Genomic DNA, 57,671 nt, shown 5'->3' with positions numbered 1-57,671 from the left:
GGCTGATGCCGTCGTGCTCATAGAAATGGCGGTCTTCGGTCGCCAGCAGCGTATCTACCAACAAATCCGGGAAGCCGCTGCGCGGAACGAACAGACGCTGCTCACCGTTAGGGGAAGACAGCATGGTGATCAAACGCGGATCGAGACGGAAGAAACCGAACTGGCGGTTGTTATCCATATTCTCAATAGTATCCAGATGATCGCCATCAAAGGTCAGACGCGCACGCACCTGCCCTTCTTTACTGTCCGGGAAATCAAACGGACGGCGGATCATCTCAATGCTCTTCGCCTGCACGGTAAATTCGCCCGGGCGCGTCATTTTCGTCACCTGACGGTACTGTGTCGCCTCCAGCAGTTTCACCATCTCGTTCTTGCCGATGGGCATTTCTGGCTCAAGGTTAACCATCCGGCCATAAACAGCCGCAGGCAGTTGCCAGACTTTGCCATCAATGCGGCTACGGATTTTTTGGTCCAGGTACACGCCATATATCGCGATCAGCACCAAAAAGACGATCGACAGTTTTACCAGCAGCCAGAACCAGCCACGCTTACCACGAGGCTTACGCCCTTTGCCCTTACCCTTACGCGGCATCGGTTCTTCATCCTCATAGTCATCATCATAATCGTCGTCATACTCGTCATCTCTGAGTTGACGACGGCTCACCTTTTGTTTCACCGGACGTGACGGTTTCCCTTTACGTCCAATTGGCTCGCGGTCATTCCCCGCCATGCTTTTTCTCCGCAACATTCAGGCGCAAAGGCCCGATTCTCTGTTCTTCCGTCAGGCGACAGAAGAAGAAATCTCTCAATTTATGAATACTTTTTGGTGCGCCGCGTTGGCGCGGTATTCGCCGGATCGTCCGGCCAGACGTGTTTGGGATAACGCCCTTTCATCTCTTTTTGTACCTCACGGTACGATCCTTTCCAGAATGCGCTCAGATCGCTGGTGACCTGTAGCGGTCGCTGGGCCGGAGAAAGCAGCTCCAGCACCAACGGCACACGCCCCCCGGCGATGGTTGGCGTATTCGCTTCGCCAAACATTTCCTGCATCCTGACCGCCAACACCGGGGGATTATCCTCGTGATAGCGGATGGCTATCCGGCTTCCCGTCGGCACAGTGTAATGCGCAGGCAGTTCACTATCCAGACGTTGCAGCATTGACCAGTCCAGCAAACCGCGCAATGCCTGAGCCACATTTAATGCTTTGAGCGCGCGTAAAGAGTGCACACCGCTCATATGCGGCAATAGCCAGCTCTCCAGCGCCGCCAGAAGAGAATCCTCATCTACCGCAGGCCAGTCGTACTCCGGCAACCAGTTTGCCGCGCAATGCAGGCGCAGCCGAAACTGTTCAGCCTCCGGCGTCCAGTTGAGCACACTTAGCCCTTTATCGCGAATACCATTCAGCATCGCCTGATGCAACTCGTCTTCCGAAGGTTTAGCCAACGGCTGCACTTTTAGCGTCAACTGGCCTATTCGCGTGAGGCGCAGTGCTTTTAACGTTCCCTGGGCTTCATCCCATTCGATGGTGTCGGACTGTTGCAGCAGTTCAGGACACGTCTGCATCAACGCTTCAATATCCAGCGGCAACGCTAACAAAATACGCGCATCCGGTGACGCGCTTCCTTGCAATAACAACGGCGCAATCAACCACTCATGGCGCCCCAGGGCGTCATCGGAATCCAGCATCGCCCCCATCCCGTTGGCCAGTTGATAACGTCCATCCAACCCGCGACGGCGCGCGATCCTGTCGGCAAACGCCTGCGCCAGTAAAAGTGCTAACCGTTCGCTATCGGGCTGGCCTCCCCGCACATTCAGGCGCTTCAATAGCTGCTGGCTACGCAGTTGCCAGGCGGGCTGATTTCGTGAAAATGCGACGGCTAAATCGGTACTGCCACCGCGCGGCGGCTCTTCCAGAATCGCGGCCAGTTTCGCCGCCGTTGCCGCTTCGTTATCATTGTTGGTGCTAACCAGCATAGCCGCTAAACGGGGATCATTACCCAATACCGCCATTTTCTGCCCCGTGGCACTTAGCCTGTTGCCCTCCAACGCGCCCAGCATCTGTAACAGCCGTTTTGCCGCCTGCAGGTTGATAGCGGGCGGCGTATCCAGCCAGTTCAACTGTGCAGGATCGGTGCATCCCCATTGCAACAGTTCCATTAGCAGACCGGACAGATCGCTCTGTAATATCTCAGGCTCTCCCTGCGCCGCCGCTCTTTCCGCCTGCTCTTTGGCAAGCAGATGCAGACAGATACCGGGCTCCAGACGACCTGCACGCCCGGCTCGCTGGGTCATCGATGCCTGGCTGATGCGCTGGGTAATCAACCGCGTTAAACCGGTGCGCGCGTCATAGCGCGCCACGCGTTCCTGGGCGCAGTCCACCACCAGCCGGATGCCTTCAATCGTTAAGCTGGTTTCGGCAATATTGGTTGCCAGCACCACTTTGCGCTTACCTTGCGGCGCGGGCAAAATCGCCAGGCGCTGCTCGGCAAGCGTCAATGCGCCGTACAGCGGACACAACAGAATATCGCTACCCACGCGGCCTGCCAGCTGTTCCTGCACGCGCTGAATTTCCCCTACACCGGGTAAAAACAGCAGCAACGAGCCACTCTCGTTACGTAGCAACTCCGCGGTGGCAATAGCAACCGCCTCATCAAAACGTAAATGCGTCGCCAGCGGCTGGTAGCGCCGTTCAACAGGAAACGCACGTCCTTCGGAAACAAGGGTAGGCGCGTCAGGCAACAGCTGCTGCAAACGCCCGTTGTCCAGTGTGGCTGACATAATCAGCAGTTTTAAATCGTCCCGCAAGCCTTGCTGTACGTCCAACAGCAGCGCCAGTGCCAGATCCGCCTGCAGGCTGCGCTCGTGAAATTCATCAAGGATCACCAGACCAACGCCCTGCAATTCTGGATCACGTTGGATCATGCGTGTGAGCACACCTTCCGTGACCACTTCAAGCCGGGTTTGCGGCCCCACGCAGCTTTGCGCACGCATGCGATAGCCCACGGTTTCGCCGGGCTTTTCGTTCAGCGACTCCGCCAGTCGTTGTGCCACATTGCGAGCCGCCAGGCGACGCGGCTCCAGCAGGATAATGCGCCCCGATATCCCCTGATGCGCCAGAAGCTGTAGCGGCAGCCAGGTCGATTTCCCGGCACCGGTCGGCGCGGTCAGCAGGACCTGCGGTGAAGCATCAAGGGCAGTAAGCAGTTCAGGCACTATGGCGGCAACGGGCAACGACGTCACAAATGACTCCAGAGGGTTAACATTCTTCGCGCTGCATTGTAGCATCGCGTTAATTCATAACCGAGTATCCATCATGTCTGAGCCAAAACGGCTGTTCTTTGCCATTGAATTGCCTGCTGAGGTTCGGGAGCAGCTCATCCACTGGCGAGCCGCACAATTTCCACCGGAAGCGGGCCGCCCGGTCGCCGCAGACAATCTGCACCTGACGCTGGCTTTTTTAGGGGATGTGAGTGTCGAGAAACAGCAGGCGCTATCACAACTGGCTGGACGCATTCGCCAGCCGGCGTTCACGCTCAGGCTGGACGATGCAGGGCAATGGCTGCGTTCGCGGGTTGTGTGGCTGGGAATGCGTCAGCCGCCACGCGGGTTATTGCAACTGGCCAATATGCTGCGAGCACAGGCCGCACGCAGCGGATGCTACCAGAGCCCACAGCCCTTTCACCCGCATATCATGCTCTTGCGCGATGCCAGTCATGCAGTCGCCATCCCGCCCCCCGGTTTTTGCTGGTCATTTCCGGTTACGGAGTTTGCGCTTTATGCCTCGTCATTTGAGCGAGGACGCACTCGCTATTCAACCTTGCAACGCTGGGTGCTGAGCAAATAATCAAGGGTATTATTCATGCAATTTTCTCCCCCTTTACAACGCGCTACGCTAATTCAGCGCTATAAACGTTTTTTAGCGGATGTGATCACACCGGATGGCACAACCTTGACGCTACACTGCCCAAATACCGGAGCAATGACCGGATGCGCAACCCCGGGTGATACCGTCTGGTATTCAACATCAGAAAATATTAAGCGGAAATATCCACATACCTGGGAATTAACGCAAACCGCATCTGATGCATTTATTTGTGTTAACACGCTATGGGCCAATCGCTTAACGAAAGAGGCTATTCAGAATGAACTCATTGCGGAGCTTTCTGGCTACAGCGTGTTGAAAAGTGAAGTAAAATACGGCGCAGAAGGCAGCCGTATTGATTTTTTGTTACAGGCAGATTCCCGGACTGACTGCTATATTGAAGTAAAATCAGTCACGTTGGCGGAAAAAGAGTATGGTTATTTTCCCGATGCCATAACTGAACGAGGTCAGAAACATCTTCGGGAATTGATGAGCGTAGCGGCTGAAGGTAAACGTGCCGTCATATTTTTCGCGGTACTACATTCAGCCATTACACGGTTTTCACCCGCGCGCCATATCGATGCAAAATATGCGCAGTTATTAGTCGAAGCACAGCTAAAGGGGGTCGAAATTCTGGTTTATAAAGCGGAACTTTCTGCCCATGGTATGACTCTTAAAGAGCCGTTGCCCATTGCCTTGTAATGGTGTAAACAACGGGTTAATTAATATTCTGGCCGCGTGCGCAAATACGCTTTTCCTCACAGGGTTGTCAAGTGTTACGTATAGATAATTGCTATCCGGAAAAGCATCTGCTATTTATAGCGACCTGATTTTTCCCCCGAACATGGGGATCGATAGTGCGTGTTAAGGAGAAGCAACATGCAAGAAGGGCAAAACCGTAAAACATCGTCCCTGAGTATTCTCGCCATCGCTGGGGTGGAGCCGTACCAGGAGAAACCGGGCGAAGAGTATATGAACGAAGCCCAGCTGTCGCACTTCAGGCGTATTCTTGAAGCATGGCGTAATCAACTCAGGGATGAAGTCGATCGCACTGTGACTCATATGCAGGACGAAGCGGCTAACTTCCCTGATCCGGTTGACCGTGCCGCACAGGAAGAAGAATTCAGCCTTGAGCTGCGTAACCGTGACCGTGAGCGCAAACTGATCAAAAAGATCGAGAAGACACTGAAGAAAGTAGAAGACGAAGATTTCGGCTACTGCGAATCATGCGGCGTAGAAATTGGTATTCGTCGTCTGGAAGCCCGTCCAACAGCCGATCTGTGCATCGACTGCAAAACGCTGGCAGAAATTCGCGAAAAACAGATGGCGGGTTAATCCCGTAGACTGTTGCATGCCGGGTAGCATCACGCTAATCCGACAGTACCTGGGCGGGAGTTTCTCCCGCCTTATTCTTTTATATTATCCATCGACATGACAGACAAACCCTACATTGGCCGTTTTGCCCCTTCACCTTCCGGTGAACTGCATTTTGGTTCCCTGGTAGCCGCCCTCGGCAGTTATCTGCAGGCCCGTGCACAGCGCGGAATCTGGCGGGTACGCATTGAAGATATCGATCCCCCTCGTGAAGTTCCCGGTGCTGCAGAGACGATTCTGCGTCAGCTGGAACATTATGGACTGCACTGGGATGGCGAAATCATGTGGCAGTCGCAACGCCATGACGCCTACCGTGAGGCACTGGCCTGGTTACAACAACAAGATTTAAGTTACTACTGTACCTGCACACGCGCCCGTATTCAGAGTATTGGCGGGATTTACGACGGTCATTGCCGTGCGTTACGCCACGGGCCGGAAAATGCAGCGGTACGCATCAAGCAACAGCATCCCGTTTTACACTTTAACGACCTGCTGCGCGGCAATATTCACACCGACCCAGAGCTTGCACGGGAAGACTTTATTATCCACCGACGCGACGGACTGTTTGCTTATAACCTTGCAGTAGTGGTTGATGACCACTTCCAGGGAGTAACAGAGATTGTACGCGGCGCGGATCTCATCGAACCGACTGTACGCCAAATTTCGTTGTATCAACAGTTCGGTTGGCAAGTACCGGACTATATTCATCTGCCGTTGGCGCTCAACGAGCAAGGCGCTAAACTTTCTAAGCAGAATCATGCGCCTGCCCTGCCGCAAGGCGATCCACGCCCGGTTCTCATCAACGCGTTGCGCTTCCTCGGTCAGAACACTGTAATACCGTGGCAAGCGCTGAGTGTGGAAGAATTACTGCAAACTGCGGTGCAAAATTGGACGCTTACGACTGTGCCGGGTTCAGTGAATGTAAATCCGGCATTCTCAAATGACTCATGCTGAGCTATGATTAGCCGCGATTTTTACACAGCAACACTTGTTCTGACTGAAGTTTGACACTACCGAGGTGCACTATTTTTACCCGAGTCGCTAATTTTTGCCGCAAGGTGCTAAGCCGTGAGGAGCGCGAGGCCGAGCTTGCCGTCGCCCGTCCGCATATGACGGTAATCCCGCGTGAGCAGCACTCTATCTCCCGCAAAGATATCAGTGAAAATGCCCTGAAGGTAATGTACAGGCTCAATAAGGCCGGATACGAGGCATGGCTGGTAGGCGGTGGCGTACGCGATCTTTTGCTGGGCAAAAAGCCGAAAGATTTTGATGTCACCACCAATGCAACACCAGATCAGGTGCGAAAACTGTTTCGTAACTGTCGCCTGGTTGGGCGTCGATTCCGTCTGGCCCATGTCATGTTTGGCCCGGAAATTATCGAAGTTGCGACCTTTCGTGGACACCATGAAGGCAGTGAGTCCGATCGCACAACGTCACAGCGCGGGCAAAACGGTATGCTGCTGCGTGACAACATCTTCGGCTCCATCGAAGAAGATGCCCAGCGCCGCGACTTCACGATTAACAGCCTGTATTACAGCGTGGCCGATTTCACCGTGCGTGATTACGTCGGAGGCATGCAGGATCTCGAAGATGGCGTCATCCGCCTGATTGGTAATCCGGAAACGCGCTACCGCGAAGATCCTGTACGTATGCTGCGTGCCGTGCGCTTTGCCGCCAAACTCGACATGCGTATCAGCCCGGAAACCGCAGAGCCGATCCCACGTCTGGCAACGCTGCTTAACGATATTCCCCCCGCACGCCTGTTTGAAGAAGCGCTCAAACTGTTACAGGCGGGCTACGGGTATGAAACCTATAAAAAACTGCGTGAGTACAGCCTGTTCCAGCCGCTGTTCCCAACCATCACCCGCTATTTCACCGAAGACGGTGACAGCGCGATGGAACGCATCATTGCCCAGGTACTAAAGAATACCGACACCCGTATCCACAATGATATGCGCGTGAATCCGGCATTCTTGTTTGCCGCGATGTTCTGGTACCCGTTACTGGAAGCTGCGCAGAAAATCGCACAGGAAAGCGGTCTGGCCTATTACGACGCTTTCGCACTGGCGATGAACGATGTACTGGACGAAGCCTGCCGCTCGCTGGCTATTCCTAAGCGTCTGACGTCGCTCACCCGTGATATCTGGCAGCTTCAGTTACGCATGTCCCGTCGTCAGGGCAAACGCGCCTGGAAGCTGATGGAGCATCCAAAATTCCGCGCTGCCTACGACTTGTTGGCCCTGCGTGCCGAAGTGGAAAATAACGCCGAACTGCAGCGTCTGGCGCAGTGGTGGGGCGAATTCCAGGTTTCCGCGCCGCCGGAACAAAAAGGCATGTTGAACGAACTCGACGAAGAACCAGAACGCCGCCGCCATCGTCGTCCGCGCAAACGTGCGCCACGTCGCGAAGGTTCCGCGTGACCCTCGCTTATATTGCGCTCGGCAGCAATTTAGCCTCACCTCTGGAGCAGGTTAATGCTGCCGTGCAAGCGATCGGCGACATTCCCGACAGCCGCATCGTCGCCGTTTCCTCGTTTTACCGTACGCCGCCGTTAGGCCCACAGGATCAGCCAGACTACCTGAACGCGGCCGTGGCGCTGGAAACGACTCTCGCGCCCGAAGAACTGCTTAATCACACCCAACGCATTGAGCTACAGCAGGGTCGCGTACGTAAAGCTGAACGCTGGGGCCCGCGTACGCTGGACCTCGACATCATGCTGTTTGGCGATAAAGTGATTAACACCGAACGTCTGACCGTGCCGCACTACGACATGAAGAGCCGCGGCTTCATGCTGTGGCCGCTGTATGAAATTGCGCCTGAACTGAGCTTCCCGGACGGAACCAGCCTACATCAACACCTCGCCCAACTCGGTGCAGCAAAACCTGCACACTGGTAAAGTAATCCTTTCCCTTTAGCGTTTACTGCTTTCGCGCCAAACGATTGCTTAAATCAATTGCCCCCCTGAATGTGACTGCTAGAATGCCGTTAAATATGACTTTCACCATCAGGAAATGTTATGAAACCGACAACAATCTCATTGCTGCAAAAATACAAGCAAGAGAAGAAACGCTTCGCGACGATTACGGCTTACGACTACAGCTTCGCGAAACTCTTTGCCGACGAAGGTATCAATGTGATGCTGGTTGGCGACTCGCTGGGCATGACCGTTCAGGGCCATGATTCTACCCTCCCCGTCACCGTTGAAGATATCGCCTACCACACCCGCGCCGTGCGTCGCGGGGCACCCAACTGCCTGCTGCTTTCCGATCTCCCGTTTATGGCCTACGCTACGCCAGAACAAACCTTTGCAAATGCCGCGGTGGTTATGCGTGCGGGCGCCAACATGGTCAAGGTAGAAGGCGGTGCGTGGCTGGTCGATACGGTGAAAATGCTCACCGAACGCGCGGTCCCGGTGTGCGGTCATCTGGGGCTGACCCCGCAGTCCGTCAACATTTATGGTGGCTATAAGGTGCAAGGCCGTGGTGATGCCGGGCAAACGCTGCTCGACGACGCGCTGGCGCTGGAAGCGGCTGGCGCTCAGTTGCTGGTGCTGGAATGCGTACCGGTTGAGCTGGCGAAGCGCGTCACCGATGCGTTGTCGATTCCGGTTATCGGTATTGGCGCAGGTAACGTCACTGATGGACAAATCCTCGTCATGCACGATGCCTTTGGCATTACCGGCGGCCATATCCCTAAATTTGCCAAAAATTTCCTCGCTGAAGCGGGCGACATGCGCGCCGCAGTACGGCAGTATATTGCTGAGGTTGAATCCGGCGTCTATCCGGGTGAAGAACACAGTTTCCATTAAGGAGTCCAAGTGTTAATTATTGAAACTCTGCCGCTGCTGCGCCAGCACATTCGTCGTCTGCGTCAGGAAGGCAAACACGTCGCGCTGGTTCCGACAATGGGCAACCTGCACGACGGCCATATGAAGCTGGTTGATGAAGCAAAGGCTCAGGCTGATGTGGTGATCGTCAGTATTTTTGTCAACCCAATGCAGTTTGACCGTGTGGAAGACCTGGCGCGCTATCCACGCACGCTGCAGGAAGATTGCGAAAAGCTGAACAAACGCAAAGTCGATATCGTCTTTGCGCCATCAGAGAAAGAAATCTATCCGCAGGGCACGGAAGGTCATACCTATGTTGATGTTCCGGGACTGTCTACCATGCTTGAAGGCGCCAGCCGTCCGGGTCACTTCCGTGGTGTTTCCACTATCGTCAGCAAGCTGTTTAATTTGATCCAGCCAGATATCGCCTGCTTTGGCGAGAAGGATTTCCAGCAACTGGCGCTGATCCGCAAAATGGTGGCGGATATGGGTTATGACATTGAGATCGTCGGCGTACCGATTATTCGCGCCAAAGACGGCTTAGCCCTAAGCTCGCGTAACGGCTATCTCACGGCAGAGCAGCGTAAAGTCGCCCCTGGCTTGTACAAAGTGATGAGCCGCATTGGCGAAAAATTACAGGCTGGGGAACGCGATCTGGAAGAGATTATCGCCATTGCTGAACACGAGCTGAATGAAAAAGGCTTCCGCGCCGACGACATTCAGATCCGCGACGCCGACACGCTGCTTGAACTGACTGAAAGCAGTAAACGCGCAGTGATTCTGGTTGCCGCCTGGCTGGGTCAGGCTCGTCTGATCGATAATCAAAGCGTTACATTAGCCCAGTAGACAGGGGTCAAAAATCAGGCAATACTGCCTGAAAATTCTCAAAGCAGGTCAGTAGCACCTGCTTAGCCAAGGTAAACGACAGGGTATAGAAGTTATGATTCGCACCATGCTGCAAGGCAAGCTCCACCGTGTAAAAGTCACGCAGGCGGACCTGCACTATGAAGGCTCCTGCGCCATCGACCAGGATTTCCTTGATGCCTCCGGTATTCTGGAAAATGAAGCTATTGATATCTGGAACGTGACGAATGGGAAACGTTTCTCAACCTATGCAATTGCGGCTGAACGCGGCTCCAGAATCATCTCGGTGAACGGTGCGGCAGCGCATTGTGCAGAGGTTGGCGACATTGTGATTATCGCCAGCTTCGTCACCATGTCTGATGAAGAAGCCCGTACATGGCGCCCGAAAGTGGCTTACTTTGAAGGCGACAACGAAATGAAGCGTACTGCGAAAGCTATTCCGGTACAGGTTGCCTGATAGCCTTACCCCTGCGGCTGGTTGCTTATCAGCCGCGACATCGTCTCCAGCGAATCCGTTCTTAAAATATAAAGCCTTTTCAATAAGAACGGATTATCTCCCGGCTTAACCTTCCCTCTCACCGTGGTGACCGCCATGTGGAATCCCGCGTCGCCTGCTGCTTTTACCGCCGTGGCGTTATAACCGCCAAACGGGTACGAAAGATACAGGACGTGAGGGTTAAACTGGGACAGTGCCCGGCGCGAACGGGCGAAATCGAACAAAATATTGTGATAGCTGCGACTCAGCAGGATCGGCCGGCGATTCGCATCAACCCGATGTAAAAAATGGGTGTGCGACTGGAAGTCGAACACGTCCCGGATCTCATTCAGTTCAGAGATGCTCATAAACTGCAGCGATTTCGGATCCCACTTCTGCGGGTGCCGCTTGATGCGTGAGGAGATGATAAACGCTGTTGCCTTCATGCCGTGCTGCTTCAGAATCGGATAAGCATAACGACTCACCGACTTGAGACCATCATCAAAAGTCAGCACCACCGCCCGTGCAGGCAGGTTCATTTTATTCTGCACGTAGCCTTCCAGTTGATACATCGTCAACGTGGTGTAACCACGATCCTGGAGCCAGGCCATCTGGTTACTGAACGCACGCACAGAAGTCGTCGTGGAGGTGTGGCGAAAACGGGTATTCTCTTCATCACGCAGAATATGATGGTAGGTCAACACGGGAATACCGTGGTCTTCCTGCGCATCCAGCGCACTGATATAGGCCAGCCTGCCACCAATGCGGATCTGAAACCAGGTCTGATTAAGTCGGTCTTTGAGCTTACTAATGATGGGATAGCGCAGGTTGTCCGCCAGTACGCCAAACGGGGCGCTACCGACATCCGGAGCATTATAAACGGGCGTGTCTTTCCAGGTTACCAGGCTTTGATTGCTGAGCGGCTTGTTGAGGTCGCCTAAACCATCGTCAACCTTCTGCCGGCCCTGAACAGGCTCCAGGTGTCCCTTATCGATAAACCCGATACCAAAGCCAAAGGGGAATTCGTAATAATCTGCCGCAATGGGCTCAACGGCGAGGATTTGCCCGGCGCGAATATTCCCGACCGTCACCATTTTATTACCGATCTGCGCCCACACGGCAGCCGCTTCGGTCGTTTGCATATAACGAGCAGGCAACGCCGCAGCAACGCTGCCAGAGAACAGGAGCAATAAAACAAGCAGAAGGCGCATAACCATATGAGATAACCGAGGCGAGAAACCCCGGCTATTGTAGCAAAAGCGCCATCAATACCAATGATTAATACTCATACAAATCATGCTTCAACACGAAGGGGGGATTTTTTTGTTGCTGATGCCAGAGACTGGAGACTTCAGGGCCTCCAAGTGCGACGATGCAATCCCGAAACGCAGAACTGCTCAGCGATTCCCGCGACGAAATCATTCGCTCAAGTAATGAATAGCTGATACCAGAAATGACTTCACACTGGGGATGTTTATGGCTCATTAACGAAGCCACGCGGTAAGGCGCAGCCCCGGCCATATCGGTCAGGAATATCACGCCCTCGCCTGAGTCTGTGGCATGCAGGGCATGGCACATCATACGGCTTAGCATGTTCGAGCTGAGACCTCGCCAAAAACTCACCGCCTGACACTGGACCAAAGGGCCGTGCTTTTTTTCCAGACGCTGCAGCATATCCTGTGCCTTATCGTCATGACAGGTAATTACCCAACCTAGCATCGCCTACCTCCTTAGCAGGCAAGTAGTTTATCAGGGTGATAAATATGTAAGGGTGATAAACATCAAAAGTTTCCTCTCCCGTTCAGGGAGAGGAAAAGAGGTTAGCTGCGCAGTCCGCGCCCGCGCTGAATCAGATACCAGCACAGTAAATAAAACGCGGCGATAAACACCACCAGCACACCGAAGGTCGTCACCAGCGGCACATCGTGAATGCCGAGGAAACCGTAGCGGAACCCGCTAATCATGTAGACAATCGGGTTCAGGTGCGACAGTCCCTGCCAGAACGGCGGTAACAGCGTTAACGAGTAGAAAACGCCCCCCAGATAGGTCAGCGGCGTCAACACGAAGGTCGGGATCAGACTGATATCGTCAAAGGTTTTGGCGAAAACCGCGTTCAGCAAGCCCGCCAGCGAAAACAGCACCGCCGTCAGCACCAGCGTCAGCGCCACGAAGACCCAGGAGTGCACCTGGAACGGCACGAAGAACAGTGAGATAGCCGTGACCAGAATGCCCACACACAGACCGCGAGCCACGCCACCGCCGACAAAACCGGCGATGATTACGTGCGTCGGTACCGGTGCAACCAACAGTTCTTCAATGTTGCGCTGAAACTTGGCGCTAAAGAACGACGACGCCACATTAGCGTACGAGTTGGTAATCACCGCCATCATGATAAGCCCCGGCACGATGAACTGCATGTAGCTAAAACCGTGCATTTCACCGATCCGTGAGCCAATCAAATTACCAAAGATAATAAAATAGAGCGTCATGGTGATAACGGGCGGCACCAGGGTTTGCACCCAGATACGCATAAAGCGGTGGATCTCTTTCGCCCAGATGCTTTTCAGCGCCACCCAGTAAAGCTGCATCATGCGCGATCTCCTTGTTTTTCATGAACCAGAGAAACAAACAGCTCTTCCAGCCGGTTCGCCTTGTTCCGCATACTCAATACCTGAATACCCTGAGCGCTCAGCTGCGAGAACACGCTGTTCACCCCCTGTTCGCGCAGAACTTCAACTTCCAGCGTGGAGGTATCAACCAGGCGGTATTGATAGCCTTCCAGCTTAGGTAGCGGACTTTTCGCCGCCAGATCGAGAATAAACGTCTCAGATTTGAGCTTAGAGAGCAGATTTTTCATCGAGGTGTTTTCCACCAGCTCGCCGTGCTGAATAATGCCGATATTGCGACACAGCATTTCCGCTTCTTCAAGGTAGTGGGTGGTTAGAATAATCGTCGTACCTTTATCGTTTAAATCCTTTAAAAAGCCCCACATTGAGCGGCGTAATTCAATATCAACACCGGCAGTTGGTTCATCAAGGATGAGTAATTTTGGCTCGTGCATCAGCGCACGGGCAATCATCAGGCGGCGCTTCATCCCGCCGGAAAGCATGCGCGCACGCTCGTTACGTTTTTCCCACAGGTCGAGTTGTTTTAGATAAATTTCACTGCGTTTAACCGCCTCTTTATACTCTACGCCGTAGTAACCGGCCTGGTTGACCACGATCTGCTGCACGGTTTCAAACGGGTTAAAGTTGAACTCCTGCGGCACCAGCCCAAGCTGACGCTTGGCGTTAACCGTGTCTTTATCGAGATCGTAGCCGAACACGCTCACCCGCCCGGAGGTTTTATTCACCAGCGAGCTGATAATACCGATGGTGGTGGACTTCCCCGCGCCATTGGGACCTAGCAGCGCATAGAAATCACCCGCTTCGACTTGCAAATCTATGCCACGCAACGCCTGAACGCCACCGGGATAGGTTTTTTTAAGTTGTTGAAGTTCCAGAGCAATGGTCATGGTTTTTTACTTACCTTACGTTCTGACATTTTATATATAGTTTAAATAATGCCGGAGTTACCCTATATTAGCCCATCGAATTTATCTGGCTTCGGGTTGTACAACTCCATGAAAGACATAGATACACTCATCAGCAACAATGCACTATGGTCAAAGATGCTGATAGAAGAGGATCCCGGATTTTTTGAAACGCTGACGCATGCGCAGAATCCGCGTTTTCTATGGATTGGATGTTCCGATAGCCGCGTTCCCGCTGAACGTTTAACCGGTCTTGAACCGGGTGAACTGTTTGTTCACCGTAATGTTGCTAATCTGGTCATTCACACCGACCTGAACTGTCTCTCAGTGGTTCAGTATGCGGTGGATGTGCTGGAAGTGGAACACATTATTATTTGTGGCCACTATGGTTGCGGCGGCGTCCAGGCGGCTATTGAAAATAAAGAACAGGGGCTGATTGATAACTGGTTGCTGCATATCCGCGATATCTGGTTTAAACACAGCTCACTGCTGGGCGAAATGCCGCAGGAACGTCGCATGGACACCCTGTGCGAACTGAATGTTATGGAGCAGGTCTATAACCTGGGCCACTCAACCATTATGCGTTCAGCCTGGAAACGCGGTCAGAAAGTGACAATTCACGGCTGGGCTTACGGTATTCATGATGGTCTGCTGCGCGATCTGGACGTCACGGCTACCAGCCGCGAAACACTGGAGCAACGCTACCGACAGGGGTTGTCGAACCTCAGCCAGAAGCACAGCAACCATAAGTAAGGTGATATTGCCGGGTGGCGGTTACGCCTTACCCGGCCTACAAATCAGCGCCGTAGGCCTGATAAGCGAAGCGCCATCAGGCGCTCCAGCCCATTACTCGTCCAATAGCACCACTTTGCCAACATACGGCAGATGGCGATAACGTTGTGCATAGTCAATGCCGTAGCCAACAACGAACTCATCTGGAATGGAAAAACCGATAAACTCGACCGGTACGTTCACTTCACGGCGAGAAGGTTTATCCAGCAACGTACAAATCGCCAGAGATTTAGGTTCACGCAGGCTCAGGATTTCACGCACTTTTGACAGCGTGTTGCCGGAGTCGATGATGTCCTCAACAATCAGCACGTCTTTGCCACGAATGTCTTCATCCAGGTCTTTGAGGATTTTAACATCACGCGTGGTGGACATTCCGCTGCCGTAGCTGGAGGCGGTCATGAAATCGACTTCGTGGGAGACATGCACTTCACGGCACAGGTCAGCCATAAACATAAATGAACCGCGTAACAGGCCTACCAGCACCATATCACTGCCGCTGTCCTTGTAACGCTCGTTAATCTGACGTCCCAGTTCGGCAATACGCGCTTTGATCTCCGCTTCCGGGATCATGACTTCTACAGTATGTTTCATAAAAGAAATAACTCACTGATTTTTATCAGTTAACACATCATGCAAATCGAAAGAAAGCACTTACCTTGATACACCGCCAAAGAGACGGTGGCTCGCACTAACCACAAAACTTGCGACAGCATACAAACAATTCAGTAGGTGAAGTATACCAGCAAAGAGACCGCATTCCTCTGATAGTTACTCAGAGAGCCTGCGCACGCATTTTAACGCGCTCTGAATACACGAAAGCCGGGCAACGAACCCGGCTTTTAGCGTGAGCAAAATCGGACTTTTTCAGGTCAGAACGTTTCCCAATGTTGATCCTGGGTAGTAGAGACAACGCGATCCTGGCGCGGAGCGTCCTGCAGTGGTTTTCGAGCCCCACTCACCGCCTTCTCGCGGGTAATACGAAATACCGCAACGGCCTGCCGCAACTGCTCGGCCTGTTGCTCCAGAGAGGCCGCCGCCGCCGCAGACTCCTCCACCAGCGCGGCGTTTTGCTGGGTCACGCTGTCCATCTGCGAAACCGCGAGGCTAACCTGTTCAATCCCCCGACTCTGCTCTTCAGAAGCAGACGCAATTTCGCCCATGATATCGGTCACACGGGTCACCGCCGCGACAATTTCTGCCATGGTTTTACCGGCATCCGAAACCTGCTGCGATCCCATGCCTACACAGTGGGTTGAATTATCAATCAGCGCTTTGATCTCTTTTGCTGCCTGGGCACTACGGCTTGCCAGAGTCCGGACTTCACCTGCCACAACCGCAAAACCGCGCCCCTGCTCTCCGGCTCTGGCCGCTTCTACCGCGGCGTTCAGCGCCAGAATGTTGGTCTGGAAGGCAATACTGTCGATAACGTTCGTGATCTGCGCGATTTGCTGCGAGCTGTCCGCTATTTCACTCATCGTATGCACAACGGTATCAACAACACGGCCACCGCGAGCAGCTGTATCAGAGGCGTTTTTCGCCAATTGGGTTGCCTGTTTCGCATTGTCCGTATTCTGCTTCACTGTCGCGGTCAACTGCTCCATGCTGGCGGCCGTTTCCTCAAGCGAGGCCGCCTGCTGCTCGGTGCGCGAAGAAAGGTCGTTGTTGCCCGAGGATATTTCAGCGGCCCCGGTATGAATTGACTCCGAGCTATTGCGTACGGCAGTGACTGTCGAAATCAGCGACTGTTGCATCTCTTCCAACCCCATCGCCAGTCGGCCCATTTCGTTGCGACCTTCAACATTGAGCTTATGGGTTAAGTCTCCACCGGTAATGACGCGAATATGCTCCATAATCTGCGCCAGCGGTTTAAGCAGGATGTGTTGCAACCCGCTCCAGATCATGCCCAGAACGATCAGCACAACCAGAACGATGCCTCCCAGTGTCCACTGCATACGGGAAAAACTGAGCTGATTCTCCGCAGCAGCATGCTGCAGCAGCGCATTATTCTCGTTTCGCCAGTGCTCATAGCTCGTTTCCATCTCATCCTGCGCTTTCTGGGCATCAAGATCGCCATAAGCCTGATAGTTATTCGCTCGCAGATACTCAATCGATAATTTCATCACTTCGTGCATCTGGCGATACTGCTTTTCCATTTCACTGGCGATCTGCGGATCTTGCCCTGTCACCTGCGGTAATCCCTGATACTGGGCGAAATAGCCTTCGGCCTTCTTCATTGAATCACTGGCGGTATTGAGCAGCGTGTTGATCGCGGCCAACGAGGCGGGATCGCGCTGATTTTTTAAAAAGCGGATGGCGACGCGCGTCACCGTAACACGGGTTTTAATCAACGTATTGACGCTGTCACTCAGATTTTCTTGCTGAGCGTTGAGGGTGCCTGAGTTCTGGAAATTATGCCTGTCATTGTTTACCGCAGAGTAAAACAGGCTTCCCGTAACGGCCTGCAGTAAACAGAAAATGGCGAGAACCAGCAGAATACCGGTAATAACACGAATATTTTTAATCACGTTTTTTCATCCATTGAACTCACATTGGGTATGTGATGATTATCGGCCCCAAAGGCGATTACTTTATGTTCAATGGCAGAATATGCAGGGGATGTGCCTTACCCAGCCGACAAGAAATATCCTGCAGGCCGGGCAAGCGCAGAGACGTCGTTGTTTAAACCGTAAAACCGAGCATCATGCCGGTATCTTCGTGCTCCAGCAGATGGCAGTGCGCCATATAGGCATGTTCTTTCGGCGCATCGTGGTCAAACTTCACCAGTACCTCGCTGACGCCGCCCTCTACCCGCACAGTGTCTTTCCATCCCGTACGGTGCGCAGCAGGCGCTTTGCCATTTTCAGACAAAATGCGGAACTGCGTGCCGTGAATGTGGAACGGGTGCAGCATCATGTCGCCCTGACCGGAAATGACCCAGCGTTCATGCTGGCCTTTCGTCGCGGCAAACATCGGTTTATTCATATCAAACGCCAGCCCGTTAATCCGGTTGGCATTATGGAAATCGAATGTGCCATCCTGCTTCATGTTGCCCATGCCGCCATGCTGCATATTCCCCATCTCACCGTGGTTCATATTGCCATGATCCATGTTTCCGTGGCCCATATTGTCGTTATTCATATGGCCCATCATCTTCCCATGATCCATCCCTGCCATGGCCTGCCCGCCGTATTTCTTCATCAGCATTTGCATGCCCATCATGTCGAGCATCGGATCCATAGACAGCTGCAGTTTGCGTACCGTCACCCCATCAAGCGACGGCAGCGCCGGCATAGCTGTCAGCGTATCCAGCAGCGTGCCGGAGGCGGTAATCAGCAGCGGCTGAACGCGCATCACCGGATGTGGCTTATCAAATGGCGCGATCGCCATCCCCATCTGACTGACAGGCAATGTGACCAGATCGAAAGCTTTTCCGTCGCTCACATCCACCAATACTTCAAAACGCTCACCCATCAGCATCGGTAGTTCGGTCACTTTTACCGGCTCAGCTAACAATCCACCATCACTGGCAATCACGTACAGGGGACGGTTATCGCTGGCCGCGATATTCAGTGAGCGTGCGTTACAGCCATTCAGCAGACGCAAGCGCAACCAGCCGCGAGGCGCGGCATGTTGTGGGTAAATCGTCCCATTGGTTAGCAGCGTATCGCCAAACCAACCGACGGCGGCGGTCATCATATCCAACTGATAATTAATTTGTCCGTCAGCGGAAAACTGTTTGTCCTGAATAATCACCGGCACATCGTCGATACCCCACTGCTTCGGTAGCAATAGTTTGCGGATCTCGTCATCTTCAATCAGTACCAACCCAGCCAGGCCCATCGCAACCTGACGTCCGGTTTTCCCGTGTTGATGCGGATGGAACCAACAGGTTGCAGCCCGTTGCGCGGGGGTAAAGGTCACTGAACGCTTCCCGCCCGCCGGAATAACACCTTGCGGCCCGCCATCGACTTCTCCAGGAATTTCCAGCCCATGCCAGTGCAACGTCGTCTCTTCGGCCAGCTGATTATGGATATCCACGCTCACCGCCTGACCTGTATTCAGTTTTACTGCGGGTCCGAGCAGGTTACCGTTATATCCCCAGGTGGTGGCGGTTTTCCCCGCAAACGTCGACTGCCCGGCTTTCACAATCAGCTGTATGCGATTAGAAGCATCCGCAGTTAACAGGTCTGGAATGGGTAACGCAGGACGGTCAGCCGCAAAAGCGGTGCGGCTCCACAAAGGTAAAGCTGACGCGACGCCCAGCGCCACGGAATACTTTAAAAAGTCACGACGTTGCATATTCATTTCCTTATATTCAGCAGCTTAAGCAGGCTATCTTTTAAGCATAAGCCCTCCCCCTACGGGAAGGTCAAGTGAACGGCTGATAATAAAGGTCGTCGCTTCGCTCGCAGTATGCTAACGTTTAATTTCCGTGATGCAGTGGTAGAAGCAATGAAGACGTTTTTCAGAACAGTTTTGTTCGGCAGCCTGATGGCCGTATGCGCAAACAGCTATGCGCTGAGTGAGTCCGAAGCCGAAGATATGGCCGATTTAACGGCAGTTTTTGTTTTTCTGAAAAATGACTGTGGATACCAGAATTTGCCCAACGGGCAGATACGTCGCGCACTGGTCTTTTTTGCTCAACAGAACCAGTGGGACCTCAGTAACTACGACACCTTCAATATGAAAGCACTCGGTGAAGACAGCTATCGCGATCTCAGCGGTATCGGCATCCCTACGGCAAAGAAATGCAAAGCGCTGGCGCGCGACTCCTTAAGCCTGTTGGCTTACGTTAAATAAGGCACCGTGCCCGATGGCGCTACGTTTATCGGGCCTACGAACCGGGAATGACATCGTTGCGCCAGTCCGGGTAAACGCAGCGCCCCCCGGCAGAGCCGAGTGCGAATTAACGCTGTTGCACAAATTCACGATACGCGGCAACCACCTGCAAGAAATCTTCAACGCCGCACAGAGATAAACTCTCTTCGTCGTAGTAATTCATTCCTTCTTCCATTTCATCGCCCGTGAACTCCAGTTGATTGGCGCGAACCATAACCTCTTCGCCATCCAGCCAGAGCGTGTATTCATGCCCTGCTCGCTGCCAGGAACGTTCACTGCCTTTTACCGCACGCGCCGCCTGTTCCACTTCATCGAGCAAGGCCAGGTTATCTTTCACTTCTTCATTAAACCAGTGCCCCACCACTTCGTGGCCCATGGACATACGCACCTTTACCACTCCGGTAATATCGCGCAGAAATTCGTAATCCATAATGTGTTCCTCTGCTCCCGGCAGTGCGCCAATACCGCACTGCACCTTGCTGTAATTATCGCAGCAGCGCGGCAGAAAAAAAGCGTAGCGGGTATAAGGAATAGAAATAAAAATGCCCGAAGAAGCTGACCTCTCCGGGCATTGATGCGTTTTTGCGCAAAATGCGCTAGCGAATTATACCGCCGTCTGGAAAATCACACCTTCCGCTTTCTCGGTGTACTGAGACAGCTGGTCGAAGTTCAGATAACGGTAGGTGTCGACAGCCGTTTTATCTACCTGTGCCACATAGGTCTGATACTCTTCCGGCGTTGGCAGTTTGCCAATCAGTGCCGCGACCGCTGCCAGCTCCGCAGAAGCCAGGTAGACGTTCGCCCCAGTCCCTAAACGGTTCGGGAAGTTACGAGTAGAAGTCGACACCACGGTTGAGTTGTCCGCCACGCGCGCCTGGTTACCCATGCACAATGAACAGCCTGGGATCTCAATACGCGCCCCGCTCTTACCAAAGACGCTGTAATAGCCTTCCTCGGTGAGCTGTGCCGCATCCATACGCGTTGGTGGAGCCACCCACAGACGGGTCGGTAACTGGCCCTTATGCGCATCCAGCAGCTTACCCGCTGCACGGAAGTGACCGATGTTGGTCATGCAGGAACCGATGAACACTTCGTCGATCTTCTCGCCCTGCACGTCAGACAGCAGACGCGCGTCATCCGGATCGTTCGGCGCGCACAGGATCGGCTCTTTGATATCCGCCAGATCGATGTCGATCACTGCCGCGTATTCTGCATCAGCGTCAGCTTCCAGCAACTGCGGATCCGCTAGCCATTTTTCCATGCCCTGCACACGACGTTCCAGCGTACGGCGATCGCCGTAACCTTCGGCGATCATCCATTTCAGCAGAACGATGTTAGAGCTGAGGTATTCAACGATCGGCTCTTTGTTCAGCTTGATGGTACAACCCGCAGCGGAACGCTCAGCGGATGCATCGGTCAGTTCAAATGCTTGCTCAACTTTCAGATCCGGCAGACCTTCAATTTCCAGAATGCGGCCAGAGAAGATGTTTTTCTTGCCTTTCTTCTCAACGGTCAGCAGACCTTGTTTGATCGCATACAGCGGAATGGCGTGAACCAGGTCACGCAGGGTGATACCCGGCTGCATTTTGCCTTTGAAACGCACCAGAACAGATTCCGGCATATCCAGCGGCATCACGCCGGTCGCAGCCGCAAACGCCACCAGACCAGAACCCGCCGGGAAAGAGATACCGATCGGGAAACGGGTATGAGAGTCACCACCGGTACCTACGGTATCCGGCAGCAGCATACGGTTCAGCCAGGAGTGGATTACGCCATCGCCCGGACGCAGCGACACGCCGCCACGGTTCATGATGAAGTCAGGCAGAGTATGGTGGGTGGTCACGTCAACAGGTTTCGGATACGCAGCGGTATGACAGAACGACTGCATCACCAGGTCAGAAGAGAAGCCCAGGCACGCCAGGTCTTTCAGTTCATCGCGGGTCATTGGGCCAGTGGTATCCTGAGAGCCGACGGAAGTCATCTTCGGTTCGCAGTAGGCCCCCGGACGGACGCCGGTTACGCCACATGCGCGGCCAACCATTTTCTGTGCCAGAGAGAAGCCGCGGCTGCTTTCCGCTACATCTTTCGCCTGACGGAATACATCGCTGTGCGGCAGCCCCAGCGCTTCACGCGCTTTGGTGGTCAGGCCACGACCGATAATCAGCGGAATACGGCCACCGGCACGTACTTCGTCAACCAGCACATCGGTTTTCAGTTCGAAGGTAGCCAGCAGTTCGTTGGTTTCGTGGTTACGCACTTCGCCCTTGAACGGGTAAACGTCAATCACGTCGCCCATGTTCAGGTTGCTTACGTCCACTTCAATTGGCAGCGCGCCCGCATCTTCCATAGTGTTGAAGAAAATAGGTGCAATTTTGCCGCCGAGGCACAGACCGCCGCCGCGCTTGTTCGGTACATGAGGAATATCATCACCCATAAACCACAGCACGGAGTTGGTCGCAGATTTACGCGAAGAACCAGTACCGACAACGTCACCCACATAGGCCAGCGGGTAACCTTTTTTCTGCAGTTCTTCGATCTGTTTGATTGGGCCTACCACGCCCGGCTGATCCGGTTCGATACCTTCGCGGGCGTTTTTCAGCATCGCCAGCGCGTGCAGCGGGATATCCGGGCGGGACCATGCGTCCGGTGCCGGAGAGAGGTCATCGGTGTTGGTTTCACCGGTCACTTTAAAGACGGTAACGGTGATTTTTTCAGCCAGAGCCGGACGGTTGAGGAACCATTCGGCATCAGCCCAGGACTGCATGACCTGCTTCGCATATTCGTTGCCCGCTTTGGCTTTTTCTTCCACATCGTAGAAGTTATCGAACATCAGCAGCGTTGAAGAGAGCGCTTTGGCAGCAATCGGCGCCAGTTTGGCATCATCCAGCGCGTCGATCAGCGGATGAATGTTGTAACCGCCCTGCATGGTGCCCAGCAGTTCGATGGCTTTTTCTGGCGTGATCAGCGGAGAGGTAGTGTCACCTTTAGCGACAGCGGCGAGAAAACCGGCTTTAACGTAAGCGGCTTCATCTACACCAGGGGGAACGCGGTTAATCAACAGGTCTAACAGGAATTCTTCTTCGCCCACAGGCGGGGTCTTCAGCAGCTCGACAAGTGCAGCCATTTGGGTTGCGTCTAAGGGTTTCGGCACAATCCCCTGGGCAGCACGCTCAGCTACGTGCTTACGGTATTCTTCTAGCACGACGATATCTCCTCGCTCTCATTGTCATAATGCGGCGCTTTTGTATATGGGCGATTCTCTTCACGCTCCTGTGAGACAGCAGTTAGTAGGGTAAATGCCCGGTACCGCAAAAGGCACAATAACAGGATTTTCGTTGGGTGTTAATCTGTTTACAAAAAAGCAACATAAAAAATTGGCTGAATCGTTAAGGATGGTCTAACGCTCTTCGTCATGGCAGAAGGGGAATGATAATTTCGCCCGCAATGTTTAGTCACATTATTTAGTTCCCTGGTAATAAACTTGCGTTAACGATCCCAAGATTCGTCAAAAATTAAACTATTGTCTCTTTATACTCACGGAACACTGCACCCACTGGCGGCAGGCATAATGACTATGACGATTCTTAATGAGTCGGGAGAGATAAAATGACGTTGCCCTTTAAGCCCCATATCATTGCTCTGGCGTGCAGTGCAGGGTTATTTGTCGGTGCGGGCGTACTGTATGTAAACAGCCGCACACCAGAAGCCCCCTCTCAGCCTGCCCCGGCAGCAGCGCCTCAACCGCCCGTTGCGGCGGCTCCCGCAGTAGCCCCGGTGGCGCCAACAACGTATACCACAGCTCAACTCGATCAGTGGGTTGCCCCTGTTGCGCTCTACCCTGACCCGTTGCTGTCTCAGGTGCTGATGGCCTCAACATATCCATCGAACGTGGTGCAGGCGGTTCAGTGGTCTCGTGATAATCCGACACTGCAAGGTGACGCCGCCATTCAGGCAGTGTCCGGCCAGTCATGGGACCCCAGCGTGAAGTCGCTGGTGGCATTTCCGCAATTGATGGCCTTGATGGGCGAAAACCCTGACTGGGTACAAAACCTAGGGAATGCGTTTCTGGCACAACCACAGGACGTGATGGATGCCGTACAGCGCCTGCGTTTGCTGGCTCAGCAAACAGGCTCGCTAAAATCCACTCCGCAGCAAACGGTCACGAACACCCAGAAAACAACCGTGATTCAGACGCCGTCATCATCAACGACGAAAGTGACCAGCAGCGCGCCCACCTCGACGGTTATCAAAATTGAGCCGACCGATCCACAGGTGGTATATGTGCCGAACTACAATCCAACCGTTGTTTACGGCAGTTGGCCTAATACCGCCTACCCCCCTGTCTATCTGCCGCCCCCTCCGGGCGAGCAGTTTGCCGATAGCTTCGTCAAAGGTTTCGGCTATAGCCTGGGCGTTGCGACGACGTATGCACTGTTCAGTAACATCGACTGGGATGACGACGACCATCACCATGATGATGACTATCATGACCATGACGGCCCTCACGGCGGTAATGGCTACCAGCACAACGGAGATAACATCAATATTGATGTTAACAATTTCAACCATATATCCGGACAAAACCTTAAAGGGCAAAACATTGCCTGGCAGCATAACCCTGCGTACCGTAACGGCGTGCCTTACCAGAACGACGCGGTCGCACAACGTTTTCATCAGACCAACGTTAGCGGGGGATTAAGCGCCACTCAACATACACCGACCACCACTGCCACACGAGACAGCCAGCGTCAGGCCGCAATGACGCAGTTCCAACAGCGTAGCCAGACCTCCCCGGCAAACTTGTCGGGTCAGACATCGCGGGATGCTCAACGCAAAGCAGCCTCTTCACAGCTAAATCAAATTGCCCAGCGCAATAACTATCGTGGCTATGACGAAACACAAAACAACAGCCGTCGTGAAGCAGCACAGAAGACGCTGAATAAATCCACTACGCAACAGCAGCACCGCTCTGAACTGAAGTCAAAAGCTCAGCAGAATCCGGTTTCACAGCAGCAAAGGGAAACCGCTCGCCAACGCGTTGAATCATCCAACTCGCAACAACGTCTGGCCTCCCGTCAGAATACGCATTCAAACGTCTTCAGCGGGAATGACAGTCGCTCACCGTCGTGGCAGTCCCAGCAACTGCGTGGGCAGGAAAGCCGTCGCGCGGGCAACCTCAACAGCGGGCAGCGCGCTGCGGCACGTGAAAATTTTTCTGAGCACCACGAATTTCGCCGTCGTTAACCGGAGCCGATGATGAAAAAAATTATGTTAAGCGCCCTGTTGCTCTCCTTGCCGCTGGTGAGCTATGCGCAACAGGCGTTCACCTCCCCCGAAGACGCGGCCAGTGCATTTGCCGTTGCGGTGGCGCAGCAAAATGAAAAGCAGCTCACGGCGCTACTGGGTGAAAACTGGCGACATTTTTTGCCACCAGAAGGGGCCGATCCGGAAGCAGTGGCACGCTTTAATCGCGACTGGAAGGTGAGCCATCACATTGTGCTGCAGGGCAATATGGCGCATCTCAACGTAGGGCAAGATGACTGGCAGTTACCCATACCGATGGTGAAAACCAACAAAGGTTGGGCGTTCGATATGACCGAAGCCCAGGAGGAGATCCTCACTCGAACGATCGGTCGCAACGAGCTTTCAGCCATCGAAGCGCTGCACGCCTACGTTGACGCGCAGCAAAGCTATTACGCGCTGAACAAATCGTATGCGCAAAAAATTGTCAGTAGCGAAGGTAAAAAAGATGGGCTTTACTGGCCCGTCACACCAGGCGAAGTGCCAAGCCCTCTGGGACCCGCCTTCAGCCCACAAGAACCCGGCACGGGTTATCACGGTTATCGTTTCCGCATACTGCCGGACAAAGCCAGTGGTTTCGCCATGATTGCATGGCCGATTAGCTACGGTCACACCGGAGTGATGAGCTTTATGATTAGCGGCGATGACAATGTTTATCAGGCCAACCTTGGCGAAGCATCACAACAGAAAGCACAGGCGATGACTGAGTACAGCCCTGAAAAAACCTGGCATCCCGTAGCGCCCTGAACAGCCAACGCATTGGTTGTCTCGTCATTAAGAGACTGCCGGGAAAATTGCGGTGAATCTTAAGGCAAAAAAAACGCCTCCGAAGAGGCGTTTTCACAAAAGCGGGAAGATTACTTCTTCTTCGCTTTCGGGTTTGGCAGGTCGGTGATGCTACCTTCGAACACTTCTGCCGCCAGGCCCACAGATTCGTGCAGAGTCGGGTGCGCGTGGATGGTCAGCGCGATGTCTTCAGCGTCACAACCCATTTCGATCGCCAGACCGATTTCGCCCAGCAGCTCGCCGCCGTTGGTACCGACAATCGCACCACCGATAACACGGTGAGATTCTTTGTCGAAAATCAGTTTGGTCATACCATCCGCGCAGTCGGAAGCGATAGCACGGCCAGAAGCAGCCCACGGGAAGGTGGCGGTTTCGTAGCTGATGCCTTTTTCTTTCGCTTCTTTCTCAGTCAGGCCAACCCATGCAACTTCTGGTTCAGTGTACGCGATGGATGGAATAACTTTCGGATCGAAGTAGTGTTTCTTACCGGCGATAACTTCAGCGGCAACGTGACCTTCGTGAACACCTTTGTGCGCCAGCATCGGCTGACCGACGATATCGCCGATAGCAAAGATGTGCGGCACATTGGTGCGCAGCTGTTTGTCAACGCGGATGAAGCCACGGTCATCAACTTCCACGCCAGCTTTGCCCGCATCGAGGTTTTTACCGTTCGGTACACGACCGATAGCCACCAGCACAGCATCGTAACGCTGAGCTTCAGCAGGCGCTTTTTTGCCTTCCATGGAAACGTAGATACCGTCTTCTTTCGCTTCAACGGCGGTCACTTTGGTTTCCAGCATCAGGTTGAATTTCTTGCTGATGCGCTTGGTGAAGACTTTAACCACGTCTTTATCGGCAGCCGGGATAACCTGGTCGAACATTTCAACCACGTCGATCTCTGAACCCAGCGCATGGTACACGGTACCCATTTCCAGACCGATGATACCGCCGCCCATAACCAGCAGGCGCTTAGGAACAGTTTTCAGTTCCAGTGCATCAGTGGAATCCCACACGCGCGGATCTTCATGCGGAATGAATGGCAGTTCGATCGGACGGGAACCCGCCGCGATGATTGCGTTGTCGAAGTTGATCACGGTTTTGCCGTTTTCGCCTTCAACTTCCAGGGTGTTCGCCCCGGTAAATTTACCCAGACCGTTAACCACTTTCACTTTACGGCCTTTGGCCATACCCGCCAGACCGCCGGTCAGTTGAGTGATAACTTTTTCTTTCCAGGTACGAATCTTGTCGATATCAGTTTTCGGCTCGCCAAAAACGATACCGTGTTCAGCCAGCGCTTTGGCTTCTTCGATAACTTTTGCTACGTGCAGCAGCGCTTTAGAAGGGATACAGCCGACGTTCAGACAAACACCACCAAGGGTGCTGTAACGTTCTACGATGACGGTCTCCAGACCTAAATCTGCGCAACGGAAGGCAGCAGAGTAACCTGCAGGGCCTGCCCCAAGTACCACGACCTGAGTTTTGATTTCAGTGCTCATCATGACCTCTTAATTTATACCCGTCGTCCACCGGGTCGTTCTATCCGCCCGTATTTTACAAAATTGTTAACAATTTTGAAACAACAAACGGCAACCGATTTGTCTTTCGCACAATAACCTCACTGACTTCATGAGATTACCAGAAAAAAGCCGGCCGTCGGGCCGGCTTTTTCGCTTACATCACCAGGCGGCGAATGTCAGACAGCATGTTGTTGATGATGGTGATAAAGCGCGCACCATCAGCACCGTCAATTACACGGTGGTCGAAGGAGAGCGAAATCGGCATCATCAGACGCGGCATAAACTCTTTACCGTTCCACACTGGCTCCATAGAGGACTTGGAGACACCGAGGATAGCCACTTCCGGCGCGTTAACAATCGGCGCGAAGTGGGTAGTACCCAGGCCGCCGATGCTGGAGATGGTGAAGCAACCGCCCTGCATTTCGCCAGCAGTCAGCTTGCCATCACGCGCTTTCTTGGAGATCACGGTCAGTTCACGAGACAGCTCGGTAATACTCTTCTTGTTCACGTCTTTGAAGACCGGAACAACCAGACCATTCGGCGTATCTACCGCCACACCGATGTTGATGTATTTCTTCAGGGTCAGGCGCTGACCGTCTTCAGACAGGGAGCTGTTGAAGCGCGGCATCTGTTCCAGAGCTGCGGCAACGGCTTTCATGATGAAGACTACTGGGGTGAATTTCACGTCCAGTTTACGTTTTTCAGCTTCGGCGTTCTGCTGTTTACGGAACGCTTCCAGATCGGTGATATCGGTCTTATCGAAGTGAGTAACGTGCGGGATCATCACCCAGTTACGACTCAGGTTAGCACCCGAGATTTTCTGGATACGGCCCAGTTCCACTTCTTCGATTTCACCGAACTTGCTGAAGTCCACTTTCGGCCATGGCAGCATGCCCGGGATACCGCCGCCTGCTGCTGCAGCCGGAGCCGCTTCAGCACGCTTGATAGCATCTTTCACGTAAGCCTGAACGTCTTCACGCAGGATACGACCTTTACGGCCAGACCCTTTCACTTTCGCCAGGTTCACACCGAATTCGCGCGCCAGGCGACGAATCAGCGGCGTAGCGTGGACGTAAGCGTCGTTCTCAGCAAATTCAGATTTGCCTTCTGCTTTCGCTGCCGGAGCAGGCGCTGCAACAGGTGCAGCGGCCGGAGCCGGAGCTGCAGCTTGCGCAGGGGCGGCAGCCGGTGCTGCGCCTTCTACTTCGAAGACCATAATCAGAGAACCGGTTTTAACTTTGTCGCCGGTGCTGATTTTGATTTCTTTTACGGTACCCGCGAACGGTGCCGGAACTTCCATTGACGCTTTATCGCCTTCAACGGTGATCAGTGACTGCTCAGCGGCAATTTTATCGCCCACTTTAACCATCACTTCAGTGACTTCCACTTCGTCACCGCCGATGTCCGGTACGTTAACTTCTTTCGAACCAGAAGCAGCCGGAGCCGCTGCTGCTGGAGCAGCCGCCTGAGCCGGAGCAGCAGGCGCTGCGCCCGCCACTTCGAAGACCATAATCAGGGAGCCGGTAGACACTTTGTCGCCGGTGTTGATTTTGATCTCTTTCACCACGCCCGCGAACGGCGCTGGAACTTCCATGGAAGCCTTGTCGCCTTCTACGGTGATCAGAGACTGTTCAGCCGCAACGGTGTCACCCACTTTAACCATGATCTCGGTAACTTCAACTTCGTCGCCGCCGATGTCCGGTACGTGTACGTCTTTCGCTGCCGCAGCAGCAGGTGCTGCTGCCGGAGCCGCTTCTTTCTTCTCTTCTGCCGGAGCAGGTGCAGCCGCTGCTGCACCGTCGGCGGAATCGAAAATCATGATCAGTTTGCCGGTCTCAGTTTTGTCGCCAACAGAGACTTTGATCTCTTTAACGATACCAGCCTGAGGAGACGGAACTTCCATAGAGGCTTTGTCGCCTTCTACGGTGATCAGCGACTGTTCAGCTTCAACTTTGTCGCCTACTTTGACCAGGATCTCGGTGATTTCAACTTCATCAGCCCCGATGTCCGGTACATTGATTTCGATAGCCATTATTCTTTTACCTCTTACGCCAGACGCGGGTTAACTTTATCTGCATCGATGTTGAATTTGATGATTGCGTCAGCAACCACTTTCTTATCGATTTCGCCACGTTTAGCCAGTTCGCCCAGGGCCGCTACAACCACATAGGAAGCATCAACTTCGAAGTGGTGACGCAGATTTTCACGGCTGTCAGAGCGACCGAAGCCGTCAGTACCCAGTACGCGATAGTCATCAGCCGGTACATAAGTACGAACCTGTTCGGCAAACAGTTTCATATAGTCAGTAGATGCTACTGCCGGAGCGTCGTTCATCACCTGAGCGATGTACGGAACGCGCGGCGTTTCCATCGGGTGCAGCATGTTCCAGCGCTCACAATCCTGGCCATCACGCGCCAGTTCAGTGAAGGAAGTGACGCTATACACGTCAGAGCCTACGCCGTAGTCGTTCGCCAGGATCTGCGCTGCTTCACGGACGTGACGCAGGATAGAACCGGAGCCCAGCAGCTGAACTTTACCTTTCTTACCTTCGAGGGTTTCGAGTTTGTAGATACCTTTACGGATACCTTCCTCGGCACCTGCTGGCATTGCCGGCATGTGGTAGTTTTCGTTCAGCGTGGTGATGTAGTAGTAAACGTTCTCTTGTTTCTCACCGTACATACGCTCCAGACCATCGTGCATGATGACCGCAACTTCGTACGCGTAAGACGGATCGTAAGAGATACAGTTCGGGATAGTCAGAGACTGAATATGGCTGTGACCATCTTCGTGCTGCAGACCTTCACCGTTCAGCGTCGTACGACCGGAAGTACCACCAATCAGGAAGCCACGAGCCTGTTGGTCGCCAGCCTGCCAGCACAGGTCACCGATACGCTGGAACCCGAACATGGAGTAGTAGATGTAGAACGGAATCATCGGCAGATCGTTGGTGCTGTAAGAGGTCGCAGCAGCCAGCCAGGATGCGCCAGCACCCAGTTCGTTGATACCTTCCTGCAGGATCTGACCTTTCTCGTCTTCTTTATAGTAAGCAACCTGCTCACGGTCCTGCGGGGTGTACTGCTGACCGTTCGGGCTGTAGATACCGATCTGACGGAACAGACCTTCCATACCGAAAGTACGCGCTTCGTCAGCGATGATCGGCACCAGACGATCTTTGATCGACTTGTTCTTCAGCATCACGTTCAGGGCACGAACGAAAGCGATAGTGGTGGAGATTTCTTTGTTCTGCTCTTCCAGCAGCGCACCAAAGTCTTCCAGAGCCGGCAGTTCCAGCTTCTCGGTGAAGTTCGGCTGACGAGCAGGCAGGTAGCCGTGCAGTTTCTGACGCTGAGCGTGCAGATAGGTGTGCTCTTCAGAACCTTCCGGGAAGGTGATGTAAGACAGGTTTTCAACCTGCTCATCGGTCACAGGAACGTTGAAACGGTCGCGGATGTAACGTACGCCGTCCATGTTCATTTTCTTAACCTGGTGAGCGATGTTTTTACCTTCGGCGGTGTCACCCATGCCGTAACCTTTGATGGTATGGGCGAGGATTACAGTTGCTTTGCCTTTGGTTTCCTGCGCTTTTTTCAGTGCAGCGTAGACTTTCTTCGGATCGTGACCACCGCGGTTCAGAGCCCAAATCTGCTCGTCAGTCCAGTCAGCAACCAGCGCTGCGGTTTCCGGGTATTTACCGAAGAAGTGCTCACGTACGTATGCGCCGTCTTTGGATTTGAAGGTCTGGTAGTCGCCATCAACGGTTTCGTTCATCAGTTGGATCAGTTTACCGCTGGTGTCTTTACGCAGCAGCTCATCCCAACGACCGCCCCACATGACTTTGATAACGTTCCAGCCAGCACCTGCGAAGATGCCTTCCAGTTCGTTAACAATCTTGCCGTTACCGGTGACCGGGCCGTCAAGACGCTGCAGGTTACAGTTGATAACAAAGACCAGGTTGTCCAGTTTTTCACGGGTGGCGATGGTGATCGCACCTTTTGATTCTGGCTCATCCATCTCGCCGTCGCCCAGGAAGGCGTAAACGGTTTGTTTAGAGGTATCTTTCAGACCACGGTGTTCCAGATATTTCAGGAATTTAGCCTGGTAGATAGCACCGATTGGGCCCAGCCCCATAGATACGGTCGGGAACTGCCAGAATTCAGGCATCAGTTTCGGGTGCGGGTAGGAAGACAGGCCTTTGCCATGAACTTCCTGACGGAAGTTGTTCATCTGCTCTTCAGTCAGACGACCTTCGAGGAATGCGCGTGCGTAGATGCCCGGAGAGATGTGGCCCTGGAAGTAAATCAGGTCGCCGCCATCCTGCTCATTGCGTGCACGGAAGAAGTGGTTGAAACAAACGTCATATACCGTTGCGGAGGACTGGAAGGATGCCATGTGGCCACCCAGCTCGAGGTCCTTTTTAGACGCACGCAGTACGGTCATGATGGCGTTCCAGCGGATAGCAGAACGAATACGACGTTCCAGCTCCAGATTGCCCGGGTATTCCGGTTCATCTTCAACGGCAATAGTGTTTACATAATTGCTGGCCCCTGCACCTGCCGCTACTTTCACGCCGCCTTTGCGGGCTTCTGAAAGCAGTTGGTCGATCAGATACTGAGCACGCTCAACACCTTCTTCACGGATGACCGATTCGATCGCCTGTAGCCAGTCGCGAGTTTCGATCGGATCCACGTCATTTGGGAAACGTTCTGACATGGGGGTATTCCTTATCTATCTAATACGTTGAGTTATCTGGAACCTGTCCCATTGAGTTCTCGCTCGCGAGAACGCAATAAGACAGGTTCTGCGTTTAGTTGCCGCGCATTTTAWWTCGCGCTTGATTTACAACATCTTCTGGTTAACGTTCTGCCAGAAAAATCACTAATTCTTTCGTTGCTCCAGACGGCGTAAGGCGCGTTCACGACGGCTTTCCTCACGGCTTCTGTCCAGCAGAATCTCTTCGATAAACGCCAGGTGACGGTGGGACGCTTCACGCGCCTCTTCCGGCTTCCCGGCAATAATTGCTTCAAAAATACGGGTACGGTGACTGCTAACCAGTGGCAGCATTTCACGACGCGCATACAGCAATTCGAAGTTTTGCCGAACGTTCTGAGCCAGCATGGGCTCCATACACCTTAGCAAATGGAGCAGCACCACATTGTGTGCCGCTTCGGTGACAGCAATTTGATACTGCAGTACCGCATCAGATTCGCCGTCAAGATCGCCGGACTGTTGAGCCAGCTCGATCGCATGGTGGAGTTCACGGATTCGCGTTTTGTCTTCATCCGTGCTGCGCAGTGCGGCGTAATAGGCAGCAATACCTTCCAGCGCATGGCGCGTCTCAAGCAGGTCAAACTGGGATTCAGGATGGTCGGAGAGCAGCTCTACCAGTGGGTCGCTAAAGCTTTGCCACAGGCTGCTCTGAACAAAAGTGCCACCGCCCTGACGACGAAGCAGTAACCCCTTCGCTTCAAGGCGTTGGATCGCCTCGCGTAAGGAGGGGCGGGAGACGTCGAACTGTTTTGCCAGCTCGCGTTCCGGTGGGAGTTTTTCTCCGGGGCGAAGTGTCCCCTCAAGAATTAAAAACTCCAGCTGCTGCTCAATCACATCGGAGAGTTTTGGTTGGCGGATTTTGCTGTAGGCCATGATTTCCTGTCTTAAGCCATTTGCCCGGAGTCAATTGGTCTTACCAATTTCATGTTCTTGACGCTAAAGTAACAAAGTATTCACCTTCTGTCCATACAGGTTTTGATTGAAATCAGTAAAGGAGGCATATTTTAACAACATTACAGAAATAACGTTTCAAACATGTAACTATGCACAAATGTTAAATTTACCCATCCCGAGGTAGTTTTAACCGAATTGAAACGAAAAAATATATTATCTGAACCGATTCACCTGCTTATTTATCGATTTATCAATCACTATTTTCGAATAAAAATTCAAATTGGAAATTTTGTGGTAGATAAACTCGCGCTTACAAATGGTTTCTTTTTATTCAACTCGTCTCTCACGCCGCATAAAGCAGGTGCATTCGCGCTCGCATAACATTATTCTGATCAAGACAAAAGTCTTTAGGCAACATTTCATAATTCATTGCTGTAAATAAATTAATACAACAAACGGAATTGCAAACTTACACACGCGTCACTGCGTGGTTCAAAATATAAGTACTCGAAAGATGAAGAGTAAAACCACACACGAGGTTTCATGATGGAAAGTCAACAGCATGGCGATCAGCTAAAGCGCGGCCTTAAAAACCGCCATATACAGCTTATCGCGCTGGGTGGCGCGATTGGTACCGGGTTATTCCTCGGGAGCGCATCCGTTATTCAGTCTGCAGGGCCGGGTATTATTCTGGGTTACGCTATCGCCGGATTTATCGCCTTTTTAATTATGCGTCAGCTAGGTGAAATGGTGGTTGAAGAGCCGGTAGCAGGCTCCTTTAGCCACTTTGCTTATAAATACTGGGGCAGTTTCGCAGGTTTCGCCTCTGGCTGGAACTACTGGGTGCTGTACGTTTTGGTTGCCATGGCTGAGCTGACGGCCGTGGGTAAATACATTCAGTTCTGGTACCCGGAGATCCCAACCTGGGCCTCTGCGGCCGCCTTCTTCGTGATTATTAACGCCATTAACCTCACCAATGTGAAAGTGTTCGGTGAGATGGAGTTCTGGTTTGCCATTATTAAAGTCATTGCCGTAGTCGCGATGATCATCTTCGGCGGCTGGCTGCTATTCAGCGGCAACGGCGGGCCGCAGGCCAGCGTCAGTAACCTGTGGGACCAGGGTGGCTTCCTGCCGCACGGCTTCACCGGTTTGGTAATGATGATGGCAATTATTATGTTCTCTTTCGGTGGGCTGGAGCTGGTCGGGATCACCGCAGCAGAAGCCGATAACCCGGAGCAAAGCATTCCTAAAGCCACCAACCAGGTCATTTACCGTATCCTGATTTTCTATGTGGGTTCGCTGGCTGTACTGCTTTCCCTGATGCCATGGACGCGTGTTACGGCTGATACCAGCCCGTTTGTCCTTATTTTCCACGAACTGGGCGACACCTTTGTTGCCAATGCGCTGAACATCGTGGTGCTGACCGCTGCCCTTTCTGTCTATAACAGCTGTGTCTACTGTAACAGCCGTATGCTGTTCGGCCTGGCTCAACAGGGCAACGCGCCAAAAGCGCTGATGAACGTCGACAAACGCGGCGTACCGGTGAACACCATTCTGGTTTCTGCGCTGGTTACGGCTCTATGTGTGCTTATCAACTATCTGGCGCCAGAATCCGCCTTTGGCCTGCTGATGGCGCTGGTGGTTTCCGCCCTGGTGATCAACTGGGCAATGATCAGCCTGGCGCACATGAAGTTCCGCAAAGCAAAACAGCAGCAGGGGGTTACCACCCGCTTCCCGGCACTGCTCTATCCGCTGGGTAACTGGGTGTGCCTGATTTTCATGGCTGCAGTACTGGTGATTATGCTGATGACGCCGGGCATGGCGATCTCTGTGTACCTGATCCCGGTATGGATTGCCATTCTTGGCATTGGCTATCTGTGCAAACAGAAAACGGCCGGTGCCGTGAAAGCGCATTAATCCTTCCCCCCACCTGCACCAGGTGGGGGTTGTTACCTGCCTCACACTTTCCCACAGATGACTGTTTAGTCCATATCAGCGGCGCTATCCTGCAACGCAAAAACACCAACACCAGACAATAATTCTCTCCATATCACATTAATGGAGTGCGCTTGATGGAAACCAGAAAGCTGTCGGTGAAAGAAAAGATCGGCTATGGAATGGGCGATGCCGGATGCAACATCATATTCGGCGCTATCATGCTGTTTGTTAACTATTTTTACACAGATATTTTTGGTCTTGCGCCTGCACTTGTCGGCGTATTGCTGCTTTCTGTACGCGTTATTGATGCCGTTACTGACCCTATCATGGGTGCAATGGCCGATCGTACCCGCAGTAAATATGGTCGGTTTCGTCCATGGCTTCTGTGGATGGCTTTCCCGTATGCATTATTCAGTGTATTAATGTTTACCACCCCGGAATGGACATATAACAGCAAAGTTATCTATGCGTTTGTCACCTACTTCCTGCTCTCTATTACCTATACAGCAATTAACATTCCCTACTGTTCACTCGGTAGCGTCATCACCAACGATCCGAAAGAACGCGTCGCCTGCCAGTCGTATCGCTTCGTGCTGGTCGGGATTGCAACTCTGCTACTCTCACTCACGCTACTGCCAATGGCAGACTGGTTTGGCGGGGAAGATAAAGCCAAAGGCTATCAGATGGCGATGGCCGTGCTGGCTTTCATTGGTATGTGCATGTTCCTGTTTTGTTTCGCGACCGTGCGCGAACGTGTACGCCCTGCGGTACCCACGAACGACGATTTGAAAGCCGATCTGAAAGACGTGTGGAAGAACGATCAGTGGGTGAAAATCCTGCTATTAACCTTGTGCAACGTCTGTCCGGGCTTTATTCGTATGGCCGCCACCATGTACTACGTCACCTGGGTTATGCAGCAAAGCACACAGTTCGCTACGTTGTTTATCAGCCTTGGCGTTGTCGGCATGATGATCGGCAGTATGCTCGCGAAGGTATTAACCGATCGCTGGTGCAAACTGAAAGTCTTCTTCTGGACCAACATCATCCTGGCGATTTTCTCCGCCGCATTTTACTTCTTCGATCCGAAAGCCACCATGATGATTATGGTGCTCTACTTCCTGCTCAACATCCTGCATCAGATCCCATCCCCGCTGCACTGGTCGCTGATGGCGGATGTCGATGACTACGGCGAGTGGAAAACCGGTAAACGCATCACCGGGATCAGCTTCTCTGGCAACCTGTTCTTCCTGAAGCTGGGGCTGGCGATTGCCGGCGCGATGGTGGGCTTCCTGCTTTCCTGGTACGGCTACGATGCAGGCGCTAAAGCGCAAAGCGACTCCGCGATTAACGGCATTATGCTGTTGTTCACTATTATTCCGGGCGTAGGCTACCTGATTACTGCAGGCGTGGTTCGCCTGCTGAAAGTTGACCGCGAGTTCATGCAGCAAATCCAGACAGATTTAGAAAAGCGCCGCGCCAATTACCGTGAACTGAATGAATACCACGAGATAAAAACAACTGAAACCGTAAGGAAAGCCTGATGAATCAGTGGCCTAACCCCTTTATTGAACAACGTGCCGACCCGTTTATTTTACGTGACGGTAGCCACTACTATTTCATTGCTTCAGTGCCCGAATACGATCGCCTGGAGATCCGCCGGGCTGACTCTCTGGGGGAATTACGCACCGCGGAACCCGTTGTTGTCTGGCACAAACCGGACAGCGGCCCTATGAGCCAACTCATCTGGGCGCCTGAAATCCATCATCTGGCAGGTAAGTGGTACATCTACTTTGCGGCCACGCACACTCAGGCGCTCGATACGTTGGGTATGTTCCAGCATCGCATGTTTGCGTTGGAGTGCGCAGATGCCGATCCGCTAAGTGGTAAGTGGGTTGAAAAGGGGCAAATTAAAACCCAGTTTGATACCTTCGCGCTTGATGCCACAACCTTTAACCATCAGGGAAAACAGTGGTATCTGTGGGCGCAGAAATCGCCCGATATCGCCGGGAACTCCAATATCTACCTCGCTGAGCTGGAAAATCCATGGACGATTAAAGGCGAGCCAGTGATGCTCAGCCATCCAGAATATGACTGGGAATGCCGGGGTTTTTGGGTCAACGAAGGTCCGGCCGTCATGGTTCACGGCGACAAGCTGTTCATCAGCTATTCCGCCAGCGCCACCGATGAGAATTACTGTATGGGATTATTGTGGATTGACCTCAACGCCGATCCACTCAACCCGCAGAACTGGCATAAATCACCGCGCCCGGTCTTTACCACCAGCTACGAAAACCGCCAGTTCGGCCCAGGACACAACAGCTTTACGCAAACGCCGGAAGGTGAAGATGTGCTGGTGTACCACGCGAGAAATTACACCGAAATCGAAGGCGATCCGCTGTACGACCCAAACCGCCACACTCGTCTGAAGCTCGTGCGTTGGGACGAAAACGGCATGCCAGATTTTGGCGTGCCGCCTGCTGATACGAACTAAGCCGTTGCACTGTCCGGTAGCGCTAACGCTTACCGGGCCTACACGTTTTTTCATTGTAGGTCGGATAAGCGTTAGCGCCATCCGGCACAACGCTATACTAATGCCCCATAAATGGTCAGCAGCGCAATGACCACCACCACCACAAACGAAGTTTTCTTCGCCATCGAAACGGCAGCTTTTGGCGTTTCGACTTTATCGGTATGGGGTTCGCGCGCCAGCGAGAACTGCGCCAGGCGCGTCAACACCTGATACTGCGAAGTATGCATATCCGCAAGCGAGGCAAACCAGGCCGGTAGCGCTTTCTCGCCGTGTCCTAACAGCGCATAGACCACGCCCGCCAGGCGCACCGGGATCCAGTCCAGCACATGCAGAATTGCATCGATACCCGATTGCAGACGCTGATGCGGCGTCTGATAGCGCGCCAGCCAGGACTGCCAGGCACGTAAAAAAGCATAACCCACCAGCGTCACCGGTCCCCACGGACCACCGACGATCAGCCAGAATAACGGCGCCAGATAAAAGCGAAAGTTGTTCCATAACAGCGCGTTCTGCAGTTCACGCAAAAACTCACGCTCATCGCAGTCCGGCGGCACGCCATGAATCAGCGTCAATTCGCTGGCCATCGCCTCACGGGCGTGAGCGTCATCGCGAGCCGCCGCGTTCAGATAGGCATGATAATGAAGACGCGTCTTGCCAGCGCCGATGCACAGCAGGCCAATTAAGATCCACGCCACCAGCAAGGGCACGTTAAACAGCAGCCCATGGAGTGCGCGCAGCAGCAGGAACGTCACCCCCATCGCAATCAGGGCCATGCCTACCGTACGCATCATCGAGAAATGCTTAACCCGACGGAAAAGAGCTTCAACCCGGTGATCAAGCTGCCAGTGCTCACCCAGCTTAAACAGGCGTTCAACAATCAACACCAGTAATGTTGTAAACAGCGTCATGTCATCTCCTTGTGTGACGAGGGGGTGACCAGGGCGCGAAACCTTGCCCAGTCAAATGAGGGGCCGGGATCGGTCTTACGCTCGGGCGCAATATTGCAATGCCCAGTCATGTTACTGGCAATCGCCGGATAACGCTGAATCAGCGTCTGCGTCACGGCAGCCAGTTGCTGGTACTGCGCATCGGTATAAGCCAGCGTATCCGTCCCTTCCAGCTCAATACCAATTGAGAAATCATTACAGCGTTCGCGGCCCTGATAGCTCGAGACGCCGGCATGCCAGGCGCGTTTATCAAAGGGGACATACTGCACGATCTCACCATCACGGCGGATCAGACAATGGGCAGAAACGCGCAAATGGGCGATTCCGGCAAAATAAGGATGGGCATTGGGATCAATCGTGCCCGTAAACAGCGCGTCGATCCATGGGCCGCCAAATTCACCGGGTGGCAGGCTGATATTATGCACCACCAGAAGAGAAGGGGTTTCGTCATCCGGGCGGCAATCGTAATGAGGAGAGGGAACGCGTCGCGCCTCTGCCAGCCAGCCCTCGTCTAACAACATGCAGAATCTCCTTATTGGTGGTGCTCATATCAGGTTCAGGGTAGCATGTTTCCACCTTATGATTCGTTAGCAATTTGGAGTTTTATCATGCCGCCTCGCCGCTATAACCCTGACTACCGACGTGACGCGCTGTTGGAACGCATAAATCTGGATATCCCTGCCGCTGTCGCTCAGGCGCTGCGTGAAGATTTAGGCGGAGAAGTTGATGCCAATAACGATATCACCGCACAGCTTTTACCCGAAGATATGCGCTCCCACGCTACCGTAATCACCCGTGAAGATGGCGTTTTTTGTGGGAAGCGTTGGGTGGAAGAGGTCTTTATTCAACTGGCTGGCGATGATGTCAGCGTCACCTGGCATGTCGAAGATGGCGACAGCATTAAGGCTAATCAGCCGCTGTTTGAACTGGACGGCCCTTCCCGCGTACTGCTGACCGGTGAACGTACCGCACTCAACTTTGTGCAAACGCTGTCTGGCGTAGCGAGTGAAGTCCGTAAATACGTCGACCTGCTGGCGGGGACAAAAACCCAGTTGCTGGATACGCGTAAAACCCTGCCTGGGCTGCGTACGGCGCTGAAATACGCGGTATTGTGCGGCGGCGGCGCAAATCATCGTCTGGGGCTTTCTGACGCTTTCCTGATCAAGGAAAACCACATTATTGCGTCTGGTTCGGTGAAACAGGCCGTGGAAAAAGCCTTCTGGCTGCACCCGGATGTGCCGGTTGAAGTCGAAGTAGAAAGCCTGGATGAACTGGACGACGCGCTGAAAGCCGGGGCGGACATCATCATGCTCGACAATTTCGAAACCGACCAAATGCGCGAAGCGGTCAAACGTACCAACGGCCAGGCGCGTCTGGAAGTATCTGGTAACGTCACCTATGAAACGCTACGCGAATTCGCGGAAACCGGCGTGGATTTCATCTCTGTGGGCGCGCTGACCAAGCACGTTCGCGCACTCGACCTCTCGATGCGTTTTAGCTAATCGCTGACTGTTCTGCCCGATGGCGCTTCGCGTATCGGGCCTACAGCCCCCAGCCGTATACGCCGCCGATCGGCAGTTTATTCGAGCATCTTCGCAAATACGTTGTCTGATTCTGTAATTTCGTAACATTCATCTGAACCGGCCTTCTCGTTCTATTTTTTGCCTCTCGCCTAAAATCCCTTCGATTTGCCAAAGTAGCGCCAGCTAACTCAAGGAGCAAATCAACAATGGACAAACAACGAGGCTTCACGCTTATCGAACTGATGGTGGTCATTGGCATCATTGCCATCCTCAGCGCTATCGGTATCCCCGCTTATCAAAACTATCTGCGCAAAGCCGCGCTGACAGACATGCTGCAAACCTTTGTCCCCTACCGTACTGCCGTCGAACTCTGCGCGCTGGAGCACGGCGGAACAGAAACCTGTGATGCCGGGACAAATGGCATCCCCTCTGTGACCACCACCCGCTATGTCTCAGGTATGAGCGTGGAAAAAGGCGTGGTCAGCCTCAGCGGGCAGGAAAGCCTGAACGGGCTAAGCATCACCATGACGCCGGGTTGGGACAATGCCAACGGCATAACGGGCTGGAATCGCAACTGCGCTATCCAGAATGACAGCGCGCTGCAACAGGCTTGCGAAGACGTTTTTCGTTTTGATGCCAACTAAGGAAAAGAGATGAATACCACCCAACTAACGGCGCTGTGCCAGCGCTATCAGGCCATATTACTGGATGCAGACAATGACGCGGTGCATATCGCCGTTGTGGATGCCCCTTCCCACGAACTGCTGGATGCACTGCATTTTGCCACGACCCGACGCATCGATATTGTGTGCTGGACGCGTCAGCAAATGGAGGGCCACACACACGCGCCGCGTAAAATGCTCCCGGCCATCATCACAGAAAGCAGCGCAACTGCCGCAGGGTTGCTGAACCATGTTTTTCAATCCGCGTTGGCACAACGGGCTTCTGATATTCATATTGAACCTGCGGAGAATCACTACCGGATCAGGATACGTGTGGATGGCGTACTACACACATTACCGGAAGTCACAACCGAGATGGGCATTGCTCTCACTGCAAGATTAAAGGTATTAGGCAGTCTGGATATTGCCGAGCACCGACTCCCGCAAGATGGACAATTTACCGTGGAGATTTCAGGTGACCCCATTTCGTTTCGCATCGCCACGCTGCCTTGCCGATGGGGTGAAAAAGTAGTGCTACGCCTGCTTCATCAGGTTAATCAAACGCTGGAGGTCAACACACTGGGCATGCATGAGGCACAGTTGGCTGCGTTTTCACAAGCATTACAGCAACCACAGGGTTTGATTCTGGTCACCGGGCCGACCGGGAGCGGCAAAACGGTTACCCTGTACAGTGCGCTACAAACCCGAAACACCCCCGATGTGAATCTCTGTAGTGTAGAAGATCCGGTCGAGATCCCCATTGAAGGACTCAATCAGACACAAATCCATCCTCGCGCCGGACTTAATTTTCAGGGTGTATTACGTGCACTACTGCGCCAGGATCCCGACATTATTATGGTAGGCGAAATCCGCGACGGTGAAACAGCTGAGATTGCCCTGAAAGCCGCACAAACCGGTCATTTGGTTCTTTCGACACTGCATACCAATTCCACCAGTGAAACACTGATACGCCTGCAGCAAATGGGGGTGGCACGCTGGATGATTGCCTCCGCGCTGACATTAATAGTTGCGCAGCGATTAGTCAGAAAATTATGCCCACATTGTCGGCGACGACTTGATACTCCCATAACACTCCCGGCAACACTTTGGCCCACGCCACTACCGCGTTGGCAGGCACCCGGTTGCCAACACTGCTATCACGGGTTTTATGGTCGAACCGCTCTGTTTGAAGTACTGCCCATTACGCCTGCGTTGCGGCAACGTATTGCCGATGGTTCATCCGCAGACGTTGTGGAATCGGATGCTCAGCAAGCTGGCATGAGTACTCTTTTCGAGGATGGCTGTCAGGCTGTGGAACAAGGGTTAACGACATTTGAAGAACTGATCCGCGTACTGGGCACGCCCCATGCCAACTAAACACCTCTGGCGCTGGCAAGGAATAACCCACGAAGGTCAACCTGTAGCAGGGATGCTATGGGCTGATACCCGACCATCGCTCCTGTTTGTGCTCGAACAGCAGCAGATTACGCCGATTCACATTAACCGGATGCGCGTTAAAACCTCGCACTGGAGCAGAGCAAACAGTGCCGAAGCCATACGCCAGTTGGCAACATTGCTTAAAGCGGGATTGACGCTTTCCGCTGGGTTAACTCTGCTTGCTGAACAGCATCCCAGCAACCAGTGGCAGGCATTACTGCGCACGCTGGCTTACGATATGGAACAAGGCATTGCGCTGTCAGCCTCGCTTTCGCGGTGGCAACACGTATTTCCCCCGCTGTACCAGGCAATGATCCGCACCGGAGAACTAACGGGCAAACTGGACGACTGCTGCTTTGAACTTGCCCGTCAGCAAAAAAACCAACAGCAACTCGCTGATAAAGTCAAAAAAGCACTACGCTACCCCATTATCATTCTTGCCATGGCGATAATGGTCGTGCTGGCGATGCTGCATTTTGTGTTACCTGAATTTGCCGCCATCTATCGCACGTTCAACACCCCGCTACCGACGCTCACTCAGTGGATTATGGCCGCGGCACACTACAGCAGTCGATGGGGATGGCTGGCAGGGTTGCTCTGTCTGGTGCTGGGAACAACATACGGGTTGATAAAGCAGAAACCCTACTGGCTTATTCTGCGTCAGAAAATACTGCTGCACTTCCCCATCATCGGGCCGATGGTCAGGGGGCAAAAACTTACACAGATCTTCACCGTACTGGCATTAACACAAAACGCGGGCATTCCCTTTCTGCAAGGTCTGGAGAGTGTCACTGAAACCCTTAACTGCCCTTATTGGTCCCAACGTTTGGCACAGGTGCATCACGATATCAGTGCCGGGAAGCCGGTATGGCTGGCGCTTAAAAATAGCGGTGAATTTAGTCCACTTTGCTTGCAACTGGTGAGAACCGGTGAAGCTTCCGGCTCTCTGGATGCGATGTTGCAAAACCTCGCCCGACATCACAGCGAGTACACGCTATCTCAGGCCGAAAATTTGGCGTCATTACTTGAGCCAGCCTTGCTTGTCATTACGGGGTTGATTATCGGTACGCTGGTTGTGGCAATGTATCTACCGATTTTTCATCTGGGAGATGCAATGAGTGGTGTGGGATAAATTTAAATGTCGGATGACGGCATAAACGCCTTATCAGGCCTACACAGAGCATGAGCGTAGGCCTGATAAGCTGTGCGCCATCAGGTGTTTAACAGTACGACCTGTTCTTACAGGCTATTGAAAACGCGGTTTTCTTGTTCCTGTACACGAATAAACGTTGTACGTTTGGTCAGCTCTTTCAGACGGGATGCACCGACATAAGTACAAGCAGAACGCAGTCCGCCAAGGATATCGCGAGCGGTATTATCAACCGGGCCACGCAGCGGCAGCTTAACGGTTTTACCTTCAGCTGCACGATACTGAGCAACACCACCAACATGGCGCGTCATAGCAGACTCAGAGCTCATCCCGTAGAACAGCATGAATTTCTCACCGTTCTCTTCAACGATTTTACCGCCGCTTTCTTCATGGCCGGCCAGCATGCCGCCGAGCATCACGAAGTCCGCACCACCGCCAAACGCTTTTGCCACATCACCCGGCATTGTGCAACCACCGTCGCTGACAATCATACCACCCAGGCCGTGCGCTGCATCAGCACATTCAATGACGGCAGAAAGCTGCGGATAGCCAACGCCGGTTTTTACGCGGGTGGTACATACAGAACCTGGGCCAATGCCCACTTTGACGATATCAGCACCGGAAAGCACCAGTTCTTCACACATCTCGCCGGTGACCACGTTGCCAGCACAGATCGTTTTTGTCGGCCAGGCCGCACGTGCTTTCGACACAAACTGAACAAAATGCTCTGAATAGCCATTTGCCACATCAATGCAGATAAAGTTCAGCGCTGGATTCAATGCCAGAATCTGTTTGGTTTTTTCGAAATCAGTGTCCGAGGTCCCGGTTGAAACCATCACGTGTTTCAGTACATCGGCTGAGGAATCTGCAATGAAAGCGGCCCAGTCTTCAACAGAATAGTGTTTATGCACAGCGGTCAGGATGTCGAAGGAGGCAAGCGCCGTTGCCATGGCAAACGTCCCAACGGTGTCCATGTTCGCGGCGATAATCGGCACGCCGGACCAGGTCTGACCTGAATGTTTAAAGGTGAATTGACGTTCCAGTTCAACATCGGAACGACTTTTGAGAGTAGAACGCTTAGGGCGGATAAGAACGTCTTTGAAACCTAACTTCAGATCTTCTTCGATACGCATGTGCGGATTCCTGGGGTTAATGGCGAAAAATCGAAACTCACAACTCCAGTGACGCTATCATACGCACTAATCAATGCCGCGCAAGACTGCGAAATTCTCTTTTTTTACGCTACAATCCCATAAATTTACCTGGCGAATAGTAGGTTAATCCTGCAGCAGCCTCGCCTTCGCACGCTTAACTTTTAACTGTTTGATAATCAAACTTAAACTCCAGGATCTGCATCTATGAGGTATACGGTAGCCTTAACCGGCGGCATTGGCAGTGGTAAAAGTACCGTTGCAAATGCGTTCGCTGACCTCGGAATAAACATCATTGATGCAGATATTATTGCGCGCCAGGTGGTTGAACCCGGCACACCCGCCCTTAAGGCGATTGCAGAACATTTTGGTTCCGAGGTGATAGCCACGGACGGATCGTTGCAGCGACGCATTTTACGCGAACGCATTTTTTCCGATCCTGATGAGAAAAAATGGCTAAATGCCTTGCTCCACCCACTTATTCAGCAGGAAACACAGCGTCAGTTTCAGCAAGCGACCTCTCCTTATCTGTTATGGGTCGTCCCCTTGTTGGTAGAAAACGCGCTGTATAAAAAAGCCGATCGCGTACTCGTCGTGGATGTCACCCCTGAGACTCAACTCAGGCGAACCATGCAGCGCGATGATGTTACGCGCGAGCACGTTGAACAAATTTTGGCTGCCCAGGCAACACGTGAAGCACGCCTTGCCGTGGCAGATGATGTTATTGATAATAATGGCGCACCGGATGCTATCGTCTCGGATGTCGCCCGCCTGCACGCACTCTATTTGCAATTCGCGTCGCAGTTTGTCTCACAGGAAAAACCGTAATGCACACCCAGGTCCTTTTTGAACACCCTCTCAATGAGAAGATGCGTACATGGTTGCGCATTGAGTTTCTGATCCAACAACTCTCCATTAATTTGCCCATTGTGGATCACGCAGGTGCACTGCATTTTTTCCGCAATGTGGGGGATTTACTGGATGTATTTGAACGTGGCGAAGTCCGTACTGAACTCCTCAAAGAGCTGGAAAGACAGCAGCGAAAACTTCAGGCCTGGGTTGAAGTTCCGGGCGTCGACCAAAGCAGAATCGACTCTTTACGTCAGCAATTAAAAAGTGCGGGCAGTATTCTGATTTCTGCCCCGCGCATCGGACAAACCCTGCGTGAAGACCGTCTGATTGGCCTTGTTCGCCAGCGTTTAAGTATTCCCGGCGGATGCTGCAGTTTTGATTTGCCGACTTTACATATCTGGCTGCATCTGTCACAGACTCAGCGTGACACACAGGTTGAGACCTGGCTTGCCAGCCTGAACCCGCTCAACCAGGCATTGTCTCTGGTCCTGGATTTAATCCGCAACTCAGCACCGTTTCGTAAGCAAACCAGCCTGAATGGTTTTTACCAGGACAACGGCGATGATGCAGACCTACTGCGTTTACAGTTGCCGCTCGCTTCGCAGCTTTACCCGCAAATATCGGGTCATAAGAGCCGCTTTGCCATTCGCTTTATGCCACTGGATAGCGAGAATGGTCAGGTGCCTGAGCGCCTCGATTTCGATCTGGCGTGCTGTTAAGGAGTTAAGATGTCTGAACAAACTATCGTAAACTGCCCAACCTGCGGTAAAGCAGTCGTGTGGGCAGAAGTCAGTCCGTTTCGTCCATTCTGCAGCAAACGTTGTCAGTTAATCGACCTTGGTGAATGGGCCGCGGAAGAGAAGCGTATCCCAAGCTCCGGCGATCTGTCAGAAAGCGATGACTGGAGCGAAGAGCAGAAGTAATTCAGCGACAACGGCAGGCCGGATAAGCGTTGCGTCCCCGCAATAATTTGCCGGATGCGGCGTTGCCTTATCCGGCCTACAACACCATTAGCCAGCAATCAACTTTTCAATGACCGGCGCATTCGCGGGCGGGAAATCCTGCGCATTCAGAGCGGCTTGCGCAATCCACTGCGCGGGCTGCCCCTCTTTTCCCCATGGATCTCCTTCCCAGCTTTCAACCAGCCAGAACCACAGCGTGATATGTCTGTCCGGAAACTGATACTCCAGCTTTTCGAACAATGAGCTTTGAGTCGGCGTAATACCAACTTCTTCCTGTAGCTCGCGAACCAGCGCCTGTTCCGGCGTTTCGCCCGCTTCTATTTTTCCGCCGGGGAACTCCAGCTTATTTGCCATATGAGCATCGGCGGCACGCTGAGTGATAAAAATCTCGTTGTGCTTATTACGAATAATTCCAACAGCGATTTGCAGTACTTTCATATTTATCGTCCATAAAAAAGGCGCAGAATTCTGCGCCTTTTCAGTGAGTTATTTTCTTAGCTCAGACGGCCATGGCACTGTTTGTATTTTTTACCGGAACCGCAAGGGCACGGATCGTTACGTCCCACTTTACGATCGCCGGTTTGTGCCGCCAGCTCTTCTGCGACAGCAGACTCATCATCTTTGTGGCTCAGTTGCTGCATCTGCGCTAAACGCTCAGCATCTTCGCGACGCTGCTGCTCCATCGCTTCTACTTCTTCAGGCATACGCACCTGAACTTTGCTCAGGGTGCTGATCACTTCGTACTTCAGTGATTCCAGCATTGATGCAAACATAGAGAAGGATTCGCGTTTATATTCCTGCTTCGGATCTTTTTGCGCATAACCACGCAGGTGGATACCCTGACGCAGATAGTCCATCGCCGCAAGGTGCTCTTTCCACAAGGAGTCGAGAGTTTGCAGCATCACGCCTTTTTCGAAGTGACGCATCATCTCTGCGCCCACAACGTCTTCTTTACGCTGATAAACTTCTACGGCGTTTGCCAGAATACGTTCGCGCAGCGTTTCTTCGTGCAGCTCAGGCTCTTTATCCAGCCACTCTGAAATCGGCATCTCGAGGTCGAAATCGTTTTTCAAACGTTCCTGCAGACCCGGAATATCCCACATTTCTTCCAGTGACTGCGGCGGAATGTACGCATCAATGGTGGCTTTGAAGACATCTTCGCGAATGCTGTTGATGGTTTCGCTAACGTCGGACACATCCAGCAGTTCATTACGCTGGCTGTAGATGGCACGACGCTGATCGTTGGCAACGTCATCGTATTCCAACAGCTGTTTACGAATATCGAAGTTGCGGCTTTCTACTTTACGCTGCGCGTTAGCAATCGCTTTGGTTACCCATGGATGTTCAATCGCTTCACCTGGCTTCATACCCAATTTACGCATCATGCCAGACACGCGGTCGGAGGCAAAAATACGCATCAGCGCATCTTCCATCGACAGGTAGAAACGAGAAGAACCCGCATCCCCCTGACGACCGGAACGGCCACGCAGCTGGTTATCGATACGGCGAGATTCATGACGTTCGGTACCAATGATGTGCAAACCACCGGAGGCCAACACCGCGTCGTGACGCACCTGCCAGTCAGCTTTAATCTGTGCGATTTGTTCTTCTGTCGGATTTTCCAGCTCGGCGACTTCTGCCTGCCAGCTACCGCCCAGCACGATATCCGTACCACGACCCGCCATGTTAGTGGCAATGGTCACGGCTGAAGGATAGCCTGCCTGTGCGACGATTGCTGCTTCGTTAGCGTGGAACTTGGCGTTCAGCACGTTATGCTTGATACCGGCTTTGGTCAGTTCGTTAGAGACCACTTCAGATTTCTCAATGGAGATAGTCCCCACCAGCACCGGCTGACCATTCGCGGTACGCTCTTTAATATCTTCGATAATGGCCTGAATTTTTTCCGCTTCGGTCATGTACACCAGATCCGGCAAATCCTTACGGATCATCGGACGGTTGGTCGGCACCACTACGGTATCCAGTTTGTAGATAGAGCTGAATTCGAACGCTTCGGTATCTGCTGTACCGGTCATACCGGCCAGTTTTTCGTACAAGCGGAAGTAGTTCTGGAAGGTGATAGAAGCCAGCGTCTGGTTTTCGTTCTGGATTTCTACGCCTTCTTTGGCTTCAACAGCCTGGTGCAGGCCGTCGGACCAGCGACGCCCCTGCATGGTACGTCCGGTGTGTTCGTCGACGATGATAACTTCGCCGTCTTTCACAATGTAGTCTACATCACGGGTGAACAGCACATGTGCACGCAGTGCAGCAGTCACGTGATGCATCAGCATAATGTTGCCCGGAGAGTACAACGACTCGCCTTCATCCATAATGCCTTCTTTCACCAGCAGTTCTTCAATCAGAACCAGACCACGTTCGGTAAGGTTAACCTGGCGCGATTTCTCATCGACAGAGAAGTGGCCTTCGCCCTGGAATGTGTCAGAATCTTCCTTCTCCTGACGGATCAGGTTTGGAATGATTTTGTTCACTTTCTTGTACATTTCCGAGCTGTCTTCAGCCGGGCCGGAAATGATCAGCGGAGTACGTGCTTCATCGATAAGGATGGAGTCGACTTCATCGACCAGCGCATAATGCAGTTTACGCTGAACGCGCTCTTCCGGGCTAAACGCCATGTTGTCGCGCAGGTAGTCAAAGCCGTATTCGTTGTTGGTACCGTAAGTGATGTCAGCATTGTAAGCTTCACGCTTGGCCGGAGCCGGCAGACCTGACATGTTGATACCTACGGTCATACCGAGGAACTCAAACAGTGGGCGGTTATTTTCGGCGTCACGCTGAGCCAGATAGTCGTTCACAGTAACGACGTGTACACCTTTCCCGCTTAATGCGTTCAGGTAGGCTGGCAACGTTGCGGTCAGGGTTTTACCTTCACCGGTACGCATTTCTGCGATACAGCGATCGTTGAGGACCATACCACCCAGCAGCTGAACGTCGAAGTGACGCATACCGAACACACGCTTACTCGCTTCACGGACTACCGCAAATGCTTCCGGGATCAGGCTTTCCACGCTGGCACCTTTTTCCAGACGGGCGCGGAATTCAGCGGTCTTCGCTTTCAGCTCATCATCGGAGAGTTTTTCCATCTCCGGTTCCATCGCGTTGATGACGTTGACTACTTTGCGCATACGACGCAGCGTACGCTCGTTACGGCTACCGAATACTTTCGTTAATAATTTGATTAGCATAATAAAATCTCAAACGCCCCGCGGTGCGGAGTCAAAAATTATAAGTTGGAAGGTTCTTTTTTAGCTGAGGCGTTGAGGACCAGCGCGGATACCCTGCTGCTGGCTTATCCAGACAGGAACACTAAACGCGGCCTGAGAAGTGAAATGGGCATATGTCACGCGACTTACTGTCGCCGGCGGTCTGCCTTCCTGCGTCAGCATCGCGCTAAGCGTATTCAGTAACGCAAGATGGTGCGCCTGGATTGGCAACGGCTCTTCGGCAACGGGCAGCGCCTGAGGGGCCATAGCAAAAGAAAGATGGCGTATAACCGTACGAATGGCATGTTGATGCCAATAATCAACAGTAAAATTCGGGCGACGGTTAGTGGCTTCCAGCAAAGCAAGCTGGTTAAAGTTAACTTTAGCGCCTTGATCGTGATTGCTGGCGGTCGCCTTCGCGGGGGTATTAGGTTCAGCAGCATTACCGATCGCGGGCAGGCCAAAACTTGCCGCGACCATCCCTAATAAGAGATGCGGCCAGAAGTACCGTCTGCCTAACTGTCGCCAGCGCGTCAGTATTCCACTCACGTTATTGCCACCTGATCTACCCTGCGTTTGGGGTTATAAATGCAAAACCATTTTTTGCGCACAAATATTACCATTAATGCGTTCGCACCACAGCAGTAATGACGCAAGTCGCGGGTAAATATGCTTAAGAAAGCAGCGATCGCTCAGTATTTTAATCTGACAGCGGGAAAAAAGCCGCATCGAAAAAGACGGTGAGCTATTGGAGGATAAAAAAAACGACTGGCTCACCTGGCCGGAGAGAGTGCCAGATTGACCAGTCGAATTTATACGACAACGTATGTCGTTATGCCAGTACGGTCGAAGGCGCTTTGAACGCCAGCGGCAGTTCTGCGTCGTCCTGGAAGGTCACATATTCCCAGGCTTCCTGTTTTGCCAGGACCGCCTGCAACAGTTTGTTATTCAATGCATGACCGGATTTATACGCGGTAAATGCACCAATAATGTTGTGACCACACATGAACAAGTCACCGATCGCGTCGAGCATTTTGTGACGAACGAATTCATCTTCAAAACGCAGGCCGTCTTCGTTCAGTACGCGATAATCGTCAACAACGATGGCACAATCGAAGCTGCCGCCCAGGCACAGGCCGCGGGACTGCAGATATTCGATATCACGCATGAAGCCGAAAGTACGCGCACGGCTGATCTGACGCATGAACGCATCAGCAGAGAAGTTCATCGCATAGCGCTGGGTGCTGGAGTCGATCGCCGGATGGTTAAAGTCGATGGTGAAATCCAACGTAAAACCATTAAACGGCTTAAACTCAGCCCACTTGTCGCCATCTTCGACGCGAACGGTCTCTTTGATGCGGACAAATTTCTTCGCACTGTTCAGTTCTTCAATACCTGCATCAAGCAGCAAGTAGACGAACGGAGCAGCACTACCATCCATGATCGGGATTTCCGGGGCATTAACCTCAATAACGATGTTATCGATACCTAAGCCCGCCAGAGCAGCATTAAGATGCTCAACGGTTGAAATCCGCACATCATGCTCGTTGACCAGACACGTACAGAGCATGGTATCACGCACAGATTTGGCATCGGCCGGGAAATCTACCGGAGGATTCAAGTCGGTGCGACGATAGATGACCCCGGTGTTGGCCGGCGCAGGGCGTAATGTCAGGGTGACTTTTTTGCCGGTATGTAAACCGACGCCAGTCGCCTGAACGATACGTTTAAGAGTCCTTTGTTTGATCATCGTATAATCTCGCCAAATTACCTATCCAACCGAAGTGTACTATACATTCGGTGGGCCAGTTTAGCACAAAGAGCCACAATCCCCAAATTCCAGCTAATTCTTAATCAGCTTGCTTACGCAGGAATGCAGGGATATCCAGATAATCCGGCTCTTTAGTGGTCTGCGGCGTATTGTCGTTAACCACCTTCGCTACCGGTTTTTGCTCTTGCGTCAACGGCGCCATGCCGTGCTGCTGGTAACGATCCATTACCGGCTGCTGAACCTGCTTGTTGGTCACCAGAGTGATTTCAGGACGCTTGTCCATACCAATTCCAGTGGCAACAACGGTAACGCGCAGTTCGTCGTTCATATCCGGGTCCAGAGAAGTACCGATAACCACAGTCGCGTTATCCGATGCAAATGCACGGATGGTGTTACCCACGGTTTCGAACTCATCCAGACGCAGGTCGAAGCCCGCAGTAATGTTAACCAGCACGCCACGCGCGCCAGACAGATCGATATCTTCCAGCAGAGGTGAAGAGATAGCCATTTCAGCCGCTTCTTCAGCGCGATCTTCACCGCTCGCCACGCCAGAACCCATCATCGCATAGCCCATTTCGGACATCACGGTGCGCACGTCTGCAAAGTCGACGTTCATCAGGCCCGGACGGGTAATCAGTTCAGCGATACCCTGGACTGCGCCTTTCAGCACATCATTCGCTGCGCCAAACGCATCCAGCAGGGAGATACCGCGACCCAGCACTTTCAGCAGTTTGTCGTTCGGAATAGTAATTAGAGAGTCCACATGTTTGGACAACTCGGTGATACCCTGCTCCGCAAATGCCATACGCTTCTTGCCTTCAAAGTTGAAAGGCTTAGTCACGACAGCAACGGTCAGAATACCTAAATCTTTTGCTACTTCAGCAACCACTGGCGCTGCACCGGTCCCGGTCCCGCCGCCCATGCCTGCTGCGATGAACACCATGTCTGCGCCGTCAAGCGCTGCACGCAGAGCTTCACGGTCTTCGTCTGCCGCATTGCGACCGACTTCCGGGTTTGCACCCGCGCCCAGACCCTTGGTGATGCCGCTACCAATCTGAATGGTCTGTCCAACCGCCGTTTTACGCAACGCCTGAGCGTCGGTATTCACCGCGAAGAATTCAACACCTTCGATGCGCTCGCGCACCATGTGTTCAACGGCATTACCGCCGCCGCCGCCGACGCCGATGACTTTAATCACCGCGTCATTGGTCAGTTCCATAGGTTCAAACATAGTTTCTCTCTCCGTTTTACACTTTATCCTTCAAGCCGCCTCTTTGTTGGCTGCCTTCACTCACTCCCGTCACATAGTAAACTATGTTCCAGGAGATTCGCTCAGTTGCCGTCGCGATGCAACTTGAATGACGTTGTGTATGTGCCTGTCGCCTGAGGCCGTAATTATTGCCGGCCTCATAAAAATTAAAACTCTTTTCGCAGCCAACTATTGAGTCGTTTAATCCACGAGCCAACTGATGCCGTTACACGTTTTTCAACTTCAGCTTCACCACTTAAATGGGATTCTTTCCCGTAATGAAGCAACCCCACTGCCGTTGAATAATACGGCTCCTGGGCATAATCTGTCAGACCGGTAATATTGAGCGGCGCACCAATACGCACCTGCGTATGAAACACGCGCTGAGCGCAGGCCGCAAGACCTTCAATTTGCGCAGCACCACCGGTTAACACAATCCCCGCCGCCAGATGATGTTTCACACCCTGCTGGCGAAGTTGTTCCTGTAATTGCAAAATTTCTTCGTTGACCAGGTTAAGCAGCTCGGTATAACGCGGCTCAATGACCTCAGCCAGAGTCTGACGTTGCAGACTGCGTGGCGGACGACCACCGACGCTTGGCACTTCAACGCTCTCATCTTTACCAACGATAGAACCCAGCGCACAACCATGACGCACTTTGATGGCTTCAGCATCGCTCGGCGGCGTACCAAAGGCATACGCGATATCGCTGGTGACCACATTCCCTGCATAAGGGATTACTTTGGTATGGCGCAACGCCCCGCCAGTATAAACGGCGATGTCCATTGTACCACCACCAATATCGACCACGCAGACACCCAGCTCACGTTCGTCTTCCGTTAACACGGAATAACTGGCTGCCAACCCGGCAAATATAAGTTGGTCAACTTTCAGGCCACAGCGTTCAACGGCTTTGACGATGTTCTTCGCCATGTCGTTGTGGCAGGTAATCAGATGTACTTTTGCCTGCATACGCACGCCGGAAAGCCCGACCGGATTTTTAATGCCTTCCTGGTAGTCAATGGCGTATTCCTGTGGAATAACGTGCAGTACACGATGTTCATCGCGCACACGTACGGATTTTGCCGTATGCACAACATTTTCCACATCTTCCTGGGTCACTTCCTCTTCGGAAATGGGCACCATACCAATTTCATTCTGACAGCTAATATGTTTACCTGAAAGCGCCAGATACACTGAGGAAATCTGGCAATCTGCCATCAGTTCAGCCTGGTCAATGGCGCGCTGTACGCATTTCACCACTGACTCAAGGTCATTCACCCCACCTTTATCCATACCTCGCGATGGGCAACTGCCCACGCCAATGATATTGACCATACCGTCGGGCAGAACTTCCCCTACTAAAGCGGCTACCTTCGCGGTGCCAATCTCCAGTCCAACTACCAGTTTTCTGTCCGTCGCCTTGATCATTGTTGTTCTGCCTGTGCCTGATTCTGTTGCTGATTAGATTCCTCAGGAGGCAAGGGAACCCAGCCTACTGCCGCTCCTGAGTCATAACGCAAATCAACGTAGCTAATCCGTTTGCCATCGGTTTGCGCCTGCTGCTGTAAAACCGGGTAGAGTTCCACAAAGCGAGCCAAACGTTTTATCGTATCGCCCCTGCCAAGATTGAGCTTAATATCGTTATTAAGCGTTAACTGCCAGGAACGACGAGCGGTCATCGCCGCTTCCTTCAGGGTGAATCTATCCTTAGCCAGCACCTGTCCCATATCGCGGAACCCTTGCAACACTTCACTCGCGCTGCCTTCCGGGCCATACAACATGGGTAATACCTGCTTATTGGCCCGACCGGTTGGGACGCTGAACGTATTGCCATCGGCATCCACCATATGTTGGTCATTCCAACGCGCTATTGGCACATATTCAACCAGATGAATCTTCAATTCATCAGGCCACTGCTTTCTGACGCTCGCCTGCTTAATCCAGGGAAGGCGTTCAATCTGACTCTGAATGATGTTCACATCCTGAGTCATAAAGGTTCCCGGAGCGCCCAGCGCCAGAATGGACTGACGAATATCGTCATTGCGCGTGTAATGTCGCTCACCGGTCAATACCAGCTTCGACAATGGCAAACGCTGCGCATCTTCCATCCATCCCAACACTACCCAGCCGCTGACAAACACGGTGCACAGCACTGTCAGCAGAAACAGAATTCCTGCAAGACGCGTTCCATTATTGCGGCGTGAGGAGGCTACCTCTTCTTCATCACCGTTTCGCGTGTTCAGCGCAGCCTGCGACATATCAGTCCGCCAACGCCAGAATTCGAACCACCAACTGCGAGAAGCTCAGGCCCGCCTGACGCGCCGCCATCGGCACCAGGCTGTGGCTGGTCATACCCGGAGAGGTATTCGCTTCCAGCAGATAAAACTGGCCATCGCTGTCCAGCATGACGTCAATACGGCCCCAGCCTTTACAGCCCAATGCATTCCACGCATTCAGGACTAACGCCTGTAATTCGGCCTCCTGGCCAACTTCCAGACCTGCAGGACAGAAATATTGTGTCTCATCAGACAGATACTTCGCCTCATAATCATAGAAGGTTCCCGCGGGTTGGATACGTATTGACGGTAAAATTTCTTCGCCGAGTATCGCAACTGTGAATTCTGGCCCACTGAGCCATTTTTCAATCAGTACTTCTTCATCATGCTGAAAAGCCAATGCTAATGCAGTTTGCAAAGCATTTTCTTCTTCAACTTTTGACATCCCGACGCTGGAACCTTCACGGCTTGGCTTCACAATCAACGGCAAGCCTAACGCAGAAATTCTCGTAACCACTTCATCGCTAAGTCCTTTTTCAAACTCAGCACGGGTCAATGCCACCCATGGCGCAACAGGCAATCCAGCCCCCTGCCACAGCAGCTTGCTGCGCAGCTTGTCCATTGAGATAGCCGATGCCATAACGCCGCTACCGGTATACGGCAGGCCGATCTGCTCCAGCATGCCCTGCAACGTACCATCTTCACCGCCGCGACCGTGCAGAGCAATAAACACCTTCTGAAAACCCATTGATTTCAGAAGAGTGACATCAACCTCTTTCGGGTCAACCGGATGGGCATCTACACCACCTTCACGCAACCCGGCGAGTACAGCCGCGCCAGAATTCAGCGACACTTCTCGTTCTGCGGAGGTGCCCCCTAACAGGACCGCGATTTTATCAGCCATGTTGTTCCTCCTCCGGGTTTTGCGGCTTCAGTTTGATTTCAGCTAAGGAACGTGCGATTTTGCCGATATTTCCAGCACCTTGCACCAAAATCAGATCGTTGCCGGTTAATACCGGTGCCAGCATTTCCGCTACCTGGGCCGGATCGGACACCAGAATAGGATCGATCTTACCGCGACCACGAATGGTACGGCACAGCGAGCGGCTATCTGCACCCGGAATCGCGGCTTCGCCCGCGGCATACACGTCCAGCATCAGCAGCGCATCAACCTGTGTCAGCACATTGGCAAAGTCGTCGTACAAATCGCGCGTACGCGTGAAGCGGTGCGGCTGGAACAGCATCACCAAATTTTTGTCCGGCCAACCTGCGCGTGCGGCTTTGATCGTGGCGTCCACTTCCGTTGGGTGATGGCCATAGTCATCGACCAGCATCGCAGTTCCGGCTTTCCCGTTCACCGGCTCAAGCGGGAACTCGCCGAGGAAGTCAAAACGACGCCCGGTCCCCTGGAAACTTTCCAGCGCGCGTAAAATAGCCTCGTCTTCAATGCCTTCTTCTGTTGCAACTGCCACCGCCGCCGCCGCGTTCAGCGCATTGTGGCGGCCCGGCGCGTTTAACGTAACGCGTAAATCAGCCATCCCCTGGCGCAGCAGCGTAAAGTGCCCTTGTGGGCCGATCTGTTGATAATCTTCCACGCGAACGTCAGCATCATCGCTGAAACCATAGGTCGTAGTCTGACGGCCAACTCGCGGTAACAGCTCGCGAATAACCGGATCGTCAACGCACATCACCGCACGACCATAAAACGGCAAGTTATGCAGGAAATTAATAAACGTCTGCTTTAAATTTTCGAAGTCGCCATGGTAGGTATCCATATGATCGGCTTCGATATTGGTAACAATCGCCACCATCGGCTGCAAATGCAGGAACGACGCGTCGCTCTCATCCGCTTCGGCAATCAAATAACGGCTATGACCCAGACGAGCATGGACGCCTGCTGCTTTCACCAAACCGCCGTTGACGAAAGTCGGATCCAGACCCGCTTCCGCATAGATGCTGGAGACCATCGCCGTGGTCGTGGTTTTACCGTGGGTCCCGGCAATGGCGATACCGTGACGAAAACGCATCAACTCTGCCAGCATCTCCGCACGGCGGATCACCGGGATACGCGCTTCATGGGCCGCAACAATTTCTGGGTTATCCGCAGAAATAGCGCTGGACACCACCACCACGCTCGCATCACGCACGTTTTCCGGGCGATGATTAAAGAAAATCGTGGCGCCCAGATTCGTCAACTGCTGCGTCACCGGATTCGGCGCTAAGTCAGAACCGCTGATCTGATAACCTTCATTGGCCAAAACTTCGGCAATACCGCCCATACCGGCACCACCGATGCCGACAAAGTGGATGTGCCGAACGCGACGCATTTCGGGCACGATGGAACGCAGTTTTGCCAGTTGTTGTGTATTCATTCTTTAGCCATTAACTTCTTAGTTCATGCGATGCAAAAGGCATCACCACAATTACGCCCGGGCAGCCCGGCTCACTTCATTAGCAACACGCTCTGTGGCATCCGGTATGGATGCGGCGCGCGCACGTTCTGCCATGGTTAATAAGGTTTCTCGCGACCACCCGGAAAGGGTGTTAGCGACGGCATCCACAGTAAACTGCGGCTGCTCAAGAATTTTGGCGGCGCCCGCTTTCTCCAGCGGCAGCGCATTCCAGTACTGCTGTCGGTCTTTGTGCTGGAAAGGCACAAACAGTGCAGGCAAACCTGCGGCAGCAATTTCGCTTACCGTCAGCGCGCCTGAGCGACAAACTACGACATCCGCCCACGCGTAGGCTGCCGCCATATCATCAATAAATTCAGTGACCTTGTGTTGCGGTTGTCCCGCATCGGCATAAGCCTGCTCAACGGTTTGCTGCGCGCCTTTACCGCTCTGATGCCAGATAGTCACTGCGTCGCCAAGTTTAGCGGCGACCTGCGGCATCGTCTGGTTCAGCACGCGCGCGCCCTGCGAACCTCCGACGACCAGCACGCGCACCGGACCTTCACGCCCAGCCAAACGTTCTTCGGGTAACGGCAGTGCAAGGACATCAGTACGCACTGGATTCCCCACCACGTCCGCATTCGGGAAAGCACCAGGGAAGGCCTGCATCACCTTCGTCGCGATCTTCGCCAACCATTTGTTGGTTAATCCCGCAATACCGTTCTGCTCATGCAGAACTACCGGAATGCCTAATGACCAGGCCGCCAGACCGCCAGGGCCGGAC

The 57,671-nt window shown here is 53.0% G+C and carries 51 protein-coding genes (2 of these 51 running past the window's edge); 23 read left to right on the top strand and 28 right to left on the bottom strand.

Annotated features, from left to right (window positions below):
• Together mrcB and hrpB are read right to left on the bottom strand one after the other, a co-directional pair.
• On the bottom strand, positions 1–730 hold the 5' portion of the coding sequence (gene mrcB / locus JTI85_RS05190; RefSeq protein ID WP_048212660.1) for a bifunctional glycosyl transferase/transpeptidase. It extends 1,805 nt beyond the left edge of the window; only the first 730 of its 2,535 coding nucleotides appear in the window; its start codon is at positions 728–730; its stop codon lies beyond the left edge, outside the window.
• An 80-nt stretch (positions 731–810) separates the two neighbouring features.
• The gene (gene hrpB, locus JTI85_RS05185) at positions 811–3,240 is read right to left on the bottom strand and encodes an ATP-dependent helicase HrpB (RefSeq protein ID WP_219352219.1); all 2,430 of its coding nucleotides are present in this window, start codon (positions 3,238–3,240) and stop codon (positions 811–813) included.
• Positions 3,241–3,313: 73 nt separating this feature from the next.
• Here hrpB and thpR point away from each other — a divergent pair, with 73 nt between their 5' ends.
• From thpR to panD, 9 genes are all read left to right on the top strand, one after another.
• Positions 3,314–3,844 carry an RNA 2',3'-cyclic phosphodiesterase gene (gene thpR, locus JTI85_RS05180; protein ID WP_219352218.1) on the top strand — a complete coding sequence of 177 codons (531 nt, stop codon included), beginning with the start codon at positions 3,314–3,316 and terminating at the stop codon, positions 3,842–3,844.
• Between the two features lie 15 nt (positions 3,845–3,859).
• Positions 3,860–4,564 carry a DNA/RNA nuclease SfsA gene (gene sfsA, locus JTI85_RS05175; protein ID WP_061067266.1) on the top strand — a complete coding sequence of 235 codons (705 nt, stop codon included), beginning with the start codon at positions 3,860–3,862 and terminating at the stop codon, positions 4,562–4,564.
• 177 nt (positions 4,565–4,741) lie between these two features.
• Positions 4,742–5,197, top strand: a complete 456-nt coding sequence (gene dksA / locus JTI85_RS05170) for an RNA polymerase-binding protein DksA (RefSeq protein ID WP_003829221.1) — start codon at positions 4,742–4,744, stop codon at positions 5,195–5,197.
• 96 nt (positions 5,198–5,293) lie between these two features.
• Positions 5,294–6,190: a tRNA glutamyl-Q(34) synthetase GluQRS gene (gene gluQRS / locus JTI85_RS05165; RefSeq protein WP_005124711.1), complete on the top strand. Its 897-nt coding sequence runs from the start codon at positions 5,294–5,296 to the stop codon at positions 6,188–6,190.
• 71 nt (positions 6,191–6,261) lie between these two features.
• On the top strand, positions 6,262–7,656 hold the full coding sequence (gene pcnB, locus JTI85_RS05160) for a polynucleotide adenylyltransferase PcnB (protein ID WP_204266837.1): 1,395 nt from the start codon (positions 6,262–6,264) through the stop codon (positions 7,654–7,656).
• Positions 7,653–8,132 (top strand): 2-amino-4-hydroxy-6-hydroxymethyldihydropteridine diphosphokinase, encoded by a 480-nt coding sequence (folK, locus tag JTI85_RS05155; protein ID WP_115600954.1) that lies wholly within the window; start codon positions 7,653–7,655, stop codon positions 8,130–8,132. The genes pcnB and folK overlap by 4 nt, the downstream gene beginning before the upstream one ends.
• 120 nt (positions 8,133–8,252) lie before the next feature.
• Complete coding sequence (panB, locus tag JTI85_RS05150; protein ID WP_048212666.1) at positions 8,253–9,044, top strand: 3-methyl-2-oxobutanoate hydroxymethyltransferase; 792 nt, start codon at positions 8,253–8,255, stop codon at positions 9,042–9,044.
• Positions 9,045–9,053: 9 nt separating this feature from the next.
• Positions 9,054–9,908 carry a pantoate--beta-alanine ligase gene (gene panC / locus JTI85_RS05145; RefSeq protein ID WP_219352217.1) on the top strand — a complete coding sequence of 285 codons (855 nt, stop codon included), beginning with the start codon at positions 9,054–9,056 and terminating at the stop codon, positions 9,906–9,908.
• A gap of 94 nt (positions 9,909–10,002) precedes the next feature.
• Complete coding sequence (panD, locus tag JTI85_RS05140; RefSeq protein WP_000621526.1) at positions 10,003–10,383, top strand: aspartate 1-decarboxylase; 381 nt, start codon at positions 10,003–10,005, stop codon at positions 10,381–10,383.
• Between the two features lie 5 nt (positions 10,384–10,388).
• Here panD and JTI85_RS05135 read toward each other — a convergent pair whose 3' ends face one another.
• From JTI85_RS05135 to JTI85_RS05120, 4 genes are all read right to left on the bottom strand, one after another.
• On the bottom strand, positions 10,389–11,618 hold the full coding sequence (locus tag JTI85_RS05135) for a polysaccharide deacetylase family protein (RefSeq protein WP_201442898.1): 1,230 nt from the start codon (positions 11,616–11,618) through the stop codon (positions 10,389–10,391).
• Positions 11,619–11,679: 61 nt separating this feature from the next.
• Entirely contained in the window at positions 11,680–12,120 is a 441-nt protein-coding gene (locus JTI85_RS05130) for a PTS sugar transporter subunit IIA (RefSeq protein ID WP_101741401.1), read from the bottom strand.
• 101 nt (positions 12,121–12,221) lie between these two features.
• Positions 12,222–12,992, bottom strand: coding sequence for an ABC transporter permease (locus tag JTI85_RS05125; RefSeq protein WP_003829467.1), 771 nt, complete (start codon positions 12,990–12,992; stop codon positions 12,222–12,224).
• On the bottom strand, positions 12,989–13,915 hold the full coding sequence (locus JTI85_RS05120; RefSeq protein WP_048212670.1) for an ABC transporter ATP-binding protein: 927 nt from the start codon (positions 13,913–13,915) through the stop codon (positions 12,989–12,991). The genes JTI85_RS05125 and JTI85_RS05120 overlap by 4 nt, the downstream gene beginning before the upstream one ends.
• Before the next feature lie 108 nt (positions 13,916–14,023).
• Here JTI85_RS05120 and can point away from each other — a divergent pair, with 108 nt between their 5' ends.
• Positions 14,024–14,686 (top strand): carbonate dehydratase, encoded by a 663-nt coding sequence (gene can, locus JTI85_RS05115; RefSeq protein WP_008786227.1) that lies wholly within the window; start codon positions 14,024–14,026, stop codon positions 14,684–14,686.
• A gap of 93 nt (positions 14,687–14,779) precedes the next feature.
• Here can and hpt read toward each other — a convergent pair whose 3' ends face one another.
• The 3 genes from hpt to cueO all read right to left on the bottom strand — a co-directional run bounded on the left by hpt (position 14,780) and on the right by cueO (position 19,024).
• The gene (hpt, locus tag JTI85_RS05110) at positions 14,780–15,316 is read right to left on the bottom strand and encodes a hypoxanthine phosphoribosyltransferase (RefSeq protein WP_003018658.1); all 537 of its coding nucleotides are present in this window, start codon (positions 15,314–15,316) and stop codon (positions 14,780–14,782) included.
• A 278-nt stretch (positions 15,317–15,594) separates the two neighbouring features.
• Positions 15,595–17,250, bottom strand: a complete 1,656-nt coding sequence (locus tag JTI85_RS05105) for a methyl-accepting chemotaxis protein (RefSeq protein ID WP_061067262.1) — start codon at positions 17,248–17,250, stop codon at positions 15,595–15,597.
• A 154-nt stretch (positions 17,251–17,404) separates the two neighbouring features.
• Positions 17,405–19,024, bottom strand: coding sequence for a multicopper oxidase CueO (cueO, locus tag JTI85_RS05100; RefSeq protein WP_219352215.1), 1,620 nt, complete (start codon positions 19,022–19,024; stop codon positions 17,405–17,407).
• Between the two features lie 153 nt (positions 19,025–19,177).
• Between cueO and JTI85_RS05095 the strand changes: the two genes are divergently transcribed.
• Entirely contained in the window at positions 19,178–19,525 is a 348-nt protein-coding gene (locus JTI85_RS05095; protein ID WP_003018667.1) for a YacC family pilotin-like protein, read from the top strand.
• Between the two features lie 106 nt (positions 19,526–19,631).
• Here JTI85_RS05095 and yacL read toward each other — a convergent pair whose 3' ends face one another.
• Entirely contained in the window at positions 19,632–19,994 is a 363-nt protein-coding gene (gene yacL / locus JTI85_RS05090; protein WP_048212673.1) for a protein YacL, read from the bottom strand.
• 174 nt (positions 19,995–20,168) lie between these two features.
• Complete coding sequence (gene acnB / locus JTI85_RS05085) at positions 20,169–22,766, bottom strand: bifunctional aconitate hydratase 2/2-methylisocitrate dehydratase (protein WP_061067258.1); 2,598 nt, start codon at positions 22,764–22,766, stop codon at positions 20,169–20,171.
• A gap of 404 nt (positions 22,767–23,170) precedes the next feature.
• Between acnB and JTI85_RS05080 the strand changes: the two genes are divergently transcribed.
• On the top strand, positions 23,171–24,808 hold the full coding sequence (locus JTI85_RS05080) for a DUF3300 domain-containing protein (protein ID WP_116360684.1): 1,638 nt from the start codon (positions 23,171–23,173) through the stop codon (positions 24,806–24,808).
• Positions 24,809–24,817: 9 nt separating this feature from the next.
• The gene (locus JTI85_RS05075; RefSeq protein WP_219352213.1) at positions 24,818–25,612 is read left to right on the top strand and encodes a DUF2950 family protein; all 795 of its coding nucleotides are present in this window, start codon (positions 24,818–24,820) and stop codon (positions 25,610–25,612) included.
• Positions 25,613–25,722: 110 nt separating this feature from the next.
• Here the strand turns inward: JTI85_RS05075 and lpdA are convergent, their stop codons facing one another.
• From lpdA to pdhR, 4 genes are all read right to left on the bottom strand, one after another.
• Positions 25,723–27,147 (bottom strand): dihydrolipoyl dehydrogenase, encoded by a 1,425-nt coding sequence (gene lpdA, locus JTI85_RS05070; RefSeq protein WP_003018686.1) that lies wholly within the window; start codon positions 27,145–27,147, stop codon positions 25,723–25,725.
• 175 nt (positions 27,148–27,322) lie between these two features.
• Entirely contained in the window at positions 27,323–29,200 is a 1,878-nt protein-coding gene (gene aceF, locus JTI85_RS05065) for a pyruvate dehydrogenase complex dihydrolipoyllysine-residue acetyltransferase (RefSeq protein WP_219352212.1), read from the bottom strand.
• Positions 29,201–29,214: 14 nt separating this feature from the next.
• Complete coding sequence (gene aceE, locus JTI85_RS05060; protein WP_040229997.1) at positions 29,215–31,878, bottom strand: pyruvate dehydrogenase (acetyl-transferring), homodimeric type; 2,664 nt, start codon at positions 31,876–31,878, stop codon at positions 29,215–29,217.
• A 165-nt stretch (positions 31,879–32,043) separates the two neighbouring features.
• The gene (pdhR, locus tag JTI85_RS05055; protein ID WP_003018699.1) at positions 32,044–32,808 is read right to left on the bottom strand and encodes a pyruvate dehydrogenase complex transcriptional repressor PdhR; all 765 of its coding nucleotides are present in this window, start codon (positions 32,806–32,808) and stop codon (positions 32,044–32,046) included.
• Positions 32,809–33,372: 564 nt separating this feature from the next.
• Here pdhR and aroP point away from each other — a divergent pair.
• The 3 genes from aroP (at position 33,373) to JTI85_RS05040 (ending at position 37,258) form a co-directional block, all read left to right on the top strand.
• Complete coding sequence (gene aroP, locus JTI85_RS05050) at positions 33,373–34,746, top strand: aromatic amino acid transporter AroP (RefSeq protein ID WP_086523581.1); 1,374 nt, start codon at positions 33,373–33,375, stop codon at positions 34,744–34,746.
• Positions 34,747–34,901: 155 nt separating this feature from the next.
• Positions 34,902–36,308, top strand: coding sequence for a glycoside-pentoside-hexuronide (GPH):cation symporter (locus tag JTI85_RS05045; RefSeq protein WP_048212679.1), 1,407 nt, complete (start codon positions 34,902–34,904; stop codon positions 36,306–36,308).
• Positions 36,308–37,258 carry a family 43 glycosylhydrolase gene (locus JTI85_RS05040; RefSeq protein ID WP_048212680.1) on the top strand — a complete coding sequence of 317 codons (951 nt, stop codon included), beginning with the start codon at positions 36,308–36,310 and terminating at the stop codon, positions 37,256–37,258. Before JTI85_RS05045 ends, JTI85_RS05040 begins: the two co-directional genes overlap by 1 nt.
• A gap of 92 nt (positions 37,259–37,350) precedes the next feature.
• Here the strand turns inward: JTI85_RS05040 and ampE are convergent, their stop codons facing one another.
• A complete protein-coding gene (gene ampE, locus JTI85_RS05035; protein ID WP_199982408.1) occupies positions 37,351–38,205 on the bottom strand; it encodes a beta-lactamase regulator AmpE in 855 nt (284 codons plus the stop codon).
• Positions 38,202–38,765, bottom strand: coding sequence for a 1,6-anhydro-N-acetylmuramyl-L-alanine amidase AmpD (gene ampD, locus JTI85_RS05030; protein ID WP_061067253.1), 564 nt, complete (start codon positions 38,763–38,765; stop codon positions 38,202–38,204). The genes ampE and ampD overlap by 4 nt, the downstream gene beginning before the upstream one ends.
• A gap of 87 nt (positions 38,766–38,852) precedes the next feature.
• Between ampD and nadC the strand changes: the two genes are divergently transcribed.
• The 4 genes from nadC (at position 38,853) to hofC (ending at position 42,998) form a co-directional block, all read left to right on the top strand.
• Entirely contained in the window at positions 38,853–39,746 is an 894-nt protein-coding gene (nadC, locus tag JTI85_RS05025; RefSeq protein WP_219352210.1) for a carboxylating nicotinate-nucleotide diphosphorylase, read from the top strand.
• A 227-nt stretch (positions 39,747–39,973) separates the two neighbouring features.
• Positions 39,974–40,411, top strand: a complete 438-nt coding sequence (gene ppdD, locus JTI85_RS05020; RefSeq protein WP_101741392.1) for a prepilin peptidase-dependent pilin — start codon at positions 39,974–39,976, stop codon at positions 40,409–40,411.
• A gap of 9 nt (positions 40,412–40,420) precedes the next feature.
• Positions 40,421–41,806, top strand: coding sequence for a type II secretion system protein GspE (gene gspE, locus JTI85_RS05015; RefSeq protein WP_219352208.1), 1,386 nt, complete (start codon positions 40,421–40,423; stop codon positions 41,804–41,806).
• Positions 41,796–42,998 carry a protein transport protein HofC gene (gene hofC / locus JTI85_RS05010; protein ID WP_101741390.1) on the top strand — a complete coding sequence of 401 codons (1,203 nt, stop codon included), beginning with the start codon at positions 41,796–41,798 and terminating at the stop codon, positions 42,996–42,998. Before gspE ends, hofC begins: the two co-directional genes overlap by 11 nt.
• A gap of 107 nt (positions 42,999–43,105) precedes the next feature.
• On the opposite strand, the gene JTI85_RS05005 is transcribed toward hofC, so the two are convergent.
• Complete coding sequence (locus tag JTI85_RS05005) at positions 43,106–44,149, bottom strand: GMP reductase (RefSeq protein ID WP_040229985.1); 1,044 nt, start codon at positions 44,147–44,149, stop codon at positions 43,106–43,108.
• Positions 44,150–44,374: 225 nt separating this feature from the next.
• Between JTI85_RS05005 and coaE the strand changes: the two genes are divergently transcribed.
• The 3 genes from coaE to yacG are packed head-to-tail and all read left to right on the top strand — an operon-like array spanning position 44,375 to position 45,942.
• Positions 44,375–44,995, top strand: coding sequence for a dephospho-CoA kinase (coaE, locus tag JTI85_RS05000; RefSeq protein WP_048212686.1), 621 nt, complete (start codon positions 44,375–44,377; stop codon positions 44,993–44,995).
• The gene (zapD, locus tag JTI85_RS04995) at positions 44,995–45,738 is read left to right on the top strand and encodes a cell division protein ZapD (protein ID WP_048212687.1); all 744 of its coding nucleotides are present in this window, start codon (positions 44,995–44,997) and stop codon (positions 45,736–45,738) included. The genes coaE and zapD overlap by 1 nt, the downstream gene beginning before the upstream one ends.
• A 9-nt stretch (positions 45,739–45,747) precedes the next feature.
• Positions 45,748–45,942: a DNA gyrase inhibitor YacG gene (gene yacG, locus JTI85_RS04990; protein WP_005124648.1), complete on the top strand. Its 195-nt coding sequence runs from the start codon at positions 45,748–45,750 to the stop codon at positions 45,940–45,942.
• A gap of 87 nt (positions 45,943–46,029) precedes the next feature.
• Here the strand turns inward: yacG and mutT are convergent, their stop codons facing one another.
• From mutT to murG, 10 genes are all read right to left on the bottom strand, one after another.
• Positions 46,030–46,419 (bottom strand): 8-oxo-dGTP diphosphatase MutT, encoded by a 390-nt coding sequence (mutT, locus tag JTI85_RS04985; protein WP_115600964.1) that lies wholly within the window; start codon positions 46,417–46,419, stop codon positions 46,030–46,032.
• A gap of 56 nt (positions 46,420–46,475) precedes the next feature.
• Complete coding sequence (gene secA, locus JTI85_RS04980; RefSeq protein WP_115600965.1) at positions 46,476–49,181, bottom strand: preprotein translocase subunit SecA; 2,706 nt, start codon at positions 49,179–49,181, stop codon at positions 46,476–46,478.
• Between the two features lie 60 nt (positions 49,182–49,241).
• The gene (gene secM / locus JTI85_RS04975; RefSeq protein WP_061067247.1) at positions 49,242–49,748 is read right to left on the bottom strand and encodes a secA translation cis-regulator SecM; all 507 of its coding nucleotides are present in this window, start codon (positions 49,746–49,748) and stop codon (positions 49,242–49,244) included.
• A gap of 283 nt (positions 49,749–50,031) precedes the next feature.
• Positions 50,032–50,949, bottom strand: coding sequence for a UDP-3-O-acyl-N-acetylglucosamine deacetylase (lpxC, locus tag JTI85_RS04970; protein ID WP_061067246.1), 918 nt, complete (start codon positions 50,947–50,949; stop codon positions 50,032–50,034).
• A gap of 100 nt (positions 50,950–51,049) precedes the next feature.
• A complete protein-coding gene (gene ftsZ, locus JTI85_RS04965) occupies positions 51,050–52,201 on the bottom strand; it encodes a cell division protein FtsZ (RefSeq protein ID WP_003018753.1) in 1,152 nt (383 codons plus the stop codon).
• A gap of 185 nt (positions 52,202–52,386) precedes the next feature.
• Positions 52,387–53,649: a cell division protein FtsA gene (gene ftsA, locus JTI85_RS04960; RefSeq protein ID WP_003018755.1), complete on the bottom strand. Its 1,263-nt coding sequence runs from the start codon at positions 53,647–53,649 to the stop codon at positions 52,387–52,389.
• Positions 53,646–54,479, bottom strand: coding sequence for a cell division protein FtsQ (gene ftsQ, locus JTI85_RS04955; protein WP_101741386.1), 834 nt, complete (start codon positions 54,477–54,479; stop codon positions 53,646–53,648). Before ftsQ ends, ftsA begins: the two co-directional genes overlap by 4 nt.
• Position 54,480: 1 nt before the next feature.
• Positions 54,481–55,401 carry a D-alanine--D-alanine ligase gene (locus JTI85_RS04950; RefSeq protein WP_116360674.1) on the bottom strand — a complete coding sequence of 307 codons (921 nt, stop codon included), beginning with the start codon at positions 55,399–55,401 and terminating at the stop codon, positions 54,481–54,483.
• A complete protein-coding gene (murC, locus tag JTI85_RS04945) occupies positions 55,394–56,869 on the bottom strand; it encodes a UDP-N-acetylmuramate--L-alanine ligase (RefSeq protein WP_061067244.1) in 1,476 nt (491 codons plus the stop codon). Before murC ends, JTI85_RS04950 begins: the two co-directional genes overlap by 8 nt.
• A 51-nt stretch (positions 56,870–56,920) precedes the next feature.
• Positions 56,921–57,671, bottom strand: partial view of an undecaprenyldiphospho-muramoylpentapeptide beta-N-acetylglucosaminyltransferase gene (gene murG, locus JTI85_RS04940; protein WP_219352206.1) — the 3' portion only. 317 nt of this gene lie beyond the right edge of the window; only the last 751 of its 1,068 coding nucleotides appear in the window; the start codon falls outside the window, past its right edge — the gene reads right to left on this strand; its stop codon occupies positions 56,921–56,923.

Source organism: Citrobacter sp. Colony219 (genome assembly GCF_019382635.1).
Taxonomy (GTDB): domain Bacteria; phylum Pseudomonadota; class Gammaproteobacteria; order Enterobacterales; family Enterobacteriaceae; genus Citrobacter; species Citrobacter youngae.
This window is presented reverse-complemented; position numbering and strand designations above follow the sequence as displayed.

Bases quoted from the DNA above. Each gene is read 5' to 3' on its own strand.
- lpxC (WP_061067246.1), bottom strand. From the start codon at position 50,949: ATGATCAAACAAAGGACTCTTAAACGTATCGTTCAGGCGACTGGCGTC.
- aceF (WP_219352212.1), bottom strand. From the start codon at position 29,200: ATGGCTATCGAAATCAATGTACCGGACATCGGGGCTGATGAAGTTGAA.
- JTI85_RS05005 (WP_040229985.1), bottom strand. From the start codon at position 44,149: ATGCGTATCGAAGAAGATCTGAAGTTAGGTTTCAAAGACGTTCTTATC.
- aroP (WP_086523581.1), top strand. From the start codon at position 33,373: ATGATGGAAAGTCAACAGCATGGCGATCAGCTAAAGCGCGGCCTTAAA.
- ftsQ (WP_101741386.1), bottom strand. From the start codon at position 54,479: ATGTCGCAGGCTGCGCTGAACACGCGAAACGGTGATGAAGAAGAGGTA.
- sfsA (WP_061067266.1), top strand. From the start codon at position 3,860: ATGCAATTTTCTCCCCCTTTACAACGCGCTACGCTAATTCAGCGCTAT.
- JTI85_RS05080 (WP_116360684.1), top strand. From the start codon at position 23,171: ATGACGTTGCCCTTTAAGCCCCATATCATTGCTCTGGCGTGCAGTGCA.
- ppdD (WP_101741392.1), top strand. From the start codon at position 39,974: ATGGACAAACAACGAGGCTTCACGCTTATCGAACTGATGGTGGTCATT.
- nadC (WP_219352210.1), top strand. From the start codon at position 38,853: ATGCCGCCTCGCCGCTATAACCCTGACTACCGACGTGACGCGCTGTTG.
- coaE (WP_048212686.1), top strand. From the start codon at position 44,375: ATGAGGTATACGGTAGCCTTAACCGGCGGCATTGGCAGTGGTAAAAGT.
- JTI85_RS05130 (WP_101741401.1), bottom strand. From the start codon at position 12,120: ATGCTAGGTTGGGTAATTACCTGTCATGACGATAAGGCACAGGATATG.
- ampD (WP_061067253.1), bottom strand. From the start codon at position 38,765: ATGTTGTTAGACGAGGGCTGGCTGGCAGAGGCGCGACGCGTTCCCTCT.
- secA (WP_115600965.1), bottom strand. From the start codon at position 49,181: ATGCTAATCAAATTATTAACGAAAGTATTCGGTAGCCGTAACGAGCGT.
- can (WP_008786227.1), top strand. From the start codon at position 14,024: ATGAAAGACATAGATACACTCATCAGCAACAATGCACTATGGTCAAAG.
- JTI85_RS05075 (WP_219352213.1), top strand. From the start codon at position 24,818: ATGATGAAAAAAATTATGTTAAGCGCCCTGTTGCTCTCCTTGCCGCTG.
- JTI85_RS05120 (WP_048212670.1), bottom strand. From the start codon at position 13,915: ATGACCATTGCTCTGGAACTTCAACAACTTAAAAAAACCTATCCCGGT.
- JTI85_RS05040 (WP_048212680.1), top strand. From the start codon at position 36,308: ATGAATCAGTGGCCTAACCCCTTTATTGAACAACGTGCCGACCCGTTT.
- JTI85_RS05045 (WP_048212679.1), top strand. From the start codon at position 34,902: ATGGAAACCAGAAAGCTGTCGGTGAAAGAAAAGATCGGCTATGGAATG.
- ftsZ (WP_003018753.1), bottom strand. From the start codon at position 52,201: ATGTTTGAACCTATGGAACTGACCAATGACGCGGTGATTAAAGTCATC.
- gspE (WP_219352208.1), top strand. From the start codon at position 40,421: ATGAATACCACCCAACTAACGGCGCTGTGCCAGCGCTATCAGGCCATA.
- zapD (WP_048212687.1), top strand. From the start codon at position 44,995: ATGCACACCCAGGTCCTTTTTGAACACCCTCTCAATGAGAAGATGCGT.
- hofC (WP_101741390.1), top strand. From the start codon at position 41,796: ATGCCAACTAAACACCTCTGGCGCTGGCAAGGAATAACCCACGAAGGT.
- mutT (WP_115600964.1), bottom strand. From the start codon at position 46,419: ATGAAAGTACTGCAAATCGCTGTTGGAATTATTCGTAATAAGCACAAC.
- JTI85_RS05125 (WP_003829467.1), bottom strand. From the start codon at position 12,992: ATGATGCAGCTTTACTGGGTGGCGCTGAAAAGCATCTGGGCGAAAGAG.
- yacG (WP_005124648.1), top strand. From the start codon at position 45,748: ATGTCTGAACAAACTATCGTAAACTGCCCAACCTGCGGTAAAGCAGTC.
- hpt (WP_003018658.1), bottom strand. From the start codon at position 15,316: ATGAAACATACTGTAGAAGTCATGATCCCGGAAGCGGAGATCAAAGCG.
- gluQRS (WP_005124711.1), top strand. From the start codon at position 5,294: ATGACAGACAAACCCTACATTGGCCGTTTTGCCCCTTCACCTTCCGGT.
- cueO (WP_219352215.1), bottom strand. From the start codon at position 19,024: ATGCAACGTCGTGACTTTTTAAAGTATTCCGTGGCGCTGGGCGTCGCG.
- murC (WP_061067244.1), bottom strand. From the start codon at position 56,869: ATGAATACACAACAACTGGCAAAACTGCGTTCCATCGTGCCCGAAATG.
- thpR (WP_219352218.1), top strand. From the start codon at position 3,314: ATGTCTGAGCCAAAACGGCTGTTCTTTGCCATTGAATTGCCTGCTGAG.
- JTI85_RS05135 (WP_201442898.1), bottom strand. From the start codon at position 11,618: ATGGTTATGCGCCTTCTGCTTGTTTTATTGCTCCTGTTCTCTGGCAGC.
- panB (WP_048212666.1), top strand. From the start codon at position 8,253: ATGAAACCGACAACAATCTCATTGCTGCAAAAATACAAGCAAGAGAAG.
- JTI85_RS05095 (WP_003018667.1), top strand. From the start codon at position 19,178: ATGAAGACGTTTTTCAGAACAGTTTTGTTCGGCAGCCTGATGGCCGTA.
- pdhR (WP_003018699.1), bottom strand. From the start codon at position 32,808: ATGGCCTACAGCAAAATCCGCCAACCAAAACTCTCCGATGTGATTGAG.
- aceE (WP_040229997.1), bottom strand. From the start codon at position 31,878: ATGTCAGAACGTTTCCCAAATGACGTGGATCCGATCGAAACTCGCGAC.
- ampE (WP_199982408.1), bottom strand. From the start codon at position 38,205: ATGACGCTGTTTACAACATTACTGGTGTTGATTGTTGAACGCCTGTTT.
- JTI85_RS04950 (WP_116360674.1), bottom strand. From the start codon at position 55,401: ATGGCTGATAAAATCGCGGTCCTGTTAGGGGGCACCTCCGCAGAACGA.
- panD (WP_000621526.1), top strand. From the start codon at position 10,003: ATGATTCGCACCATGCTGCAAGGCAAGCTCCACCGTGTAAAAGTCACG.
- lpdA (WP_003018686.1), bottom strand. From the start codon at position 27,147: ATGAGCACTGAAATCAAAACTCAGGTCGTGGTACTTGGGGCAGGCCCT.
- dksA (WP_003829221.1), top strand. From the start codon at position 4,742: ATGCAAGAAGGGCAAAACCGTAAAACATCGTCCCTGAGTATTCTCGCC.
- yacL (WP_048212673.1), bottom strand. From the start codon at position 19,994: ATGGATTACGAATTTCTGCGCGATATTACCGGAGTGGTAAAGGTGCGT.
- ftsA (WP_003018755.1), bottom strand. From the start codon at position 53,649: ATGATCAAGGCGACGGACAGAAAACTGGTAGTTGGACTGGAGATTGGC.